The following is a 48,967-nucleotide window of genomic DNA, read 5'->3' on the forward strand; positions in this document are numbered from 1 at the left end:
CGTAAAGCAGCGTCTGCACGTAGCAGGTATGCGCCGCCTGGGAGGGCGGGAAGCCGTACTTCTCGCCGAAGGACTTCACGAAGGCATTGGTGCCCTTGTAGCGCTCGCCCAGCTGGTTCTCGAGTTTCCAGTCCCAGTTCTGCGAGCCGAGGATGCCGGCGATATTCTGGCCGGCGCCGCGGGCCATGAGCTCGGAGTAGAGCGGCACCACGATCTCGAACTGCTTGCCGTTGGCCTGGGCCTCGCGCAGGCCGAACTGCACGGCGTTGGTGAGCGAGTTCACCATGTTGCCGCCGTAGTGGTTCAGCACGAGGATATCCGCGCCCGAGTTCAGGACCGGCGCGATATAGGACGAGAAGTCGGTCTGGGTCAGCGGGGTCTTGACCGAGTTCACGGTCTCCCAGCCCAGGGCCTCGGTCGAGGAGGCCATGGCCTCTTCGGTGGTGTAGCCCCAGTTGTAATCCGCGGTCAGGTGGTAAGCCTTGCGGTCCGCGCCGTACTGGTCGACGAGGATCGGCGCCAGCGCGGCCCCGGACATGTAGGAGTTGAAGAAGTGCCGGAAGCCGTTGGCCTTGCGGTCCTTGCCGGTGGTGTCGTTGGAGTGGGTCAGGCCGGCCATGAAGATCACGCCCGCCTCCTGGCAGAGCGCCTGCACGGCCACCGCGACGCCCGAGGAGGAGCCGCCGGTGATCATCACCGCGCCGTCCTTCTCGATCATCGAGCGGGCCGAGGCGCGGGCGGCGTCGGACTTGGTCTGGGTGTCGCCGGTGACGTATTCGACCTTCTTGCCGAGGATGCCGGTGCCCTCGAGCGCCTGGCTCGAGAAGGTCTGCAGCATCCCGCCGTCGCCTTCGCCGTTCAGGTGCTCGACCGCGAGCTGATAGGCGCGCAGCTCGTCGGCGCCCTCGTCGGCATAGGGGCCGGACTGCGGCACGTTGAAGCCGAGGGTGACCGTGTCGCCGGTGGGCGCATTGGTGAAGCCCGAATGCGCGGCGGCGCGAAGATAGGTCGGCAGGGTCAGGCCGGCCGCTGCACCGGCGCCGGTTCTCAGCACGCCGCGGCGTGTCACGTTATACTTGGACATAAACATCCTCCCTTGATGGATTTTGCGGGAGGGCCTCCTCAAGCCCGCCGCAAAGGCACGGATCACGTGCAAAGCGATTATGCGGGCATGTTCGAAAACCGATCAACAACTGCCTTGTCGCAAACAGTTTTTTTGTGAAAGACCTAACAGAATACTATTGTAAACTGTAAATTGCTTTATGTTGCGGCGCAGAAAGGCCTTGCACGCAAGGGGGTTATCACATGGCGCGGGACACGTTGACCGGGAGCCGGATCCGCGAGCGGCGGATCATCGCGGGGCTCAAGCAGGCCGAGCTGGCGCGGGCCGCCGACATCTCGGCGAGCTACCTCAACCTGATCGAGCACAACCGCCGCAGAATCGGCGGCAAGCTCCTGGTCGAGATCGCGCGGCTTCTCGACGTGGAGCCCGCGCTTCTGACCGAAGGCGCAGGCGCGACGCTGGTGCAGAGCCTGCGCGAGGCGGCCTCCTCCGGGGAGGCGGGCGCGGGCGAGGCCGAGCTCGACCGGGTCGACGAGTTCGCCGGGCGCTTCCCCGGCTGGGCCGGGCTCCTGGCCGCCAAGGAGCGCCGGGTGGGCACGCTCGAACGCGCGGTCGAGACGCTCTCGGACCGGCTGACCCATGACCCCCAGCTCGCCGCCTCGCTGCACGAGATGCTGAGCCGGGTGACGGCGATCCGCTCGGCGGCCTCGATCCTGGCCGAGCCCGGGGAAATCTCGCCCGAATGGCAGGGCCGCTTTCACCGCAACATCTACGAGGACAGCGGGCTTCTGGCCGAGACCTCGCGGGCGCTGGTGGCCTATCTCGAGGCCGGCGACGAGCCGAAGTCGCAGCAGGCCACCGCCCCGCAGGAGGAGCTCGACGCGATCCTGGGCGGCGAGGGCTATGCCTTCCCGAGCCTCGAGGCCGGGGAGGAGACGCCCGAGGCCCTGGCCGCGCGGCTCTCCAAGGGCGCCTCGGAGGCGGCGGCGGGGCTTTTGACGGCGCATCTGGCGCGGGCGGCGGCCGACATCGCGGCGCTGCCCGCCGAGGCGCTGGCTACCGCGCGCGACGCGCTGGGCCCCGATCCGGTGGCGCTGGCCGCACGGCTCGGCCAGCCGATCGGGCGGGTGATGCGGCGGCTCGCAGCCATGCCCGAGGCCGAGGGCGCGCGCCCGGGGCTGGTGATCTGCGACGCCTCGGGGGTGCTGACCGCGCGCCAGCCGATCGCCGATTTCCCGCTGCCGCGCTTCGGGGCGGGCTGCCCGCTCTGGCCGCTTTACGCCGCGCTGAACCGCCCCGGCGTGCCGCTCACCGCGCGGCTCGAACAGCCGGGGCGGCCGCCCCGCACCGTGCGCGCCTTTGCCGTGGCCGAACCCGCCGAGTCGCCGCGCCTCGACCGGCCGCCGCTTTACGAGGCGGTGATGCTGGTCCTGCCCGACGGCCCCGAGGAGGACAGAGAGGCCGCCGCACCGCAGCCCGTCGGCGTGAACTGCCGGATCTGCCCGCGCCGCGATTGCCCCGGCCGCCGCGAGCCGACGATCCTCGCGGCCGAGCGCGACACAGGCTTTTGACAGCGGCGCGCGGCTTCTTCATAAAAACGTCACGGCCCGCGGGGACGGGCCCGCCCAGAAGGTGCACAGGGGGAGGGGAGGCCGCCTTGCATGTCCAAACGACTGCTGCTGATCGAGGATGAGCCCAACATCATCGAGGCGATCAGCTTCATCCTGTCGCGGGACGGCTGGCAGGTCACATCCCATGTCTCGGGCCGCGACGCGGTCGACCGCATCCGCCGCGAGGCGCCGGACGTGGTGATCCTCGACGTCATGCTGCCGGGCAAAAGCGGCTACGACGTCCTGCAGGAGATCCGCAACGACGACGCGCTCTCCGGCCTGCCGGTGCTGATGCTGACCGCGCGGGGCCAGGACAAGGATCGCGAGCTGGCGCTGCGCGCCGGGGCCGACCGCTTCATGACCAAGCCCTTCTCCAACACCGAGGTGCTCGAGGCGGTGCGCGCCATGGTGCCCGCGGCATGAGCCAGCCGCCCGATCCCCGGGCCCGGCCGCCGGCCTTCTTCCTCGAACGGCAGACCTATCGGCGGCGGCGGCTGCAGGACGCGGCGCGGCTTCTGCCGGTGATCGGGATCTTCGCCTGGCTGGTGCCGCTGCTCTGGCCGCGTTCGGGCGAAGAGGCGCCGCTCATGGGCAGCGCGCTGGTCTATGTCTTCACGGTCTGGATCCTGCTGATCGTGGCCGGGGCGCTCCTGTCGCGGCGGCTGACCCTGCGCGACGCCGCCGAAGCCGAGCGCGGTCTGGAATGATCTCCTTCAACGGGCTCGTCGCGATCTGCCTGGCCTATGTGGTGCTGCTGTTCGCGGTGGCCTTCACCGCCGACCGGCTGGCGCGGCTCGGGCGCGGGCGCTGGCTGCGCTCGCCGCTGGTCTACACGCTGTCGCTGTCGATCTATGCCACGGCCTGGACCTTCTACGGCGCGGTGGGCTCGGCGGTGCGCAGCGGGCTCGAGTTCGTGGCGATCTACCTCGGGCCCAGCATCGTGATGTTCGGCTGGTGGTGGCTCCTGCGCAAGCTGGTGCGGATCGGCCGCTCGCAGCGCATCACCTCGGTCGCCGACCTGATCTCCTCGCGCTTCGGCAAGTCGAACCTGCTGGCGGTGCTGGTGACGCTTCTGTCGGTCGTCGCCGCGACGCCCTATATCGCGCTGCAGCTTCAGTCCGTCACCGTCTCCTTCGAGGTCTTCGGCGCCTCGACCACAGCGGGCGCCGGCGCCGAGGCGCGGGCCAGCAACAGCCCGACGGCCTTCTGGGTGGCGCTGGGGCTTGCGCTGTTCACGGTGATCTTCGGCACCCGCAACCTCGACGCCAACGAGCGGCACCACGGCGTCGTCATGGCCATCGCGCTCGAGGCGGTGGTCAAGCTTTTCGCGCTGATGACCGTGGGCATCTTCGTGGTCTGGGGGCTCTCGGGCGGGGTGCCCGAGACGCTGGCGCGGATCGAAGCGTCGGAACTGGGCCAGTGGCAGATCGACGGCGGGCGCTGGGCGGGGCTGATCTTCCTGTCGGGCGCGGCCTTCCTCTGCCTGCCGCGGATGTTCCAGGTGCTGGTGGTCGAGGCCGCCGACGAGGACCACCTGCGCACCGCAAGCTGGGCCTTCCCGGCCTATCTCCTGGCCATGTCGGTCTTCGTCATGCCGATCGCGGTGGTCGGGCTGGACCTGCTGCCCGAGGGCTCGAACCCCGACCTCTTCGTGCTGACCCTGCCGCTCAGCCAGGGGGCCGAGGGCGTGGCGGTCCTGTCCTTCCTCGGCGGCTTCTCCTCGGCGACCTCCATGGTGATCGTCGCGGCCATCGCGCTCTCGACCATGGTGTCGAACCACATCGTCATGCCGCTCTGGCTGCGGCTGACCGGCGGGCGGGCCTCGATCTCGGGCGACGTGCGCAACGTGGTCCTGACCGCACGGCGGGTCTCGATCGTCTCCATCGTGCTCCTGGGTTACGTCTATTACTCCGTCTCGGGCGGCGGCGCGGCGCTGGCGGCGATCGGCATCATCTCCTTCGTGGGCGTGGTGCAGGTGCTGCCCTCCATGATCGGCGGCATCTTCTGGCGGGGCGCGACCCGCACCGGGGCCATCGCGGGGCTGGTGACCGGCTCGGTGATCTGGCTCTACACCTTCTTCCTGCCCTCGATCGGGCTGCCGATCTTCTCCGAGACACTCATGGCCGAGGGGCCGGCGGGGCTCTCCTGGCTGCGCCCGCAGGCGCTTTTTGGCATCGGCGGCATCGACCCGATGTTGCATGCGCTGCTGTGGTCGCTCTCGCTCAACTCGCTGGCCTTCTTCGGCGGCTCGGTCCTGAGCTTTCCGAGCCCGGTGGAGCGGCTGCAGGGGGCGCAGTTCGTGAACATCTTCCAGCATTCCGGCGGCCCGCGCAGCTGGGCCTCGGGCGTGGCCCAGACCGAGGACCTGCTGATCATGGCGCAGCGCATCCTCGGCCCGCAGGAGGCCATCGCGCTCTTTGCCCGCGAGGCCCGCGCCCAGGGCGGGCGGGGCGACCTGCCCGAACCCCGGCCCGATTTCCTCGAGACGCTGGAGCGCGAGCTCGCGGGTTCGGTCGGGGCGGCGACGGCCCATGCGATGATCGGCCAGATCGTCGGCGGCACCTCTGTCTCGGTGCAGGACCTCATGGCGGTGGCCGACGAATCCGCGCAGCTGATGGAATATTCCGCCCGGCTAGAGACCCAGTCGGCCGAGCTCTCCCGCACCGCGCGGCAGCTGCGCGAGGCCAATGACAAGCTCACTCGTCTCTCGGTGCAGAAGGACAGCTTCCTGAGCCAGATCAGCCACGAGCTGCGCACGCCCATGGCCTCGATCCGGGCCTTCTCGGAGATCCTGCGCGACTCGGGCGGGCTTTCCGAGGCCGAGCAGTCGAAATTCGCCTCGATCATCCACGACGAGGCGATCCGGCTGACCCGGCTTCTCGACGACATCCTCGACCTCTCGGTGATGGAGAACGGTCGGGTGCATCTGAACCTGCGCGAGGGGCGGCTCTCCGAGGTGCTCGACCGGGCGGTGGCCTCGGCGGCGGCGGGCGAGGGCAAGGGCGCCATGGAGATCCGCCGCAACCGCGCGACCGAGGACCATGCCATCACCACCGACCTCGACCGGCTGGCGCAGGTCTTCATCAACCTCATCTCCAACGCGCAGAAATACTGCGAAGCGGCGCGGCCCCGGCTGACCATCCGCGTGCAGGACCTGGGCGAGAGCCTGGCGATCGACTTCATCGACAACGGCCACGGCATCCCGCGCGAGGCCCGCGACGTGATTTTCGAGAAGTTCTCGCGGATCTCCGATCAGAAGGCCGGCGGCGCGGGGTTGGGGCTGGCGATCTGCCGGCAGGTGCTGGAGCGGCTGGGCGGCACCATCGCCTATATGCCGGGCGAGGGTGGCGCGGCCTTCCGCGTGATGCTGCCCCGCGGCGCGGCGCTGGCGGCGGCGGAGTAGGGCGGGGGCGTTTAAGGAAGGCGGAGGCCGTCTAAGGAAGGCGGAGGAGGCTTGGGGCGGTGTCCCGGTGATCTCGGCCCGAGCCTGCAAAGGCTCTGGAGCCGCGCAGTCTCACGCTGTCAGAACGGGACGGCCCGCCGCTTTCACTGAAACGATTACCCAAACGAGGCTCACCCGCGCTGGGCGGCCACCGCGTCGAGGGTCGGGCGCAGCCCGCTCAGGTCATAGCCCGCCTGGGCGGTCTGGCGCAGGATCTCCTCGACCGGCATCTGCCCGGCCTTGGAGAGCGCCCAGACCACGCTGCAGCGCGTGCCCGAGGCGCAATAGGCCAGCACCTTGCCGCCCGCGCCTTCGACCAGTGCTTCCTGCTGGGCGATGTTCTCGGGCGTCATGGTCTGATGGGTCAGCGGCAGCACCTCGAACTCGAGCCCCGCCGCGCGCACCGCGTCGCCGATGGCATCCGCCTGGTGGCTCGGCGGCACCTCGGCATCGGGCCGGTTGCAGATGACCCGGGTGAAGCCGGCTTCGGCGATGGCGGAGACATCCTCCACGCCGATCTGCGGGCTGACGAAATAGGTATCGGTGACGCGCTTTGCTTCCATGGCCCCGAATTACTCTGCCACGCGGGTTCTGTCCAGATGGCGGGAGAAGTCGGCGCGGGAAAGACCCGTGGGACGGGATCGGGCAGGGTGGCTAGCGACGTGGTTGGGGGCTTGGGAGGAGGGTTCCTTGCGCGCAGACCTCGCGCGTGCCCCGTGCCGCAGAGCGCCAAAAGGGCCGACTTGCCAGCTTGGGGAAGGTTTCCCGCCGCCCTCCGAAATGCTGCGTCGCAAACTCCGATTAATCCGCCGCGCAGGTGGCCGCGCAACAACCTGAAGGACGTGCGGCGTGATTGGCCGTTTTCTGCGTCGGATTGGCTTTCCGGTTCCCCAATTGGTCCGGTCAAAGGCGGGCAGGGGCGATCCGGTCCGTGCCACGCCCTAACCCTGCGAACCCAGGACGGAACGGCGCTTGCTAAAGGAAGTCCCGACCCCGCCTTGCGGGTCGGCCTGACTAGCCGCGTCACCCGGCCATCTCACCCCGGCCAATCTGCACACATTCTCCGAAGTCGCGCCACGCGCCACCCTCCCGACTCGGGGTCGAAACGCCCCGGCCCTCACCAAGCGCGACAAGTAAAGATGTTTTTACTCATATGGTTATCGGCTTGACCGAGCGGCCCGACGCCGACTTGCGAGAGAGGGGCTGGCACCACACAAGCACTAATCGCCATACAAAAAGCCCGCTTCACGTTACCCCGCAAGCCTTTGCAATTCCGGCCAAAGCTCGGCTCCTCGCAAAGGCGCAAACCCTGTCACTCAAACCACCATCCAACCGCCGGAGCCAATCCAACCGCCAGAGCGCAAACATCACCCAGAACACCACCGCTCCAGCCCGCCGCGCAGCCAACACAACCCGCTCCCGCTAATCGCACCCAGCACACCGCGACACACCCCACCCCCCGGCAACCCGCGCGGGTGCTTGTCGGCCCCCGGGGCTTTCCGCCATACATGTGGATAACCTCGTGGAGAACTTGGGCCAAATCGCCTTCCCTTAGGTCAAGGCGAAGCGTCCCGGGGCGCGCGGCGGGCAGGGCAGCAAGGGGGCCGAGATGGCGGAACTGGTCGAGCGGCAGGACGCGGAGGGCACCGCGGTCCTCACCTTCTCCCATCCGCCCGCCAACGCCCTGACTGCCGCGCTGCGCGCCGCCCTCGCCGAAGCCTTCGCAAAGGCCGAGGCCGACCCCGAGGTCTTCGCGATCGTGCTGGCCGGGGGCGGGCGGATGTTCTGCGGCGGGCTCGACCTCGGCGAGATCGGCGCCCCCGAGGCGGGCCCCGGCCTCATGGCGCTGTGCCGTGCCATCGAGGACTGCCCCAAGCCCGTGGTCGCCGCGCTGCACGGGCTGGCCTTGGGCGGCGGGGCGGAACTGGCGCTGGCGGCGCATTACCGGCTGGCGGACCCCGAGGCGCGCATCGCCTTTCCCGAGGTCTCGCTGGGCCTCGTGCCCCATGGCGGCGCGACCCAGCGGCTGCCGCGCATCCTCGGGGCCGGGCCCGCGGCCGAGCTGATGCTCTCGGGCCGGGCGCTGCCCTTCCGGCTCGAAAGCCTGAAGGGGCTTGCCGATGCGGTGGTGCCCGGCCCCCCGGTCGAGGCCGCCCGGCGCTTCTGCAAGACGCTGCGCGCCAAGGGCATCGGCCCGCGTCCGACCTCCGCCCGCCGGCAGGGGCTGGCTGATCCGGGCCGCTACCAGCAGGCCGTGGCCACTGCGCGCGCCCGGGCGAGGGGGCACGGGGAGGCGGCCCAGGCGCTGGTCGATTGCCTCGAGGCCGCGCAGCTTCTGCCCTTCGAGGCCGGGCTCGCCCGCGAGGCAGATGCCTTCGAGACGCTCGCCGGCTCGGACGAAAGCCGGGCGCTGCGCCATCTCTACGCCGCCGAGCGGCGCGCGCTGGCCGCGACCGCAGCCGCCGGGTCCGCGCCCGAGATCCGCCGCATCGCGGTTCTTGGCGGCGGGCCGCTCGCCACCCAGCTGGTGATCGCCGCGCTCGACCGCGGGCTTGCGGTCGACTGGGGCACCCGCGACCCCGAGATGCTGCGCAGCGCCATGGGCGAGGTGCGCCGCGCGCTCGAGGCGGCACGGCAGAGCGGCCGGGTCGACGAGGCGACGCTGACCACGCGGCTCGAACGGCTGCGGCTCGGGGAAAGCACCGCCATGGTCACCGAGGCGCAGGTGGCGCTGCTGGCGGCGCGCGGGCAGGGGGCGGTGGCGCTGCCCGAGGGCGTGCCCCGGCTCCGCGCCTTCCCCGGCGCGGTCGAGGGGCTGGCCCTGCGCTTCGGCACGCCCGCGCCGGACAGCCGGCTCCTGGAGCTCCTGGTGGGCCCGCGCGCCGAGCCCGCCCAGCTCGCCCGGGCCGAGGCGCTGGGCCGGGCGCTCGGCAAGGTCACCCTGAAGGTCCGCACCTCTGGCCCCTCGGTCACCGAGCGGGTCATGGCCGTCCTGCACCGGGCCTGCGATGCGCTCATAGACATGGGCCAGGCGCCCGAGACCCTGGACGCCGCCCTGCGCGCCTGGGGCTGGGCCCGCCCGCCTTTCGAGGCACGCGACCTGCGCGGGCTGGCGGAGTTCTCCGAGGCGCCGCGCGCGGAAGGGGCGGAGAACTGGAGCCGCCTTCTGCGCGACGCCGGCCGCGAAGGCGCCGCTTCTGGCGCGGGTTTCTACGCCCATGGCCCCGAGGGGCCACGCCCCGACGCGGCGGTCCGCGCGCTCATCGACGCCCGCCGCCCGCGCGCGGCCCCTCTGCCGCCCGAGACTCTGATCACGCTGCTTATCGCGGTCATGGCCAACGAAGGCGCCGCGATCCTGGAAGAGGGCATGGTCGCCCGCGCCGAGGAGATCGACCTGGCCCTGGTGCTTGGCCAGGGCCTGCCGCGGCACCGGGGCGGGCCGATGAAAGCCGCCGATCTCGCCGGGCTGACCCGGTTGCGCGGCCTTCTGCAAGCGCAGGACCATCCCGATGCCGCGCTCTTCGCGCCGCATCCGCTCTGGGCCGCGCGCGCCCGGAACGGGCAGGGGTTCTGCGATCCCCCGGGCTGAACCCGTGCGCCCGCCTGCGCGCTGACCCGCCGCGCACATCGCACCCCCTCCCGAACGTCGCGTCACGCGGCTTTTGCCGTGGCGTTCAATCGCTTGCATGGACTCGCCGCTCCCACCACACTCGGCCCCGGGAGAGAACGGGAGGACCCCCATGAGCTTTGCTTCCTTTGCGGACCGCGACGCCATCGAAAACGAGATGCCCTGGGCGGAACGCGACCTGCCCAAGACGCTGTACGGCCTCTTGTCGCGGACCGCGGGCAAGTTCCCCGACCGCCCGGCGGTGAGCTACCAGATCTTCTCGGGCCCGACCGACAAGGCCGAGACCGTCACCTGGCGCGAGCTGCGCGAGCGCACCGCCCAGGCGGCCAACCTCTTCCGCAGCCTCGGCATCGGCAAGGACGACGTGGTGGCCTATGTGCTGCCCAACGCCAACGAAACGATCTACGCGCTGCTCGGCGGCGCGGTGGCGGGGATCGCCAACCCGATCAACCCGCTGCTCGAGCCCGAGCAGATCGGCGCCATCCTGCGCGAGACCGGCGCCAAGGTGGTGGTCACGCTGAAGCCCTTCCCCAAGACCGACGTGGCTCAGAAGGTCCAGGAGGCGGTGCGCCATGCGCCCGGGGTGACGACCATCCTGCAGGTCGACCTCAACCGCTACCTGACGCCGCCGAAGTCCTGGATCGTGCCGCTGGTCCGGCCGAAGCTCGCGGGATCGAGCCATGCCGACGTCAAGAGCTTCACCGCCGAGATGGCGAAGCAGCCGCGCGAGCTGGCCTTCGAGGACCCCGACGAGGACCGCGTGGCGGCCTATTTCCACACCGGCGGCACCACCGGCATGCCCAAGGTCGCCCAGCATCTCTACTCGGGGATGATCTACAACGGCTGGCTCGGGCACAGGCTCCTCTTCTCAGAAGAGGACAACATCATCTGCCCGCTGCCGCTCTTCCATGTCTTCGCCTGCCACGTGATCCTCATGGCGGCGGTCGCCTCCGGGGCGCATGTGGTCTTCCCGACCCCGCAGGGCTACCGGGGCGAGGGCGTCTTCGACAACTTCTGGAAGCTGGTCGAGCGCTGGAAGATCTCCTTCATCATCACCGTGCCGACGGCGGTCTCGGCGCTCATGCAGCGCAAGGTCGATGCCGATGTCTCCTCGGTGAAGACCGCGTTTTCGGGCTCCGCGCCGATGCCGCTCGAGCTCTTCAAGCGCTTCGAGGCCGCCTCGGGCGTCACCGTGGTCGAGGGCTACGGGCTGACCGAAGCCACGTGCCTGGTGTCCTGCAACCCGCCCGACGGCGAGAAGAAGGTCGGCTCGATCGGCATACCCTTCCCCTATACGGACGTGAAGATCGTGCGCCAGACCGGCGAGGGGCCGGTGGAATGCGCCACCGACGAGATCGGCGAGATCTGCATCTCCAACCCCGGGGTCTATGCCGGCTCGACCTATACCGAGGTCGACAAGAACCGCGACCTCTTCCACGAGGGCATCTACCTGCGCACCGGTGATCTCGGGCGGATCGACGCTGACGGCTACCTCTGGATCACCGGACGGGCCAAGGACCTGATCATCCGCGGCGGCCACAACATCGACCCCGCCGAGATCGAGGAGGCGCTGCTCACCCATCCCGCGGTGGCCTTCGCCGGTGCCATCGGTCAGCCCGACGCGCATTCGGGCGAGCTACCTTGCGCTTATGTCGAACTGGTCGAGGGCGGCGATGTCACCGAGGAGGCGCTGCTCGAGCACTGCCGCACCCATGTGCACGAACGCGCCGCCCAGCCGAAATACCTGGGCATCCTCGACGAGCTGCCGAAGACCGCGGTGGGCAAGGTCTTCAAGCCCGACCTTCGCAAGCGCGCGATCACCCGGATCTACAACGCCGCGCTCGAGGAGCAGGGCGTGCCGGCCCGGGTCGCCGGTGTGATCGACGACAAGAAACGCGGCCTCGTGGCGCAGGTCACCGCCCATGGCGCCTCGGAAGCCGATGTCGCCGGCGTGCTCTCCGCCTTCACCCGCCCCTGGGAATGGGCCGAGGAAGGCCGCGTCGCCGCCGAGTAACCCCAACGCGCGCCGCCCTCACCACAAAGGGCGGCGCGCGCCCCGGGCCCTGCTTAAGGGGCCGCCTGGCCCAAGGCCGCAGGCCGCGCCGCCACCTCTCCAAGAGCGCCGCGCCACCGTGTGCGCCGAACCGATCGGCCGCCGCCCCACCAAAAACGCCGCGCCACTGAACGCGCCGGGCCAACCGGCCGCGCCCCCTCGGCCCAGCCCAACCACACCCCCAAAGCACAGCGCTCCCAAACCGCCCCGGGAGCCCGAGGGCAGCGCCCTCGTGGCCGCCCCAACGAGGGCGGCTTCCCCCCACCAACCGCGCACCCCAAGTCAGCCCCCGAAGCGCAACTCTTTCTTGCGCATGGCCGGGCTGAAAATACTCCGGGAGCGCGAGGGCAGAGCCCTCGCTGCCGCCCCCGGGGGCGGCTCCGCCCGCCCCGCCAAACACAGCCAAAGCCTCGAGAAATAGCCCAACGAGCCGGACAAAAGCCCAGCCCGACGCCCAAACTCAGAACAAGATCACGTTCCGCCGCGCCGCCCCGCTTTTCGTGTCCGCGACGGCCGCGTTGATCTCTTCGAGGCTCCAGCGGCCCGAGATCAGCTCCTCGAGCTTCAGCCTCCCTTGAGCCCAGAGATCGGCGATCCAGGGGATGTCGCGGGCGATCACCGCGTCGCCCATCTTGGAGCCGATCATGCGCTGGCCGGAATAGGCCAGGCGGAAGGGGGCATAGGCGGCCTCGGCCCCGGCGTGGGGCAGGCCCAGCATGACCACGCGGCCGCCGAAATCGAGGTAGCGCGGGGCGGCCTCGTAGGCGGCGGTGGCGCCAACGGTCACGGCCACGAGGTCGGCGCCCTTGCCGAGCGCGCGCGTCGCTTCGCGCCAGGGGCGGTCGCCGCTCGCGAGCACCCCGTCGGTGGCGCCGAAGGCGCGGGCGGTCTCGAGCTTCTCTTCGCTCATGTCGACGGCCAGGATGCGCCGGGCGCCGGCGAGCCGGGCGCCCTGGATGGCGTTCAGCCCGACGCCGCCGGCGCCGATCACCACCACGTCCTCGCCCGGGCGCAACCCGCCGGCGTTGACCACGCCGCCGATGCCGGTGATCACCCCGCAGCCGAGGAGGGCGGCCACCTCGCCGGGCATCTCCTCGGGGACCGCGACGCATTGGCTGCGCTGGATCACCACGCGGCTTGCGAAGGCGCCGCAGTCCATCTCGGCGGCGACGGGCGTGCCGTCGGGGCGCGACAGCGGGCTTGGATGCGGCGCGGGCGTGCGGCAGAGCGTCGGCTGGCCCGAGGCGCAGGTCGCGCAGGATCCGCAGGCGCGGATCAGGGTCAGCACCACCCGGGTGCCGGGCGCGAGGTCGGTGACCCCGGGCCCGCAGGCGCGGACCCGGCCGGCGGCCTCGTGGCCCAGGACCAGGGGCGGGGTGCCGCCGTAGCCGCCCTCGGCGAAGGCGATGTCGGAATGGCAGATGGCGACGGCCTCGATCTCGACCTCGATCTCGCCCGCGCGGGGGGCGCAGAGCTCGAGCTCCTCGATCTGCATGGGCTGGCCGAACTCGGTGACGACGGCGGCGGTGATGCGGCTCATGCGGGGGCCTCCTTTGAGATGCGCGGACCGCCGGGGGCGAGCATCAGCCCCAGCGCGACGGCCAGCAGTCCGACGGACAGCAGGAAGGGTGCGCCGGCGAAGCCCTCGCCGCCGCGGGTGAACCAGAAGAAGGTCGTGGTCATGATCGGCGGCGAGAGGATCGCCGCCAGCGCCCCGGTGGCCGAGAAGAGCCCCTGCAGCGCGCCCTGTTCGTCGTCGGGCACGGCGCGCGCCACAAGCCCCTGGATCGCCGGGCTGGTCACCGCGGCGAGCCCTGCGAGCGGCACCAGGATCAGCACCAGCGTGCCCGATTGCAGCAGCGCCAGCAGCACGAAGACCAGCGCGTTCATGCAGAGCCCGTAGATCACCGTCCCGCGTTCACCGAGGTAACGCAGCACCAGGCGGATCAGCCCGCCCTGCATGATCGCCGCCGAGATCCCGAAGATCCCGAGCGACAGCCCGATCAGCCCCGGGTCCCAGCCGAAGCGCGCCACGCCGTAGTAGGACCAGATCGCCGGGTAGACGAAGAAGGCCATCTGCAGAAGGAAGAAGACCGCGATGGCGCGCGAGGTGCCGGGGATGCGCCCGAGCGCCCGGAAGGCGCCCAGCGGGTCGAGGCGGCGCGGATCGATCGGGCGGCGGCGCGCGTCGGTGACGGTCTCGGGCAGGGCGAGATAGCCGATCGCGAGGTTCAGCGCGGCAAGCCCCGCGGCGGCGAAGAAGGGCGCGCGGGTGCCGAACTCGCCCAGGAGCCCACCCAGGAGCGGGCCGATCACGAAGCCGATGCCGAAGCCCGCCCCGATCAGGCCGAAGTTCGCGGCCTTCTCCTCGGGGCGCGAGAGGTCGGACATGGCCGCCGAGGCGACCGACTGGGTGGCCGCGGTCACGCCCGCCACGATCCGGCCCAGGACCAGCAGCCAGAGCGTCTGGGCAAAGCCCATGACCAGGTAGTCGAGCGACATGCCCGCGAGCGCGGCAAACAGCACCCGCCGCCGCCCGAAGCGGTCCGAGAGCGCCCCCAGGAGCGGCGCGCAGAGAAACTGCATGAGTGCGAAGACGGTGGACAGAAGCCCGCCCCAGAGCGCGGCATTGGCGATGTCGCTGCCGGTGATCTCGCGCAGGAGGTCCGGCATGACGGGCATGATCAGCCCGACGCCCATGGCGTCGATCACCACCGTGGAGACGAGGAAGAGCTTGGCCGCCTTCATCGCCCTCTCATCCCCCGGCGGCGGGGGGGATGCGGGCGGCGCGGGCGAAGCCGCGGGCCTCGGCCGGGGCGGTGCCCAGCAGCGCCTCGGGGGTGAAATCGGCGGGCGTGATGCCGGGGTGGCGTTCGGCGGCCAGGGCCACGAGGTCGGCGCCGCTCTCGGCGGCCTCGCGGGCCAGGGCCTTCATCGCCGCCTGGGCCTCGGGGCGCGGCATCTCGCGGGCAAGCGCGAAGGACAGCGCCTCGGCGGCCAGCGCCCCCTTGGCGCCCGCGAGGGTCGCGGCCATGGCCTCGGTCCGGGGCGCGAGCCCCTCGAGCAGCGGCCCCGCGGTTTCGAGCGCAGCGGCGCCCGCCAGGCAGAGCTGCGGCAGCACCATCCATTCGGTGAACCAGGCCGCCCCGTCGCGCTGGTGGCGCTGGCGCCCGGCGGTGGTCAGCGTCTGGGCAAGCCCGCCCGCATGGGTGCCGAGCATGGTCAGGACCGAGGGCGCCACCGGGTTCTGCTTCTGCGGCATGGTCGAGGAGGCGCCGGTGCCGCCCAGCGTGACCTCGCGGGTCTCGGAGGCGGCGAGCAGCGTCAGGTCCTCGCCCAGCTTGGCCAGCGCGCCGGTGATGCGCGCGATCCAGGCGCCGAGGCGCAGGATCGGGGTGCGGTCGGTGTGCCAGCTCCGGCCCGGATCCTCGAGGTTCAGCGCTTGGGCCAGCTCGGCCCGCAGCGCCGAAGGGTCGGGCCCCAGCGCCGAGGCCGTGCCCGCCGCGCCGGACAGCGAGACCCAGAGGCCGGTCTTCAGCGCCGCGAGTTCCTCGCGCAGCTCCAGGAGCGGCCAGCCCCAGGCGGCGGCCAGCGCGCCGAAGCTCGTGGGCGTGGCGTGCTGAAGATAGGTGCGCGCGGCCATGGGCGTCTCGGCATGGGCCTCGGCCTGCGCGGCAAGCGCGGCGATCACGCGGTCGAGCGCGGTCTCGTAATGGCCCAGCACCTGGCGCAGCCGCAGCATCAGCGCGGTGTCGGTCACATCCTGCGAGGTGGCGCCGAAATGCACGTATTGCGCATGTTCGGGCGCCTGCATCAGCTCGCGGAAGGCGCTGACCAGCGCGGGCACCGGCACGCCGTTCTGGCCCGTCGCCTCGGCGAGGCCCGCGGGGTCGAGCTGCAGTTCCAGCGAGGCGCGGTGGATCGCCTTGGCGCTGACCTCGGGGATCAGCCCGGCGGCGCCCTGGACGCGCGCCAGCGCGCCCTCGACGATCATCATGGCGCGCACCTCGGCGCTGTCGGTGAAGAGCCGCCCGACCTCGCCGGTCGGCACGAGCTTGCCGTAAAGGGCACTGTCGAAAAGCGCGGCGCTCATGTCCGGGCGATCCGGTCGAGGTGGCGGGCGAGCCCGGCGGGGTCGGAGAAGAAGGGCGAATGGCTGGTCGGCATGCGGATCACGTCGTCTGAATGGAAATCTTCTGCCATCTCGGCCTGGAACTCGGGCGGGATGGCGCTGTCCTCCTCGCAGAGGATGTAGCTGCGGGGCAGGGCCTGCCAGTTCGGCCCCAGCGTGAGCTTGGTGGCCTGGGGCAGGATCGCCTGCGGGCAGAGGTTCTCGAGCGCGAAGGCCACGGAGGCCTCGGGGCAGTCGTGGTAGAAGACCTCGCGCGCGTGTTCGGGGATCACCGAGAAGCTTTGGCCGTCGGCGGATTTCTCCAGCGCCTTCATGATCGGCTGGCGCGGCGCGCGGAGGCGCATCTCGACCAGCGAAAAATCGGGCCAGGGCACATAGGCGCAGAGGTAGACAAGCCGGGTGATCTGATCCGGCGCGCGGTCGGCGGCGCGGCTGATCGGGTAGCCGCCCATGGAATGGCCGACGAGGATCGTGGGCCCGTCGATCGCGGCCTCGATGGCCTCGGCGTAGGCGTCGAGCGTGACCTCCCCGAGCGGGGTCCGGTCGGCGCCATGCGACGGCAGGTCGATGGCCCGGGCCTCGTGCCCCAGCGCCTCGAGCGCCGGGCGCAGGTCGCGCCAGCACCAGGCGCCGTGGCAGGAGCCGTGCACGAGCAGGAAGCGCGCCATCAGCCCGCCACGCGGGTCAGGAAGTCGGTCAGGTGGCGCGCGTAGGTCTCGGGCGCCTCGACGCAGGGCAGGTGGCCCGCGCCGCGGATCAGCCGGAACTCCGAGCCCTGGATCAGCTCCACCGTCTCGCGCACGAGGTCGGGCGGGGTCGAGCCGTCCTCGGAGCCCGCGATGCCGAGCGCGGGCAGGGTGATGGCCGCGGTGGTGCTGTAGAAATCCGTGCCCGCGATGGCCGCGCAGCAGCCCAGGTAGCCCTCCTGCGGCTGGCGCACCAGCATGTGCCGCCAGGCGTGGAAGGGCGCGGTGGTGCGGAAGGCCGCGGAGAACCAGCGCTCCATGGTGGGATCGGCGAGCGCCTCGATGCCGCCTTTTCGGACCCCCGCCATGCGGTCGTCCCACATCTCGCGGGTGCCGATCTTGGCACCGGTGTTCGACAGCACGATGCCGCGTAGGAGGTCGGGCCGTTTCGCCGCGAGCCCCTGGGCGATGAGCCCGCCGATGGAGAGGCCGACGAAGATGGCGTTGTCCGCCTTGAGGTGTTCGATCAGCTGCTCGGCGTCGCGCACCAGCGTGCCCATCGGGTAGGGCCCCGACGGGCAGTCCGAAAGCCCGTGCCCGCGCTTGTCGTAGCGGATGTAGCGGTAGCCCTGAGGCAGGAGCGGCAGGAGCTGGTCCCAGAGCCGCAGGTCGGTGCCGAGGGAGTTGCCGAAGACCACCGGCGGGCCGTCGGGGTCGCCGTCCTCGCGGTAGTGCAGGCGGATGCCGTCGAGCTCGGCGATCTTCATGGCGGGCCTCCCTAAGTGTCCTCGGGGTCATGCCTAGCGGGCTTCGGCGCGGAAGGAAACGGGGGAGGGGGTGTGGGGGTGGTTTGGGAGGGGGGTGCTGATGGTAGGGATTGGTTTGTGGCGCTTGCCTCGCACTGGCTTCGGAGCATCGCCAGAGATGGTCACGCATCGCGCGGCGGGCATTGCCTTTCTCGCCCCGCGAGCTGTCAAAAGCAGGGCCCCGAATGCTCCCCGCACCCGCCATGCAAGCCAGCACCGTCTTGCGCCCGAACAGCATCGAAGATGCCGGGCGCGCGCCGGACCGGCCCCTTGGGCCGGCGCTCTTGTAGGTGGCGCGCTTAGCATGCCTCTAGCCCTGACCTGGCCGGGATAAAGCGCATAGCGCTGAAGTCAGCAGCGCCGGCCCCCGGTCCGGCGCGCGCCCTCTGGTGGGGCGGGTTGAGAGGGGAGTGGGCGCGGGTGTGTCCCGAGCGGCGTCAACCCGGCGGTTCTGCCAGGGCGCCCCGCGTCGCCCCTCACGCGCAGCGCCCCGTCGCGCCCGCATGCAAATCGCTCCGCCGCCGCGCCCGTCACGCGCAGCGCCCCGCCGCTCGGTGCCACACGACGCGACCGCCCAACGGCCGCCAGCCGCCCGCCCCACTAGGGCCCCGCATGCAAATCGCTCCGCCGCCGCGCCCCTCACGTGCAGCCCCCGCCGCAGCGCGCCTTCCGGCGCCACCGCCTGCACCCCGCCTTCCGCCGCGACCGCCCGGTGCCTTCCGGCGCGGCCGCCTGCACCCCGCCTTCCGCCGCCACCGCCTGCACCCCGCCATCCGGCGCGACCGCATGCCGCCTCCCCACAACCCCGGATTGCCCACCCTCTCGGGCCTTGCTACTGCTCCTCGAAACGCCCGAGGAGGGGGAGCCCATGCCCACCATCACCGAGATCGAGGATCTGCGCCGCATTTACCGCCGCCGGGTCCCGAAGATGTTCTACGACTACACCGAGTCCGGCAGCTGGACCGAGCAGACCTTCCGCGAGAACTCCTCGGATTTCGACCGCATCCACCTGCGCCAGCGGGTGGCGGTGGACATGGCCGACCGCTCGCTCAAGAGCCAGATGATCGGCGAGGATGTCTCCATGCCGGTGGCGCTCGCGCCGGTGGGGATGACCGGCATGCAGCACTGGGACGGCGAGATAAAGGCCGCCCGCGCGGCGGAGGACTTCGGCGTGCCCTACAGCCTCTCGACCATGTCGATCTGCTCGATCGAGGATGTCGCCGCCAATACCTCGAAGCCCTTCTGGATGCAGGTCTACACGCTGAAGGACGACGACTTCATGCAGCGGCTCTTCGACCGGGCCAAGGCGGCGAACTGCTCGGCGGCGATCATCACCGTGGACCTGCAGCTCCTGGGCCAGCGCCACCGCGACATCAAGAACGGCCTCTCGGCCCCGCCGAAGCTGACCCCGCGCTCGGTCGCCAACATGATGACCAAGGTGCACTGGGGGCTCGGCATGCTCTCGACCAAGCGCCGCGCCTTCGGCAATATCGTCGGCCACGCCAAGGGGGTGACCGATCCTTCCTCCTTGGCGAGCTGGACGGCGAAATCCTTCGACCAGTCGCTCGACTGGGACCGCATCCGGCAGTTCCGCAAGATGTGGGACGGCCCGCTCATCATCAAGGGCATCATGGACCCGCGCGACGCCCGCGAGGCGCTGAACGTCGGCGCCGATGCGATCATCGTGTCGAACCACGGCGGGCGGCAGCTCGACGGGGCGATCTCCTCGATCCGGGCGCTGGAGCCGATCCTCGAGGCGGTGGGCGACAAGATCGAGGTGCATATCGACAGCGGCATCCGCTCGGGGCAGGACGTGCTCAAGGCCATGGCCATGGGCGCCAAGGGCACCTACATCGGCCGCGCCTATGTCTACGGGCTGGGCGCCATGGGCCAGGCCGGCGTGACCAAGTCGCTCGAGGTGATCCGCCGCGAGCTGGACCTGTCGATGGCGCTCTGCGGGCACCGGCATCTGACCGGGGTCGACCGCGACATCCTCATGGTGCCCAAGGGCTTCAGCGACGGATGGGATCAGGCGCCGCCCGCCGCATGAGCGGCAGGAGCGCCGCGGGAATCGCGAGGATCAGGACCGCCAGCGCGGTGAAGCTGGCGGCCAGCCCGAAGCCCTCGGCCAGGAACCCCATCATCGGCGGGCCCGCGAAGAACCCCGCGTAGCCCACCACCGAGAGCCGCGAGACCATCCGCGCGCGGTCGCGGGCGCGGATGCGGCGGCCCGCCCAGGCAAAGACCGTGGGCACGATCAGCGACAGCCCGAGCCCCATGGCGGTGAAACCCGCGTAGGCCAGCGCCAGGCTCGGCGCCTGCGCCGCGAGCGCGGCCCCCGCGGCGGCCACCAGCGCGGCGGCGCGGATCAGCACCGCTTCCCGCACCACCCGCGTCGCCGCCTGGCCGAAAAGCCGCCCGATGCCCATGGTCAGCCCCAGAAGCGCGGGCCCCAGCGCACCCGCCGCGGCGCCCGCCTCGTGGCTGCGCTCGAGATGCAGCGCCGACCAGCCCTCGGTGCCCTGTTCGGCGAGAAACGCCAGGCAGATGATCGCCCCGCCGGTCAGGATCAGCGGCAGCGGGATCTGCGACGCGCGGGTCTCGTCCTCGGCGTCGCTCTCATCCTCGCGCGGGGCGGGCTGGCGGATCACGTAGAGCGCCGCCAGCAGCGTCATCAGCGCCACCGTGGCGAAGATCGCGAAGGGCGTGGCCCCGGCCTCGCGGGCGAGCCCCGCCGCCACCGCCGAGACCGCGTAGATCAGCGAATAGCTCGCATGGGCGAGGTTCATCAGCGAGCGCCCCGCGCTGGCCTCGAGCCCGCTCACCCGGGCGTTCATCGCCACGTCCAGAAGCCCGTAGCCCGCGCAGGCCGCGACCATGGCGAGCGTGAAGGCCAGCGGGCTGCCCGCGAGCCCCGGCAGGAGCGCCCCGCCCGCGGCGAGGCCGGTGATCAGCCCCAGCGCTCTCGCGCCGAGCCAGCGCTCGAAGACCGGCGCCAGCCACATCGCCGCGACAGCACCCAGCGTGGCCACCAGGAGCGCCACGCCAAGCGCCGCGTCGCTGAGGCCCGCGGCCTCTTTGACATCCGGCACGGAGGCCGCAAAAGAGCCCCAGAACAGCCCCAGCGCCATGAAGGAGGCGGCCGGCGCCCGGGCCACGCGCAGATCGTCGAGAAATCCCATGCCGCCGCCTCTGCCATCCCGCGCGGGGAAAGGCCAGAGGGCGGCCGAGATGGCCCTTGTCAATCCGGGCGTTCCCCTGTAACGCGCAGGGCTTCAACGCGGGGATACAGCCTTGGAGGGTCCCCGCCCGTATATGGAGTAAGAAAATGGCTGGAGAAATTCCTGATCTTCACGCCCTGGAACGGACGGGGACGGGCAAGGGCGCCGCTCGTCAGGCACGCCGCGACGGCATGGTTCCGGGCATCGTATTCGGCGGGGACGTGGATCCGCTGCCGATCCAGATCCCCTTCAACGACCTTCTGAAGAAGCTGAAGGCCGGTCGCTTCAAGTCGACCCTCTACAACCTCAAGGTCGAGGGCCAGGAAGACGTGCGCGTCATCTGCCGTGACGTGCAGCGCGACGTGGTGAAGGATCTGCCGACCCACTTCGACCTGCTGCGCCTGCGCCGCAGCACGAAGATCAACCTCTTCATCCCGGTCGAGTTCGTCGGCGAAGAGGAATGCCCCGGCCTGACCGCAGGTGGCGTGATGACCGTGATCCGCCCGGAGATCGAACTGATCGTGACCGCCGGCGAGATCCCCGAGAAGGTCACCGTCGACATCTCCACGCTGAACATCGGCGACGGCGTGTCGATCTCGGACGTGACGCTGCCCGCGGGCACCAAGCCCACGATCGACCGCGACTTCGCGATCTGCTCGATCTCCGCGCCTTCGGCTCTGGCCGCCGCGGAAGACGAGGAGGAGGTCGAGGAGACCGAGGTCACCGAGCAGAACGCCGAGACCGTCGAAGGCGAGAAAGAGACCGCCGAGGAATAAGCCCGCCGCGCCTAGGCGCGCCTGCGGCTTTGAACGGCCCCGCCAGCCCGGCGGGGCCGTTTTTCTTTGCGCGTTTGCTGGCGGCGCGCGCTTGGCCTATGTCTGCGCCAAAGGGCCGCGCGGGGCGCCTGTGCGCCGCCCGCGCCGGGCCTGGCCGGCGCGGCATCGAGGACTAGAGAGGGAAGGACAGCCGGCATGAAACTCTTCGTCGGTCTCGGGAACCCCGGGCGGGACTACGCGGGCCACCGCCACAACATCGGCTTCATGGCGCTCGATGCCATCGCCGAGGCGCATGGGCTGGGCCCCTGGAAGCAGAAGTTCCAGGGCGAGCTGGCCGAGGGCCGGCTGGGCGCCGACAAGGTGCTGCTGTTGAAGCCGATGACCTACATGAACCGCTCCGGCCAGTCGGTGGGCGAGGTGGCGCGCTTCTACAAGCTCGGGCCCGAGGACGTGGTGGTCTTCCACGACGAGCTGGACCTCGCGCCGGCGCGGCTCAAGGTCAAGGAAGGCGGCGGGCACGCCGGGCACAACGGGCTGCGCTCGATCCACGCGCATCTGGGCGAGGCCTACCAGCGCGTGCGCCTCGGCATCGGGCACCCGGGCCACAAGGACCTGGTGTCGCGCTACGTGCTGCATGATTTCGCCAAGGAAGACGCCGAGTGGCTCGACGACCTGATGCGCGGGATCGCGGATGGCGCGCCGGATCTCGCCGATGGCGACAAGGGCGGCTTCATGAACAAGGTCTCGCTGCGGGTGGCCCCGGCGCGCAGCTCGAAATCCGAAGGCGGCAAGGCGGCGAAGGGCGGTGGCTCGGCGAAATCGAAGGGCGGTGCGGCTTCGGACAAGCCCGCGGCGAAAGGCGGGGCGGCGGAGAGCCCACCCGCGGCGAAGGGCGGGGCCTCCGGCGGCAAAGCTGCCACGGCTGAGACGCCCGAGACGCCCGAGGCCGACGACCGCTCACCGCTCCAGAAGCTGGTGGACCGCTTCCGGTGAGCCTCCGCGCCGCCTTCGAGACGCAGGCCCGCCATTGCGCGGCGCTCGACTCCCCTTTCATGGTCCGGCTGATGACGCTCTGCGCGGAGCGGCTGCGCCCGGGCGGTCACGTGGCCGACCGGCTCTTCGCCTGGCCGGGCGACACCAGCGCGGGGGGGGACTCGGTGCCGCTGAGGCTTGCGGGCGCGCTGCACCGGCTGGTGCTCTCGGGCCGCGCGCCCGGGCTCGCGGCGGTCTATCCGCCGCAGGAGGCCGGGGACGAGGCGCTTTGGGCGGCGGTCACGGAGGTTCTGACGCGGGAGGCCGCGGTCATCGACGCCATGCTCGACAGCCCGCCCCAGACCAACGAGGTGCGTCGCGCCGCCTGCCTGATCGCCACGGGCCACGCGCTGGCCGCGCGCTTCGGCCTGCCGCTGCGGCTGAGCGAGCTGGGCGCGAGCGCCGGGCTGAACCTGATGTGGGACCGTTTCGCGCTGGAGGCGGGGGAGATGCGGCTCGGGCCTGCCCAGCCGCTCCTGACGCTGAGGCCCGAGTGGCGCGGCGAGTTGCCCGAGGCGGGCGCGCCCGAGGTGATCGAGCGGCGGGGCGTCGACCTCGCGCCGATCGACGCGCGCGATCCGGCGGATGCCGAGCGGCTCCTGGGCTATCTCTGGCCCGACCAGCCCGAGCGGCTGGCCCGCACCCGCGTCGCCATCGCGGGTTTTGCCGCAGAGGTGACGGCGGGCGACGCGTTGGAATGGCTGCCCGCGCGGCTTTCCGAGCGGCGGGAGGGGACGCTGCACCTGATCTATCATACGGTGGCCTGGCAGTATCTGCCCGAGGCGGCCCGCGCCCGGGGCGAGGCGCTGATCGAAAAGGCCGGCGCAGAGGCCAGGCCCGAGGCGCCGCTGGCGCGGCTGTCGATGGAGACCGACGGTCGCCCCGAGGGCGCGGCGCTGCGGCTGCAGGTCTGGCCCGGGGGTGAGGCACATGACCTCGGGCGGATAGATTTCCACGGCCGCTGGGTTGACTGGCGGCGGCCCGTCTGGCCCCGTTGACCGCAGGAGGTGACGATGCAGAAAGACCCTGAAATCAACGTCCTCGGAGAGGATCTTGAACCCTGTTCCAAGGACCCGCTGACCGGGTTCTTCCGGGACGGCGCCTGCAACACCTGCGCCGAGGACCGGGGCAGCCACACGGTTTGCGCGGTGATGACCGAGGAGTTCCTGGCTTTCTCGAAATACGTCGGCAACGACCTCTCGACCCCGCGTCCCGAGTTCGGCTTCGGCGGGCTCAAGGCCGGCGACCGCTGGTGCCTTTGTGCCAGCCGCTTCCTGCAGGCCCACGAGGAGGGCTGCGCGCCGCAGGTGGCGCTGGCCTCGACGCACCAGCGCGCGCTCGACATCGTGCCCATGGCGGTGCTGAAGGCCCGGGCGCTGGACATGCAGTAGGGAAAGGCCCGGCGTTTCAGCGGGTTGCGGGGCGGTCTTGTCACGGGTGGGCCGCGCGGCGGCCCGTCGTGGGCGCGACGCGTGGCCTTGCGCGAAAGCTCCGTGAAGCGCCCGCCAAACTCGGCCTCAGAGCATCATTTCCTGCGGCAAGCGCCGCCAAGACCTTCACAAAGCCAATCTCTGAAACGCAAAACGGGCCGCACAAGGCGGCCCGTTTGTCATTTTCGAACTTTAGACACCCTCAGTCGAGGTCGCGCCCCAGCGCCTTGGCGACGGTGTAGATGTCCTTGTCGCCGCGGCCGCACATGTTCATGCAGATGACGTGATCGGCGGGCAGCTCCGGCGCGATCTTCATCACATGGGCCAGCGCGTGGCTGGGCTCGAGCGCGGGGATGATGCCCTCGGTCTCGCAGCAGAGTTGGAAGGCCTCGAGCGCCTCGTTGTCGGTGATCGCCACGTATTGCGCGCGGCCGATGTCGTGCAGCCAGGAGTGTTCCGGCCCGATGCCCGGGTAGTCGAGGCCCGCCGAGATCGAGAAACCCTCGAGGATCTGCCCGTCGTCGTCCTGCAGCAGGTAGGTGCGGTTGCCGTGCAGCACGCCAGGGCGCCCGCCGGTCAGCGAGGCGCAGTGCTCCATCTTCTCGGTCACGCCCTTGCCGCCGGCCTCGACCCCGATGATCGAGACCTGCTTGTCGTCGAGGAAGGGATAGAAGAGCCCCATGGAGTTGGAGCCCCCGCCGATCGCCGCGATCACCGTGTCGGGCAGGCGGCCCTCGGCCTCCATCATCTGCTCGCGGGTCTCCTTGCCGATGATCGACTGGAAGTCGCGGACCATGGCCGGGTAGGGGTGCGGGCCCGCCACCGTGCCGATACAGTAGAAGGTGTCGCGCACATTGGTCACCCAGTCGCGCAGCGCGTCGTTCATCGCGTCCTTCAGCGTGCCGCGCCCGGAGGTCACCGGCACCACCTCGGCGCCCAGCAGGCGCATGCGGAAGACGTTGGGCTGCTGCCGCTCGACGTCATGCGCGCCCATGTAGACCACGCATTTCAGTCCGAACTTGGCGCAGACGGTGGCGGTCGCCACACCGTGCTGGCCGGCGCCGGTCTCGGCGATGATCCGGGTCTTGCCCATGCGGCGCGCCAGGATGATCTGGCCCAGCACGTTGTTGATCTTGTGCGCGCCGGTGTGGTTCAGCTCGTCGCGCTTCATGTAGACCTTGGCGCCGCCCAGCCGTTCGGTCAGCCGCTCGGCAAAATAGAGCGGCGAGGGCCGGCCGACGTAATGCTTCCAGAGGAAGTCCATCTCGTCCCAGAAGCTCTGGTCGGTCTTGGCGTAATTGTATTGCTCCTCGAGCTCGAGGATCAGCGGCATCAGCGTCTCGGAGACGAAACGCCCGCCGAAATCGCCGAAACGGCCCTTGTCGTCGGGGCCGGTCATGAAGCTGTTCACCAGATCGGTCATTTGGGGACTCCGTCAGGAATGCGTGGCGTCGGCGAGCGAGCCCACGAAGGCCAGCACGTCGTCGAGGCTGTCGCCCCGGGCGATGCGGTCGACGATGGCCGAGCCGACCACCACGCCGTCACCCGCGGGCGCCATGGCGGCGGCGGCCTCGGGGGTCTTGATGCCGAAACCGATGACCACGGGCAGATCGGTCTGCGACTTGATGCGGGCGACCTCGGGAGAGACGTCGCCGGCCTGGGCGTCGGCCGAGCCGGTGATCCCGGTCATCGAGACGTAATAGACGAACCCGGACGTGTTCTGCAGCACTTTCGGCAGCCGCTTGGCGTCGGTGGTGGGCGTCGCGAGCCGGATGAAGTTCAGCCCGGCCTTCTGGGCGGGGATGCAGAGCTCCTCGTCCTCCTCGGGGGGCAGGTCGACGATGATCAGCCCGTCGATCCCGGCGGTCTTGGCCTCGTCGAGGAAGCGGTCGACGCCGCGCGAATAGATCGGGTTGTAATAGCCCATGAGCACGATCGGCGTCTGATCGTCGCCGGCGCGGAAGTCGCGCACGAGCTGCAGCGTCCGGTCGAGCGTCATGCCGCCCTCGAGCGCGCGCTGGCCCGCGACCTGGATCGTCGGCCCGTCGGCCATGGGATCGGTGAAGGGCAGGCCCAGCTCGATCACGTCGACGCCCGCGCCCGGCAGGCCCTGCATCACCGAGAGCGTCGTCTCGGGATCGGGATCGCCCGCCATGATATAGGCGACAAACGCCTTCTTGCCTTCCGACTTCAGCGCCGCGAACTTGGCGTCGATGCGTGTCATGCCCTACCTCGTCTTCTGACCCAGCCGGGGAAGTGCCGGAACGGGGCGGGAAAATCAATGGTTGTCGGTGCGGCCACGGGGTCGCAGGCGGCGCCGAGACGGAGGCAAGAGACAATGCGCATCGTGTTCACGGGTGGAAGCGGCAAGGCGGGGCGGCACGTGCTGCCCTATCTGCGGGATCGCGGGCACCGGATCCTGAACCTCGACCGGGTGCCGCTCGGGGCCGAGGGGGTGGCCGATCTCTCGGTCGATCTGACCGACGCGGGCCAGGTCTGGGCGGCGCAGACCCAGCCGTTCGACCTGTCGGAGCTGGACGGACCGGCGCCGGGGCGCCCCGAGGCGCTGGTGCATTTCGCCGCCGTGCCGCGGATCGGGATCACCGCGGACCCCGCGCTTTTCGCCAACAACGTGACCTCGACCTACAACGTGATCGAGGCGGCACTGGGGCTCGGCATCCGCAAGGTGATCTTCGCCTCTTCCGAGACGACCTATGGCATCTGCTTCGCCCAGGGCGAGAAGCGCCCAGACTACCTGCCGGTCGACGAGGACCACCCCACCGTGCCGCATGACAGCTACGCCATGGCCAAGGTCGCCAACGAGGTCACCGCGCGCAGCTTCCAGGCGCGGACCGGCGCCGACATCTACGGGCTGCGGATCAACAACGTGATCGAGCCGCATGAATACGCCGAGATGTTCCCGGCCTTCGTGACCGACCCCGACCTGCGGCGGCGCAACATCTTCGCCTATATCGACGCCCGCGACCTGGGCCTCATGGTCGAGCGCTGCCTTGCCGTGGACGGGCTGGGCTACGAGGTCTTCAACGTCGCCAACCCCGAGCCCTCGGTGGACCTCTCGATGCAGGAGATCGCCCGGCGCTACTACCCAGACGTCGAGATGCGCCGCGAGATGGGCGCCCGCGAAACGCCCTACAGCATCGAGAAGGCCCGCCGGCTCCTGGGGTTCGAGCCGCCCGAGCGCTGGCGCGCCGAGCTGGAGGCGGCGGGGCAGGCGGGGTGATCCCGCCGGCGGTCTAGGCGTGCCGACACCCGCTCTTGCCGCCGCTCCGGGGGCGGCATAAGCGGGGAGGCATGAGCCGTCATCCGACCACCCTTCCGGGCCATATGCGCGCCGTGGCGATCCTGGGCCTGCCGCTTGTCGGCGGGCACTTGGCGCAGTTCGCCATCGGGCTCACCGACACGATCATGGTGGGCTGGTACGGGGTCGAGGAACTGGCCGCGCTGACGCTGGCGCATACGGTCTTCATCGTCTTCTTCCTGCTCGGCGCGGGCTTCGCCTTCGCGGTCATGCCGATGGTGGCGAGCTATGCCGCACAGGGCGACGAGACGCGCATCCGGCGGGTGACGCGCATGGGGCTCTGGCTGTCGATCCTGTTCTTCGCGCTTTCCATGCCGGTCTTCTGGTTCTCCGGCCCCTTGCTGCTCGGGCTGGGGCAGGCGGCGGCCCTGGCCGAGATGGCCCAGGACTACCTGCGGATCGCGGGCCTGGGGCTTCTGCCGGCGCTGGGGGTCATGGTGCTGAAGAGCTACCTCGCCGCGCTCGAGGAGACCCGCGCGGTCTTCCTGATCACCGCCGTCGCCGCGGTTCTGAACGTGGTTTTCAACTACGCGCTGATCTTCGGGCGGCTGGGCCTGCCCGAGCTCGGCATCCGCGGCGCGGCGCTGGCTTCGGTCCTGACCCATTGCGTGGCGCTGGCGGGGGCCATGATTTATTCCGACCGCAAGCTGCCGGACCATGATCTCTTCGGGCGCTTCTGGGTCCCCGACTGGGAGAGCTTCCGCGCGGTCTTCCGCCTGGGCTGGCCGATCGGGGTGACGAACCTTTCCGAGGTCGGGCTTTTCGCGGCCTCGGCGGTGCTCATGGGCTGGCTCGGCACGGTGCCGCTGGCCGCGCATGGGGTCGCGATCCAGCTCGCCACGGCGGCCTTCATGTTCCACCTGGGGCTCTCCAACGCTGCCACGGTGCGGGCGGGCAATGCCTTCGGGGCAGGGGATGCGGACCGGCTGGCCAAGGGCGCCTGGGCGGCGCTGATCCTCTCGGTCGCGGCCTCACTCCTGGCCATCGTGGTCTTCCTGACCCTGCCCGAGCTGATGATCGGCATCTTCCTCGATCCCGCCGACCCCGACCGCGCGGCGATCATCGCCGCGGGCACCGGGCTTCTGGCCATGGCGGCGCTTTTCCAGCTGGTCGACGGTGCGCAGGTCATCGCGCTGGGGCTCTTGCGCGGGGTGCAGGACGCCCGGGTGCCCATGGTCATGGCCGCCATCGCCTATTGGGCGCTGGGGCTGCCGGCGGCCTGGATCGCGGGCTTCGTGCTGCCCTGGGGCGCGGTCGGCATTTGGGCGGGCCTGGTGATCGGCCTCGGCGCGGCCTCGGTGATGCTGCTCTACCGGTTCTGGGCCCGCGCCCTGCCGACCTTCGCCGCGACCGGGCGGAGCCTTGCGCCCGAGGCGGCCCCCCACTAGAAGCGCGGCGCAGCATCCTTCACACCGAAAGGCGAGGACATTATGGGCTTTCGCATGGGTATCGTCGGGCTTCCGAATGTCGGCAAGTCGACGCTCTTCAACGCGCTGACGCGGACCGCCTCGGCGCAGGCGGCCAATTTCCCCTTCTGCACGATCGAGCCCAACGTGGGCGAGGTGGCAGTGCCCGACACGCGGCTCTACGCGCTCGCCGATATCGCCAAGTCGCGGCAGATCATCCCGACGCGGATGACCTTCGTGGACATCGCGGGGCTGGTGAAGGGCGCCTCCAAGGGCGAGGGCCTCGGCAACCAGTTCCTCGCCAACATCCGCGAGGTCGATGCCATCGCCCATGTGCTGCGCTGCTTCGAGGACGATGACGTCACCCATGTCGAGGACCGCGTCGACCCGGTGGCCGATGCCGAGACCATCGAGACCGAGTTGATCATCGCCGACATGGAGAGCCTCGAGAAGCGGCTGCAGAACATCGTCCGCAAGGTGCGCGGCGGCGACAAGGAGGCGGTCCAGCAGGAGCGCCTGATGAAGCTCGCCCTCGAGGCGCTGAACGAGGGCAAGCCCGCCCGGGTGGTCGAAGTGGCCGAGGACGACCTCAAGGCCTGGCGGATGCTGCAGCTCCTGACCTCGAAGCCGGTCCTCTACGTCTGCAACGTGCCCGAGGACCAGGCCGCCGAGGGCAACGCCCATTCCGAGGCCGTGGCCCGCATGGCCGCCGAGCAGGGCAACGCCCATGTGGTGATCTCGGCCAAGATTGAGGAGGAGATCTCCCAGCTCGAGGGCGAGGAGGCCGAGATGTTCCTCGGTGAGATGGGCCTCGAGGAGGCCGGCTTGGACCGGCTGATCAAGACCGGCTACAACCTCCTGAAGCTCGAGACCTATTTCACCGTGGGCCCCAAGGAGGCCCGCGCCTGGACGATCCCCGTGGGCACCTCCGCGCCCAAGGCCGCCGGCGTGATCCACGGCGATTTCGAGAAGGGTTTCATCCGCGCCGAGACCATCGCCTACGACGATTACGTGGCACTCGGCGGCGAGCAGGCCGCCAAGGACGCCGGCAAGATGCGCGCCGAGGGCAAGGGCTACGTGGTCCGCGACGGCGACGTGATGCACTTCCTCTTCAACACCTGAAGACGCCGCGGGTCGGGGGGCAAAAAGGTCGGATTTTCCGCTTGTTCCCCCCGGCCCGGACAATTAGGAGGGTCCGCGGAGACGTGGCCGAGTGGTCGAAGGCGCTCCCCTGCTAAGGGAGTAGGCGGGAAACCGTCTCGAGGGTTCGAATCCCTTCGTCTCCGCCATTTTTCCTGAGATTGGGGTGAGGGGTCGTCCGCTTCGTGCGGGGCAGAGTGTTGGCTGTTGCACGCGGTTGCGGTTGTTTTTCTCGGCTCTCAGCTCTCAGCTCTCGGGTCGCAGGTCTCAGATCTGCAGCCCTCGGCTCTCAGCTCTCAGGTCTCAGCACTCGGGTCGCAGCACTCGGGTCTCAGGTCCTCAGCCCGTAGCCCCGGGGTCTCACTCCGCAGCTTTTAACCCCAAGCTTCAGGCGGACAGCGCTCGGCTCTCGTTCTTTGCCGCCCAGCTTTCAGCACACGGCACTCTGTTTGCTCTCTGGTGAGCGCTCAGTCTTCAGCGATCCTCTCGACGTTTTCCGCCTCTTGCGCTGCACTCGGAACGTTGGGCTCCGCAGCCCGCGGTTCCTTTTTCACCGGTCTCGAGCCCCACTGCGTCCCGCGGTCGCAGCCCCTCGGCATGATTTGCCGCGTCACCGCCAGCGCTATCTCGTTCTCCAGACGGCCTGTCGTTTGCCAGCCCAAACCCACGGAGGTGCAGCCATGACGGATTTCGGACCGACCCACGACCAGCCCGAGGAAGCCAAGCCCGACGCCCCTCGCGTCGCCTACAGCACCGAGGACATCCGAGGTCGCACCACCTCCCGCCGTGATCAGTCGGAGCATCGGCGGTTTGCCTGGCTTTATGAGGATCTGTTGGCGTGAGGAGGTGCCTTGGCGGCTGAAAGCGGTCGGGCAGGGGAGTTAAGCCGGTCTTGGCACGGTAAGTTCGTTGGAAGCGAAAAAGAAAAGGCAGCTCGAGAGCGCGTCTCGGCTGCCAAACTTTTTCTATCGCATCATGTTTTCGACGGGTTCGGGCAGCGCGAACGCCGCGGCCCGACGCTCGTCGCCTAGGGCGTCTCGTAGGTGCCCGACCCGCCGCCACGCCCGCGGCGGCCAAGCGCCTCGCGCAGGTTGGGGCCGAGGCCCCGAAGCGCGCCGCGGTTGCTGCGGATGAGTGGGATCAGCAGCGCGTGCAGCATGACGAAGGCCGCGCCGAAGCCCGCGAGGAGCAGCCAGCAGAGCGCGGCCTGGTCGTGGAAGGCGACGCCTAGGGCCACCGGCGCCACGATGAGCGGCGCCAGCAGAGCCGCCGTCAGCGGGTTCGACACCCGACGATTGCCGGTGCCGAGCCAGGTGATCTCGAGCCCGCGGCGCAGGATCTGGTGCAGGTGCAGCCGGTCGGGTTCGGCGACGGGAATCCCCGCCATCCAGCGCCGCGCGATGGTGTGCAGCGTGTCCGCAAAGGGCCAGAAGAGCACCAGGAGCAGCGCCGGGATGGCGATCTCGCCCGAGGCCCAGGCCAGCAGGAACGCCGTCCAGATCATCAGGTGTCCGACCCCGTAGCTGCCCGCGTCGCCGAGGAAAATTCGCCCCAGCGGCCAGTTCAGCGCCAGGAAGCCAAGCGCCGCCGCCGCGAGCAGCGCCGCGAAGAGCGGCAGGACCAGAAGCCCGTCGGCCAGTCCGATCAGTGCAAGCCCGGTGGCGGCGGACAGGATGATCGTCGCGGCCAGGCCGTTCATCCCGTCCGAGAGGTTCAAGGCATGGCAGAAGCCGGCGGAGCAGAAGATCGAGACGCCGATCGCCACCACCGGATAGGCCATGAGGAAGTCGAGCCCGGGCAGATCCGCGCGCGGCACCCAGCGGTCGAGAAGCGCGACCGCCAGCGCTGCCGAAAAGGCCGCTGCGATCAGGCGGTTGCGCGGGCGGACCTTGCGGCCGAAATCCTCGGCCACGCCGGCGACCAGGGCGGGCAGGACGGAGGCGAGCAGGAGCCAGACCAGCGGCTCCTGCCGTAGCTCGGTGACCAGCAGGGCGGCGGTCACGGCCAGCAGGATGCCCAGGCCACCGCAGCGGGGCGGGTTGCCGACGTGGGAGCATTGGCGCGCGCGACTGTCGTTGCGGTCGCCGAAGACCGGCGCCATCCGGCCGCGGACCCAGATGAAGGTCTGCGCGAGGAAGAAGCTCAGGGTCGCGGCGAGCGCCAGCGCGCTCCAATGCTCTGCCAGCAGCGGCACCGCATACTCCGTCAGCCAGGACATAATCAGCTCCACACCCAAATTCGCGCTCGAAAAACCTGGCCTTTCAATCCCACGTCACCACCGCCGGTTGCATCCGGCGGTCTTTGGAACGGGACATCTCGAAACTCGGAACCGCTCGCGCGCAGGCACCGCCGGAATAGGCGGTCCAAGTCGCGCAGCCTGCAGCCCCCGAATTGCTCCGTATCAGCAACGCCCGCTCACAGTAGCAATATGGTTCACAATTGTCAGCCTTTTGTGAACACGCGGGCACAAAGCCGCCTTTGCGATGCGCAAGTCATGGTTGCTGAAAATTGAGGCGTTCCGCAGAGGCAAGCGGGGAATGATGCTGCACTGGCGCTTCTGGTCGGACCACAAGAGCTTCGCGGCATGGTTGCACCGCCTGTTGGCCTGCGGGAGAGGCGCGACGCGCGGGCCTGCCCGCCTGTCCGGCGCCGCGTCAGATCAAATTGACCCTACGTCAATAACCCTTTGATCTTCTTCACCCCTTCCTCCACCAGCCTCGCATCGCCGTGGGCCTCGACGTTCAGCCGCACGATCGGTTCGGTGTTGGAAGAACGCAGGTTGAAGCGCCAGTTGCCCATGTCGAGGCCGAGGCCATCGGTCTCGTCCACGCCCTCCGCGCGGGGCTCGAACGCGGCGCGCACGCGGGCGATGGCGGCGGCGGGGTCGGGCAGGGTGAAGTTGATCTCGCCCGAGGAAGGGAAGGCGGATTTCCGCGCTTCGACCAGCGTGGCGAGCGGTTTTCCTGCGCTCACGAGCTCGGCGACAAGCAACAGGGGAATCATCCCCGAATCACAGAAGCAGAAGTCGCGGAAGTAGTGATGGGCCGACATCTCGCCGCCGTAGACCGCGTTCTGGTCGCGCATCGCCTGCTTCACGAAGGCATGGCCAGTGCGCGCCTGCACGGCCTGGCCGCCGGCGCGGGCGACCACGTCCTGGGTGTTCCAGATGATCCTCGGGTCGTGGATCACCGTGGCTCCGGGGGTCTTGGCCAGGAAGGCCTCGGCCAGGAGGCCCACGACGTATTCCCCGTCGATGAAGGTGCCCTCGTGGTCGAAGAAGAAGGCGCGGTCGAAATCGCCGTCCCAGGCGACGCCGAAATCGGCGCCCGCGGCGCGGACGGCCTCGGCGGTGGGCGGACGGTTCTCGGGCAGAAGGGGGTTGGGGATGCCTTCCGGGAAGCTGCCGTCGGGGGCGTGGTGCATCCGGGTGAAGCGCAGGGGCGCACCCAGGGCCTCGAGCCGCGCGGCCAGGGCGTCGAAGGTTGGCCCGGCGGCGCCATGGCCCGCGTTGACCAGGATCTTCAGGGGCTTCAGGGCGGAGAGATCGACGAAGGACAACACGCGGGCGACATAGGCCAGCCGCGCCTCCTCGGCGACGTCGCGGCGCCGGCCGCCCTCGGTGACGTCGCGGCGCCGGCCGCCCTCGGTGACGGCCCCCCAGTCGTCGGCCTCGGCCAGGGCGCGGATCCGCGCCAGCCCGCTCTCGGCATCGAGCGGCGCCGAGCCCGCGCGCACCATCTTCATCCCGTTGTAGTCCATCGGGTTGTGCGAGGCGGTCACGCAGAGCCCGCCGTCGGCGTCGAAATGCGAGGTCGCGAAATACATCTCCTCGGTGCCCGAGAGCCCGAGGTCGAGCACCTCGCAGCCTTCGTCGACCAGCGCCTCGGTGACCGCCGCGGCCAGCTCCTCGGACGAGGCCCGCACATCGCGGCCCACGACCACCCGCCGCGCCGAGAGCGCCCGGGCGAAGCCGCGCCCGATCCGGTAGGCGATGCCCGCGTCGAGATCGACGCCCAGACGCCCGCGCACGTCATAGGCCTTGAAGCAGGTCAGCGCGTTCATCCCTTGGCTCCCTGGCCGCGGGCGTAGACGTCCTCGTAGCGGATGATGTCGTCCTCGCCGAGGTAGCTGCCGGTCTGCACCTCGATCAGCACCATCGGCAGTTTGCCGGGGTTCTCCATCCGGTGCACCGCGCCGAGCGGGATGTAGACCGACTGGTTCTCGGTCACCAGCGAGACCTCGCCGTCGATGGTCACCTTGGCGGTGCCCTGGACCACGATCCAGTGTTCCGACCGGTGGTGGTGGCTTTGCAGAGAAAGCGCCGCGCCCGGGTGCACCACGATGCGCTTCACCTGGAAGCGGCTGCCGGTGACCAGGCTTTCGAACCAGCCCCAGGGCCGGTGGTCGATCGGGAATTCGGTGGCCTGTTTCACCTGCCGCGCCTTGAGCGCGGTCACCGCCTCCTTGACCCGCTGGGCCTCGGACTTGTGGGCCACCAGCACCGCGTCGTCCATGGCGACCGCGATGATGTCTTCGAGGCCGATGCCGACCAGCTCCTGGCCCGGCGTGTCGGCGCGCAGGAGCGTGTCGCGGCAGTCGATCGCCGTGGCGCCCTCGGTGGTGACATTGCCGGCCTCGTTGGGGCCGGCCTCGAGCCAGACCGCGTCCCAGCCGCCGAGGTCGGACCAGGCCGCGCCGTAAGGCATGACCGCGAGGTTGTCGGCCTTTTCCATGATCGCGTAGTCGATCGAGATGTCCTCGACCGCGGCCCAGGGCCCGGGCGCGAGCCGGGTGAAGCCGAGGTCGGTCTCGGCCTCGCTCACCGAGGGCTCGACCTGCGCCAGCAGGGCAGGGGCGTGGCGGCGGTAGGCCTCGATGATGGCCTTGGCGGAGAAGAGGAAGATGCCCGCGTTCCAGAGGAAGGCGCCGTCCTCGAGCATCTCGGCAGCGCGGCCCGCGTCGGGTTTCTCGACGAAGCGCGAGAGCGGCTGCGGGCAGGCGGCCGCGCTGTCGGCGCCCGGCGCGAGCTCGAGATAACCATAGCCGGTCTCGGGCCGGGTCGGGGTGATGCCGAAGGTCACGAGCTGTCCGGCGCGGGCGGCGGGCTCCGCCGCCGCGATGGCCGCCCGGAAGCCCTCCGCATCGCGGATCACGTGGTCCGATGGCGCCACCAGCATGAGCGCCTCGGGATCCCGGTCCGCGAGCCAGAGCGCCGCCGCCAGCACCGCGGGCGCGGTGTTGCGCCCGTCGGGCTCGATGACGATCCCCTGCGCCTGCTGCTCCACCGCGGCGAGCTGCTCGGTCACGATGAAGCGGAAGTCGTTGGCGGTGAGGACGACGGGGGCTGTGAAGTTCGGGCCGGAGAGGCGCCGCGCGGAGGCCTGGAAGAGGCTTTCGTCGTCCACCAGGCGCACGAACTGCTTGGGATAGGATTTGCGCGACAGCGGCCAAAGCCGGGTGCCGGAGCCGCCGCAGAGGAGAACGGGGGTGATCACGGGAAATGCCTTTCGCTTAAATACGGCGGGGCTTGGGGCGCAACGGCCTCCCCACTAGTTCGTGGTAAATAGGAGCGGCGCTTGAGGCAACGTCCCGTGGAGTTTGGCAAGAGGCGCCGGTGAGGTCTTGGCAACACGTGTAACCGATGGCGCCATGCTCCTAGCAAGCGTCTTCGATGTGAGGTTGGCCTGGCTCTAAAATGATCTGATGGCGTGAGGTGATGCGCTCGCGCCGGAGGGCGTATCGGGAGGGCGACTTACCAAGTCTCCGCCGGAGCCGCCGTGCCAAGGATCTCGTCGATGCGGCGCAGGGTGCCTTCCTCTGTATCCGAAGGCAGCGTCTTGGGGCAGAAATACCCGACCTCGGAGATCTCCCGGCTGTTGGGCTGGAACTCCACTCGCGCGGGCAGATCCGCGACATAGAGCAGGATGTGGTCCCGCGCGCTCATGCCCGGATTGAAGTAGACCCCGAGAAGCTGCGGCGCATCGGGCATCGGCGCGCCGATTTCCTGCTGCAGCTCCCGCGCCAGGGCCTCGAGCGCGGTCTCGCCTTTCTCGACCCCGCCGCCCGGGAAGTGCCAACCGTAGGTATAGCTGTGGCGCACCAGGAGGACCGCGCCCTCCGGCGTGCGCAGGGCGACGCGGACGCCCATGGTCAGGGCCCGCGTGGCCAGGAAATAGAGATGCAACGGCTTGCGGATCGGCAGGCGAAGTTTCATTGGGGCGCGCGCCTGTGGGGTTGGTGAGTGTCAGGTGGCGCTTTTGACCACCGAAAGATGCCCTTGCGGCGCGGATCTCCGCGCAATCCAGAGCAAATCAGCGATCTCTTCCGCGTCGGGCTGGTAGCCGAGCGGCGCCTCGAGCAGCACCTCGCGGATGGCGGGGATCGTGCCTTCGCGGCAGGCCACCTCGAGCCGCCCGAGAAACCCATCAAGCTCATCCTGGCTCAGGCTCGCTTCCGAGGCGGTCATGATCCGGGGGTGCTCTGTGCCCTGCGGGTTGGCGCCGATCAGAAGCTCCTCGTAGAGCTTCTCGCCCTTGCGCAGCCCGGTGATCATGATCGGGATGTCGCCCTTGGCCTCGTCGATATCCTCGTCGGTCTCCACGACATAGGGCGTGAGACCGTGCAGCCGGACCATGGATTGCGCCAGTTCGAAGATCTTCACCGGCTTGCCCATGTCGAGCACGAAGACATCACCGCCGCTGGCCATGGCGCCGGCCTGGATCACCAGCTGCGCGGCCTCGGGGATGCTCATGAAATAGCGGTTGATCTCGTGGTGGGTCACCGTCACCGGCCCGCCGTGCTCGATCTGGGTGCGGAAACGCGGGATCACCGAGCCCGAGGAGCCCAGAACATTGCCGAAGCGCACCATGGAAAAGGTGGTGGGCCCACCGCTGCGCGCTAGTGCCTGGCAGACCAGTTCGGCCATGCGCTTCGAGGCGCCCATGACATTGGTCGGCCGGACCGCCTTGTCGGTGGAGATCAGGATGAAGCTCTTGACCGCATGGGCCCGGGCGACCTCGGCCAGGGTGCGGGTGCCGAAGATGTTGTTGCGGATGCCCGCGATCACGTTCTCCTCGATCAGCGGCACATGTTTGTAGGCGGCGGCGTGATAGACCGTCTCGATGTCCTGGGCCGAGAAGACCGCGTCGAGCCGGTTGCGGTCCTGCACGGAGGCCAGGATCGGCACCAGTTCGATGCCGCTCTGGCGCTTGCGCAGGCTTTCGCGGAGCTCCGCCTCGATCTGGTAGAGCCCGAACTCGGATTGCTCGAGGATGATGAGCCGCTCGGGGTTCTGCTTGAGGATCTGGCGGCAAAGCTCGCTGCCGATCGAGCCGCCTGCGCCCGAGACCAGCACCACCTTGCCGGTGACGTTCTTGCGCATCAGGCAGTCGCGCGGCGGCACCGGGTCGCGGCCGAGCAGGTCCTCCGGCGTTACCGTGCGCAGGTCGCTGATCTTGGCGTTGCCGCTCACGATGTCGGACATGCCGGGGATCGTCTTCACCTTGAGGTTCAGATCCTCGACGCTCGAGGTGATCTCGCGCAGTCGGGTGCGCGCGACGCTCGGCATGGCGAGAAGCAGGTGGCGTGCGCCGGACTTGCGCGCCAGCCGCGGCAGTTGCTCGGGGCTGTGCACGCGCAGACCGCCCACAGTCAGGTTCTGCAGGCTGGGAGAATCGTCTACGAGGCCGACGGGCGCATATTCACGGCCATGGAACAGCGCGTTCAGCACCTGCTGACCCGCGTCTCCCGCACCGTAGATGATCACCGGCTTCTTGGAGCGGCCATGATCGCGCCGCACGATGGCGCGCGCGAAGAACCGCGCGCCGCCGGCAAGAAAAAACAGCAGGATCACGTAGATGCCCGGGACCGAACGCGGCACCGGCGCGCCGGCCGCGAGATTGGCCGCCGACATGACGATGGCCGAAAGCGTCCCGCCGACGGCCAGGGAGAGCAGCATGCGCCCCGTCACATAGCGCACGACCGTGCGGTAGATGCCCGTGAGATAGAAGGCGAGGAGCGTGATCGGAACGGTGACCAGCAGCGGCAGCCAGCCTCCGTAGCCCGCCAGCGGCGCGACGCTTTCCAGCCGCAGCGCCACGGCGACCACATAGCTGATGACGATCAGGCTGGTGTCGACCCCCACCTGGACGAGGCGTTTCTGAAGGCGGGAAGAGCGGTAAAAGAGCTTGTCGAGCAATGTCTTGGATCCTTCTTCCGGCAGCCGGGGAGGAACTTGGAATAGCGGTTGGGTGGAGCGGTGTGATTATTCGGTGATGAGTATACACAAAGTTTGTGTGCCAGGTGCCAGGGCAATGCAAGCGCGGTGATTGGAGCGGAACCGGGCAGGCGATGCGGCGCGCAATGCCGTCGGGCGGTGTGGTTTGCCGGTGCTGGTAACAAGAATGGTGATGAGAGAGTTTGATTGGTGCACAATCCTTGATTGAAAATCGGCTCGTTTCGGGAAGCGGGGAAGATCGGCTTCAAATTGCACCTGCGCTCAGCCGCCCGCGGCGGCACATGCCGCCGCGGGGCTGAGGATGGGCTCGCGATGTCAAAGAGCGGGGCAGAGGGCCGATGCTGGCGCCCCTACCGGTGTGTCACCTCAGGCGCGTGCAAGCCCAAAGCGCGTGCAGGGATCGCAGGGCTCCGCTTCCGCCGCCCGGAGATAATCACGCAAGGCCCGTCGGCGCGCAGTTTCCGCCTCGCGCCGATAGCGCTGCAGCCGGTGAGCTTCACGCCAGAAAGCGTTTTCCCTGGCCAGATGAACAAGCTGCGCCATGTCGGGGCTGTCCGCGGCAATGATCTGCTGGAGCTCTTCGGTCTGCAGCAGGTCGCCAGAAGACGTCGCATCGGCGTCACCAGCGGTCGTCCGAACGACGGTGTGCGCGAAACGGCCGAAGAAATGCGCGCGCTCCGCAGCCGTCGCGCGGTCCACCTGCGCCTCGCATTCTGCAAGTCGCCAGGCAAACCGGTTCGTTTCATCGGTCGCGTAGCTCACAGGCATCGCCGAGGGGTTACGCAGTATGAGGCGGTAGAAGCTCAGGACGTCGTTCATCGGCACAGGGGCTGTCAGACCGTGCCGCCGGGCGTTTTGCGAGGGTTTACGGGACATGATGAAAACCCGCTCTCGGAGCGGCGACCCTCAGCACCTCGAAATCGTCCAGAAGCTCTCGGCGCCGTTTCTCCAACGTCCCGATCACTTTGTCCTGGCTCGCGAAGCTTTCGGCGCGGTCCCTGTAGACCTGCGCAATCAGGCTCAAGCGAGACAGGTTGAAAGTGGCCAAGTGCTCCTCTGCGTTGGCGATGGTCTTTGGGCAGTCAGAGAAAAACAACTCCGTCGCCTTGCGCCAGGCTTCGGGATAATCCCCTCGACTGACGCGTGTGAAGTCGCCATGCACGAAAAGAGAAGCTGCTGCAGCCTGCGCTTCCGCCAGAACAAACGCGTCGCGTAATCTCCTGTGCTGAGTGATCTCGACCTCAATCTTGGCGAGTTCATTGGCGCGAAGGCGCTCGAGACCGTTTTCTGGACGCAGGAATTCGAGCATTGCGCTCTTCACTTCCTCCATCGTGCTGTTGTCATCATCCAGCACTGCCCGTGCTAGCTGAATTGCAGGATCGGTCTTGGTCGTGTGGTTGGGTGCCATCATTGTCCTCTTTGCACGTTGTCTCAAATCTGCCGGCTGAGAGACCGTGAAGGAGGAGCCCGGGCGGAAGCCGAAATCAGATTGTGCGAGGCTGTGGTTGACGCTGCAGCGCCCGGGCTCGTGGCACGACAAAGGCTGCCGCAGGCATTGCGTTGCACACGTCCGGAGATTTGAGCCGTAGCTTGAGGGGCGAACGTCATACGGGCCTCTTTTGCGCAGAGGCCCGGCGCACAGCTCGATCACCTCCGCGATTTGCGGAACTTGATCCGAGCACATCATGCGCAAGGTATGTTGCGAGCTACACTATATTGATCAATTGCAGGTCGCAAGTCGTTGTAGCCATCCTAGCCGCTCGTAGAATGACCCGGCTATCGCCGCATGCGCTGAGAGCGCACCTAAAGAACACGATCAAGACCCGCATCTTGTGCGCGGTTGCGATCGAAAAGATCGAATTCGTCGCCAGCCAAACTCTCTAAGCTCGGTGTGATAAAGCAATGGGCAGAAGTTCGGCCGCAAGCGCTCACGCCCCTCAATCTCGGTGTGCAGAATTAGGCGATTGGACCCAGGACAAGGGTCTATGAAGGTGTCGAGACATCAGCGGACCAGGTGAGCCCTGGCCTGTTACCGGCAGAACCGAGGAACTCAATGCCGGCGGCTTCAAAGCATGTGCGCAAGGTCTCCAGGTTGTTCTTGCGCGATTTCGGTAGCTTGCCTGCCGCGAGCTCATACCTTGCGATTGTGGCGGTCCCGACACCTGTCGCGTCAGACAGATCCTGAACCGTCCAATTCAGAGCAGTGCGCGCAACGCGAATTTGCAAACCGGTGATTGACATGCGACCCAATTATGATCAATTTTATATCATAACTGGGTGTATATCAGTCGACGGAGGTTGCCAAGTGCATGATTGGGTGAAGGCGCTCGAAGCTCTCGGCGGGGCATACTCTGCAGCCACAATGCGGGCGTACAGAAACGACGTTCGTGCCTACGTGTCATGGTGCGAGGCAACCGGGCTCGGTGCATTTCCCGCCAGTACTGCACAACTCTGCGCTTTCCTGGAGGCGCAGGGGCAAGGCATGGCGCCTTCGACCGTCCGGCGACGACTTTACGCAATTCGCAAGGTCCATCGGCTACTCGGCCTCGAGGACCCAACGCAAGATGAAGCGGTCAACCTGGCGTTTCGGCGTGTTCGGCGGGCGAATCCGGTGCGCCCCAAGCAGGCACGCGGAATGAACGCCGCCGACCTGCAGAAATTTCTTGCTGTTCAGCCGGACACGCCCTGGGGTTTGAGAAATGCCGCAATGCTGTCGCTGGGATACGAGTTGATGACTCGGCGCTCAGAGCTGGTGGCACTCAGGGATGGCGATCTCACCCTAAGAAATGACGGCACGTTGCGAGTCATCATTCGGCGCAGCAAGTCCGACCAGGAAGGGCAGGGGCGTATCGCTTTCACGTCGCGCGCCACTGCCGGGCTCGTGGAGGCCTGGCAGGATTGGAAAGGCAATGAAACCGACTGGGTGTTTTGCCCAATTTACCAAGGCCACGCGATCGATCGCAGTCTAAGTGGAACTACGGTCAAAACGATCATCAAGACCGCCGCAAAGCGATCTGGCTATTCGGCATCCGAAGTGCGCGACTTCAGCGGCCACTCGATGCGTGTTGGTGCCGCGCAGGACCTTCTACGGCGCGGCTTCGACACAGCCGCAATCATGCGGGCCGGTGGCTGGAAGTCTATCAACATACTCGCCCGCTACTTGGAGCACGCCGAGCAGAACGTTTGGGAGGTTCGGTAGGGTGACAGATCGGCGCTAAGACGCGATAATGCCCGAAGTTACCCGCGCTTGCCTCGGGGACGGGCGCGCATCTGACGCTCTTCCCGAAGCATGTGCATGTGTGCCAAGAAGATCAGGCGCTTGTCGGACTTTTCTTTTTTCTTCCGCCCCAACATTCCCAAGTGGATCATCATGAGCTCATAGAGCTTTAATTTATCCGCGGGAACTATCTCAATGCTGTTCGGGGTTGATGTGCCTTTGCCGTGATTGAAGCGCACCTTGACCCTTTTCAATGCCCCCATTTTCCAAATCTTGGGCCAGGCATCTACCGGCTTAGGGTTGAGGTTTTCGTCGAGTATGTCATTTAAATCCGCGTTTAAAATATCCCATATATACTTCAAGAGAGTGTCTCGGTCTTTGTCGGCCCGATGTCGGAGATCCTTAGAGAGAAAAGAAATCGCCTCTTGAACTTTGCGCATTCTCAAGAGCTTGTTGGCTGCTCGTGAGACCTCCGATGTCTTAAATCCTGCTTCGCGCGCGGCTTTATCGGGATCGAAGTCGATGACGTAGCAGTTCACGAAATGTGCCTGTTGCGTCGTAAGATCAAACCTTAGTGCCCATAGTGGAACGTCCAGGCCGACCAGCTCACGAGGAATTATCTGCATTCTTCGACTCCCTCACCATTCGCAGCAAGAGTGTCAGGCTGAAGTGTGCGCATCCAGCCGTGCCGCGGGCTGCGAATTCCGTCGATCGAGCAGAGGTCGACGGCGTCAAGAGAACCAATCGCCAGAATAACGCCATGCGCCCTTGGCGGGGCGATCCAGACAATCAGGTTCGAGCCGTGGGTGTACGATACCATGTGTGAGCTCCATCTGCGGCGTGCAGGTTCTCCGAACCAGCGTTGCGCTTCGCGTTCAGGGGCAGCACATCATGCGCTGTGGATGACGGTATTGCAGTTCAAGAAAGAAGGCGCAAGGCTTGTAACCTAGCGCAAATATAACGCCTAGGAGCGGTATGACCTCCCTACCACAAGAGGATGGCGCACTATTGTTGGTATCGCCGCGAGCATTGCAGAACTCGTCTGTGATCGCCGGAGCATATCACGAACGCACCAGGCTCTTACCAGCTGAATGTCTTGTTGTTTGGAGCGCCGTGTGGGATCTTCATTCTTTCAACTGCCGCGAGCTTCCTGTAGAAAGGCACAAAAGAGAGCATGACTCAGCACACTGCGCTACGCCCTCTGGTGTGATTTTGCAGCACAATAGTTTCTTTGGGGTAAAAATGGCCAAGAGTTATTTTAGGTGTCGGCATTGTGGCCATCGTCTGCGTTTTAGTAAGTTCTATTGCAGTGTTTGCGGAGCGTTCACTCCCATCAGAAACCAGATCTGGTTCTGGATCTTCGCTATACTGAGTGTGCCGCTGATCGTATTGTTTATACTGACAGCTGCGGCTAGGTGATCGATTGTTTTTTCCATTGTGAGCTACCCCTCGAAATTCGGACGCTGACATAAGCTACGATTTGCAGTCTGCTGATCTTCGACGAGAAGGAGATCAGAGATGTCGAAACGGAAGCAGCACGCGCCTGAGTTCAAGGCGAAGGTCGCGCTGGAAGCCCTGAAAGGCGAGGGTTGGAGGGACCGTCGCGCCAGTGGCGCGGCGTAAGCCCGAACAACGCCGCCGAGCTGGCAAGCCGGTTCGGGGTGCATCCGACGATGATCCATCAATGGAAGCGATCCCTGCTCGAAGGCGCGTCCGGCGTGTTCGAGCGCGGGGGCCGCAAGAAGCCCGAGATTGACGAGGAGCAGGTGAAGGAGCTCCACGCCAAGATCGGGGAGCTGGCGGTGGCCAACTCTTTTTTGGAACGAAAGTTGAAGCCCTGGGGCGGGAAGTGAGGCGCGGCCTGATCGAGCCTGACCACCCGGATCTGTCGATCGGCCAGCAGTGCAAACTGCTGTCGATCGCGCGCTCGTCTTTCTACTACACGCCCAAGGGCGAGACCGAACAGAACCTCGGTCTGATGCGGCGGATCGACGAGCAGTTCCTGGAGACGCCGTTCTTCGGTGTTCGACTGATGACCTGACACCTGCGCAACGACGGCCACCTGGTGAACGAGAAGCGCATCCGGCGACTGATGCGCCTGATGGGACTCATGGCGATTTACCAGAAGCCCAACACGAGCAGGCCGGCGAAGGGGCATAAGACCTATCCCTACCTGCTACCAGGTCTGCGGGTGGATCGCCCGAACCAGGTCTGGTGCTCGGACATCACCTACCTGCCGATGCGGCGTGGGTTCCTCTACCTCGTAGCGATCATGGACTGGCACACCCGCAAGGTTCTGTCCTGGCGGATATCGAACATCCTGGAGGCGACTTCTGTGTCGAAGCGCTGAACGAGGCCATCCACAAGTTCGGGCCGCCCGAGATCATGAATACGGACCAGGGGAGCCCAGTTCACATCCTTCGCCTGGACGGACCGGCTCCGTCGATCAGCGGTGCGGATATCGATGTATGGGAAAGGCCGCTTCCTCGACAACATCTTCATCGAGAGGCTGTGGCGCACCCTAAAATACGAGTGCGTCTACCTGCATGCCTGGGAAACCGGATCAGAGACGAAGGCGGCCATCCGGAAATGGATGGCCTTCTACAACCACCAGCGCCCGCACTCAGCACTGGGCGGCCAGCCTCCGGCGCTGGTCTACTGGAAGAGAAATGATATCAACCAACCCGATCAGCAGGTGCAGCGAGTAGCTTAATTTACGCCAGATCCTGTCCAACGATCGGGGAGTAGCTCACAAGGTGCGGGAGTGGATCGAGGCAGTGGGGGCGAAGACGGCCTACATCGAACCCGGCTTCCCGCGGGAGAACGGCTACTGCGAGAGCTTCAACGCCCGGCTCCGCAACGAGCTGCTTGAAAGGGAGGTCTTCCACTCGTTCCGCGAGGCTCAGATCCTCATCGAGCGATGGCGCCGTCACTACAACACAACCCGACCTCACAGCGCCCTTGGCTACAGGCCCCCAGCCCCGGAGAGCGTCGTGGCGGTAGGCCGGCGGCCTGCGATGCACCAACAATCAAATTGGACCACTCGTTTGTGGCAGATCAGCCCCCCGGCCAGGGCAATTTAGTGCCAAATAGGAATTATTGCGAAAAGGCTTTGACACCGCTGCCCTCATGCGTGCAGGTCGCCGGAGATCGGTCAACGGCCTGGCCGGTATCTCGAGTTGGCGGCAAAAAACGTTTTGGAGAGTAGACCTCATAATACGTTGCGTCGAAGGGCTAGTTTCTAGCAGAGTGGCAATCGGCGTTTTGGTGAAGGCGCAGGAGAATTGTATTGGCAGAAGCGAGCGAAGCCGCTCTGACGGTTGCCCAACGTAGAATGAGGCGCGGCCTGTTTGTAGTTGCCTTGTTCTCCGCAGTGATCAACGTCCTGATGTTCACTGGCCCGCTCTACATGCTGCAGATCTATTCCCGTGTGCTTGGGTCTGGGTCTGTAGAGACGCTGGTGGCGATGTCATTGCTGGCAATTTTCCTCTACGCTTCGATGGGGTTGTTGGACACCTACCGCGCCCGGGCCTTGGCTCGGATAGGCGGTCAATTGCAGACCAAGCTGGATCCCATCGCGTTTCGCGGTGCTCTGGATCCCGATGATCCGCTCCTAAAAGGACAGGCTTGTGGGCCAGAGGCCCTGTCATCAGTGACCCGCGGGTTATCGTCGTCAGCGGCTGCGGCGATTTTCGACATTCCCTGGTCGCCCTTCTTTCTCTTTGTTATCGTGCTATTGCATCCGTGGCTGGGTATCTTCGCGACCGTTGGGGGGGGGGTGCTCGTTTTGATTGCGCTGGCCCAACGCTTGACAACAGGGGCGCGGGAGCAGGCATTCACAAACAGTATGCAACGTAGCCAGCGTATGGAGTTGCAAGCAAAGTCCGAGCGTGAGACGATCTTCGCTTTGGGGATGCAGGGCTCAATTACCAATCGCTGGGGGCGCGCGCGCGATACGGGCCTCGAAAATCATGTCGCGCTTGCAGATCGCGTCGGCGGCTTTACCGCAACGGCGCGCGCCATGCGGCTTCTTCTGCAATCAGCGATGCTAGGCCTCGGAGCTTACCTCGCAATCCGAGGTGAGTTGAGCCCTGGTGCGATGATCGCCGGCTCTATTCTTCTCGGCCGCGCACTTGCACCCATCGAGACGGTTATCGGTCAATGGCGCGCACTCTCAGTGGCCCTGGTCGCATGGAAGTCTCTGAAAGAAACTATCGCAAACCGTCCTCCGGCACCGGATGTCTTGGCGTTGCGCCATCCTGAAGCAAGGCTCGAGGCCCAGAACATCACCGTGCTTCCGCCTGGCCAAGCGGAGCCAACGCTGCGCGGCGTGAGCTTCGATGTCGGCCCGGGGCAGGCGCTAGGCGTCATTGGACCGTCCGGTGCGGGGAAGACCACATTGGCACGTGCAATGATCGGCCTCTGGCCCGCGCGTCTCGGCGATATCCGACTTGGTGGTGCCCGTCTCGACCGATACGAGGAAGTGCGTTTGGGCCGCCTTCTCGGGTATCTGCCGCAACGCGTGGCCCTCTTCGATGGCACAGTGGCCGAGAACATCGCGCGCATGGATGAAAACCCCGATCCCGAGGCCGTTCTGAAGGCTGCGCAAGCGGCCGGTGTCCACCATATGATCCTACAATTTCCGCAGGGCTATGAGACTCCGATTACTGCGCCAGGAACGCCGCTATCTGGTGGACAGGTACAGAGGGTTGGCCTGGCCCGAGCGCTCTATGGTGATCCGGTATTGCTAGTCCTCGACGAACCTGACGCCCATCTCGACCATCCGGGTGGGCAGGCGCTGAAAAACGCAATCCGCTCAGTCAAAGAACGGGACGGCGCAGCCATCATCATGGCGCATCGACCCGCAGCAATTTCAGAATGCGATCTTCTGCTCATGCTCGACAATGGCCAGCGCGTTGCCTTTGGCCCACGCGAAGAGGTACTGAAAGCTCGCGTGGCAAATTACGTTAACCTGAAAGCAGTTCCGAAATTCGGTGAAAGCGTAGCGCCATGAGCGAAGGGTCTTATCCGTTGCGCCCGGTCATACTGAGGGGCGTTGCAACAATTGCGTTTCTTGGAGCCGGCCTCGGCGGCTGGGCAGCCACTGCAAAGATCGAAGGGGCTGTTGTTGCTGCTGCCGTGATCGAGACCGATGCCGACGAGATTATTATGCAGCATCCTGAAGGCGGCGTGGTAGCCGCTGTGCCGGTGCGCGAAGGCGACCGGGTCAAGGCAGGCGAGACCATACTGCGTTTCGATCCAACACGGATTGATGCTGAAATCGCCGAGGCTGACAGTCAGTATTTCGAAAATCTTGCCCGCATTGCCCGTCTCGAAGCGGAGAGAAACGAGTCTGACGTTCTAGTTTTCGCAGAAAAAATAATAGAGCGCGGCAATGAAGATGCTGACGTCGCCGAACTGATGGAGGGGCAGGAGCGATTGTTCGAAGCGCGTGCAATCGCGCTGATCCGCGCCGCAGAACAGAGAGAATTAGTGCGTTCTCGGCTGGAGGACGATCTTCGGGCAATTGAAACAGAGCGCCGGGGATTGCTGGTTGAAACCGAGATCGTGAATGAGGAGCTGGTCGACCAGCAGATACTATTCGACAAGGGGCTTTTGAAAATGAGCCGTGTGCGCGGCCTTCGCCGCACAGAGTCACGGTTGGAGGCCCAGCTGGAAACTCTTGATGCGCGTGCGAGTGCAGCCGCCACACAGATAGATGAACTTGAAGCGGAGGCAACACAGCTTGATGGGAAGCGGCGCGCCGACCAGATTGCGGAACTACGTAATGTGCGTGCGCAGACGCGACTTGTTGAGGCTCAGCGGACCGCCTTGGCCGAGGACCGCCGCCGTCTTGAAATCGTGGCGCCGATCTCTGGCACTGTTCATGATCTGCGCGTCACGGGCGGGCGTTTGGTTATTGGTCCGCGGGATCCGATGATGACCCTAGTGCCGAGCGGAGATACGTTCCACGCCATGGCACGGATTTCACCGCCGGACATCGATCGCGTTTGGCCAGGCCAACCGGTGGCGCTACGCCTATCTGCCCTTGATCACCAACGCACGCCTTCGTTAGACGGCGAAGTCATGTGGATTTCGGCAGATGCCTTGGCTGACAGAGAAACAGGCCAGTCCTACTATCGCGCCGAAATCTCGTTCGACGTGGGCGATTTACCCGAGGGATCGACGCTAGTCCCAGGCATGCCGGCTGAGGCGTTTCTAGGAACAGGGGCGCGGACGCCCCTGTCCTACCTCTTGAAGCCGCTAACTGATTATATGAGCCGCGCATTCCGAGAGGCGTAACAATTGTATTGGCAGGTGGCCCAGGCCGGTCTAAGCCCTACCCCTTGCCCCCAATTCTCGGGGAATTCACCGGGGAAAAGCAGTCAAATTGAAGGGCCAACTTCAATCTTCCCTGCTTGAAAGTGATTGTAGAGCTCTGACGATGTGATAATTCACTTTGTGAATCATGGCAAATCACTCCCAAAAATCAGTATCATGGGGGCCGTCAAACTATCGGAGCTGGGGGCATTGTGTGCTCACCCGGTGAAATACTTACAGCTCTAATTGCAAATTTCTCGCCCCTCCCCCAATACCTTGATGCGATGAGGTGGTGAAGGACGGTGAAAACCTGCGTTTGCAAAATTTTACGTATCTTCTGGGTTGTAAGCGCAGGTAAAATGGCCTTATTTTTTCTTGGGTAAAACAAATTTAGTTGTCCACGCACGGGTTTTATGCTTCATGGGCACTCATGCCCATACTTTGGAACGAGCGAGAGGCTGAACATTGGCAGCGCATGAATTAGTCGTTAATGTTGACTCGATTTCCGACTTCCATGGGAGTTCCTTCGACGAGATATTTGTGCTTGGTATAATTTCGTCTGGTTATCCGCAGGCTGTCCTGGATGGCTCTGATGGGCTAGATACCTTAGATGCGCGAAACGTATTTGTGGGATCTGATGCGCTCAATTTCAGAGACGCCTTAATAGGTGATATCAATGGTTTCTCTGTAGGCGATTTTGGAGCATTGAATTTTGAGCAAATATTTGGTAGTTTTGAAAATAATAACTCTTTTCTCCTGCAAAACATTGACTATGCGCTGAAGGTCCATGGAGGAAGCGGGGATGATTGGTTCGCGACCTCAATCGGGCCGAGTGATGCGTTCACCGCGGATGCCCTGCACGGCTACGGCGGCAACGACTACTTCTATGTACGGCCTTTGGATCAGGCCTTCGGTGGCGATGACAACGATATTTTCGATCTCTACGCCAGTGCTGGGGATTTGACCGGCTCACTCGTCGACGGGGGCGACGGCGTTGATGGTCTCGAGTTGGGTTTCGGGTGGACTGTCGACTTGTCGGTGGGATACGCTGAGGCCCCTTTCTCGGGGGCGCTTGACAGATATACACTCATAAGTATCGAGAACGTCGAAGTGGACGCTTGGCGTGGTTATTTGAGCCGTGTCACCGGCTCCGCCGAAAGCAACGTGCTAAGCGTCGATCTGGATTTTAACGACGGTTCAGTTGGCGTGGTCTTTGAAGGCTTGGCCGGCGAAGACCTGCTTCTTGGCAGCAATGGCGAAGACACGCTACTAGGCGGTGGCAATGATGACACTCTGGTCGGCCGCTCTGGCGCGGATATTCTGGAGGGTGGCGACGGCGTCGATGCGGCGTCCTTTGCTGGCTCTTTCAGCCGCGTCGACGTTCGGCTCGCCCTGTCGAACTACGCACACGGCGGCGACGCGACGGGCGACAGACTGAATGGCATCGAA

General features: G+C 67.1%; 38 protein-coding genes, 1 tRNA gene and 2 pseudogenes (1 of these 41 only partly in view). 22 read left to right on the forward strand and 19 right to left on the reverse strand.

What is annotated here, in order from left to right:
• Nucleotides 1–1,084, reverse strand: partial view of a substrate-binding protein gene (locus LR948_RS16015; protein ID WP_232755092.1) — the 5' portion only. The gene continues 281 nt to the left of window position 1, outside the view; 1,084 of the gene's 1,365 nt are visible here — the first part of the coding sequence; the start codon lies at nt 1,082–1,084; its stop codon lies off the left edge, out of view.
• Nucleotides 1,085–1,305: 221 nt separating this feature from the next.
• On the opposite strand from LR948_RS16015, the gene LR948_RS16020 reads away from it, so the two are divergent.
• The 4 genes from LR948_RS16020 to LR948_RS16035 all read left to right on the forward strand — a co-directional run bounded on the left by LR948_RS16020 (nt 1,306) and on the right by LR948_RS16035 (nt 6,076).
• The gene (locus tag LR948_RS16020; protein WP_232755093.1) at nt 1,306–2,634 is read left to right on the forward strand and encodes a short-chain fatty acyl-CoA regulator family protein; all 1,329 of its coding nucleotides are present in this window, start codon (nt 1,306–1,308) and stop codon (nt 2,632–2,634) included.
• 90 nt (nt 2,635–2,724) lie between these two features.
• Nucleotides 2,725–3,096 carry a response regulator transcription factor gene (locus LR948_RS16025; RefSeq protein WP_232755094.1) on the forward strand — a complete coding sequence of 124 codons (372 nt, stop codon included), beginning with the start codon at nt 2,725–2,727 and terminating at the stop codon, nt 3,094–3,096.
• Nucleotides 3,093–3,380: a hypothetical protein gene (locus LR948_RS16030; RefSeq protein WP_232755095.1), complete on the forward strand. Its 288-nt coding sequence runs from the start codon at nt 3,093–3,095 to the stop codon at nt 3,378–3,380. The genes LR948_RS16025 and LR948_RS16030 overlap by 4 nt, the downstream gene beginning before the upstream one ends.
• Nucleotides 3,377–6,076 carry a sensor histidine kinase gene (locus LR948_RS16035; RefSeq protein WP_232755096.1) on the forward strand — a complete coding sequence of 900 codons (2,700 nt, stop codon included), beginning with the start codon at nt 3,377–3,379 and terminating at the stop codon, nt 6,074–6,076. Before LR948_RS16030 ends, LR948_RS16035 begins: the two co-directional genes overlap by 4 nt.
• A gap of 170 nt (nt 6,077–6,246) precedes the next feature.
• On the opposite strand, the gene LR948_RS16040 is transcribed toward LR948_RS16035, so the two are convergent.
• Nucleotides 6,247–6,678, reverse strand: a complete 432-nt coding sequence (locus LR948_RS16040; RefSeq protein ID WP_232755097.1) for a TIGR01244 family sulfur transferase — start codon at nt 6,676–6,678, stop codon at nt 6,247–6,249.
• Nucleotides 6,679–7,724: 1,046 nt separating this feature from the next.
• Between LR948_RS16040 and LR948_RS16045 the strand changes: the two genes are divergently transcribed.
• Together LR948_RS16045 and LR948_RS16050 are read left to right on the forward strand one after the other, a co-directional pair.
• Nucleotides 7,725–9,704 (forward strand): enoyl-CoA hydratase-related protein, encoded by a 1,980-nt coding sequence (locus tag LR948_RS16045; RefSeq protein WP_232755098.1) that lies wholly within the window; start codon nt 7,725–7,727, stop codon nt 9,702–9,704.
• 151 nt (nt 9,705–9,855) lie between these two features.
• A complete protein-coding gene (locus LR948_RS16050; protein ID WP_232755099.1) occupies nt 9,856–11,757 on the forward strand; it encodes an acyl-CoA synthetase in 1,902 nt (633 codons plus the stop codon).
• A 499-nt stretch (nt 11,758–12,256) separates the two neighbouring features.
• Here the strand turns inward: LR948_RS16050 and LR948_RS16055 are convergent, their stop codons facing one another.
• Genes LR948_RS16055 through pcaD form a run of 5 tightly spaced genes read right to left on the reverse strand, consistent with a single transcriptional unit; the run spans nt 12,257 to nt 17,381 of the window.
• Nucleotides 12,257–13,336 carry a zinc-binding dehydrogenase gene (locus LR948_RS16055; RefSeq protein ID WP_232755100.1) on the reverse strand — a complete coding sequence of 360 codons (1,080 nt, stop codon included), beginning with the start codon at nt 13,334–13,336 and terminating at the stop codon, nt 12,257–12,259.
• The gene (locus LR948_RS16060; protein ID WP_232755101.1) at nt 13,333–14,544 is read right to left on the reverse strand and encodes an MFS transporter; all 1,212 of its coding nucleotides are present in this window, start codon (nt 14,542–14,544) and stop codon (nt 13,333–13,335) included. Before LR948_RS16060 ends, LR948_RS16055 begins: the two co-directional genes overlap by 4 nt.
• 7 nt (nt 14,545–14,551) lie before the next feature.
• Nucleotides 14,552–15,889, reverse strand: a complete 1,338-nt coding sequence (locus tag LR948_RS16065) for a lyase family protein (RefSeq protein ID WP_232755102.1) — start codon at nt 15,887–15,889, stop codon at nt 14,552–14,554.
• Nucleotides 15,886–16,596 carry an alpha/beta fold hydrolase gene (locus LR948_RS16070; protein WP_232755103.1) on the reverse strand — a complete coding sequence of 237 codons (711 nt, stop codon included), beginning with the start codon at nt 16,594–16,596 and terminating at the stop codon, nt 15,886–15,888. Before LR948_RS16070 ends, LR948_RS16065 begins: the two co-directional genes overlap by 4 nt.
• The gene (pcaD, locus tag LR948_RS16075) at nt 16,596–17,381 is read right to left on the reverse strand and encodes a 3-oxoadipate enol-lactonase (RefSeq protein WP_232755104.1); all 786 of its coding nucleotides are present in this window, start codon (nt 17,379–17,381) and stop codon (nt 16,596–16,598) included. Before pcaD ends, LR948_RS16070 begins: the two co-directional genes overlap by 1 nt.
• Nucleotides 17,382–18,288: 907 nt before the next feature.
• On the opposite strand from pcaD, the gene LR948_RS16080 reads away from it, so the two are divergent.
• Complete coding sequence (locus tag LR948_RS16080; protein WP_232755105.1) at nt 18,289–19,470, forward strand: alpha-hydroxy acid oxidase; 1,182 nt, start codon at nt 18,289–18,291, stop codon at nt 19,468–19,470.
• On the opposite strand, the gene LR948_RS16085 is transcribed toward LR948_RS16080, so the two are convergent.
• Entirely contained in the window at nt 19,433–20,602 is a 1,170-nt protein-coding gene (locus tag LR948_RS16085; protein WP_232755106.1) for an MFS transporter, read from the reverse strand. The genes LR948_RS16080 and LR948_RS16085 overlap by 38 nt on opposite strands.
• 146 nt (nt 20,603–20,748) lie before the next feature.
• Here LR948_RS16085 and LR948_RS16090 point away from each other — a divergent pair, with 146 nt between their 5' ends.
• From LR948_RS16090 to LR948_RS16105, 4 genes are all read left to right on the forward strand, one after another.
• The gene (locus LR948_RS16090; RefSeq protein WP_232755107.1) at nt 20,749–21,417 is read left to right on the forward strand and encodes a 50S ribosomal protein L25/general stress protein Ctc; all 669 of its coding nucleotides are present in this window, start codon (nt 20,749–20,751) and stop codon (nt 21,415–21,417) included.
• A gap of 195 nt (nt 21,418–21,612) precedes the next feature.
• Nucleotides 21,613–22,410, forward strand: a complete 798-nt coding sequence (pth, locus tag LR948_RS16095) for an aminoacyl-tRNA hydrolase (protein ID WP_232755108.1) — start codon at nt 21,613–21,615, stop codon at nt 22,408–22,410.
• Complete coding sequence (locus LR948_RS16100) at nt 22,407–23,447, forward strand: DUF2332 family protein (protein ID WP_232755109.1); 1,041 nt, start codon at nt 22,407–22,409, stop codon at nt 23,445–23,447. The genes pth and LR948_RS16100 overlap by 4 nt, the downstream gene beginning before the upstream one ends.
• Before the next feature lie 15 nt (nt 23,448–23,462).
• Nucleotides 23,463–23,840, forward strand: a complete 378-nt coding sequence (locus LR948_RS16105) for a DUF2237 family protein (protein ID WP_232755110.1) — start codon at nt 23,463–23,465, stop codon at nt 23,838–23,840.
• Between the two features lie 241 nt (nt 23,841–24,081).
• Here LR948_RS16105 and trpB read toward each other — a convergent pair whose 3' ends face one another.
• Nucleotides 24,082–25,302 carry a tryptophan synthase subunit beta gene (gene trpB, locus LR948_RS16110; RefSeq protein WP_232755111.1) on the reverse strand — a complete coding sequence of 407 codons (1,221 nt, stop codon included), beginning with the start codon at nt 25,300–25,302 and terminating at the stop codon, nt 24,082–24,084.
• Nucleotides 25,303–25,314: 12 nt separating this feature from the next.
• Complete coding sequence (gene trpA / locus LR948_RS16115; protein WP_232755112.1) at nt 25,315–26,103, reverse strand: tryptophan synthase subunit alpha; 789 nt, start codon at nt 26,101–26,103, stop codon at nt 25,315–25,317.
• A 114-nt stretch (nt 26,104–26,217) separates the two neighbouring features.
• On the opposite strand from trpA, the gene LR948_RS16120 reads away from it, so the two are divergent.
• The 5 genes from LR948_RS16120 (at nt 26,218) to LR948_RS16140 (ending at nt 30,586) form a co-directional block, all read left to right on the forward strand.
• Nucleotides 26,218–27,120 (forward strand): NAD(P)-dependent oxidoreductase, encoded by a 903-nt coding sequence (locus LR948_RS16120; RefSeq protein ID WP_232755113.1) that lies wholly within the window; start codon nt 26,218–26,220, stop codon nt 27,118–27,120.
• A 71-nt stretch (nt 27,121–27,191) separates the two neighbouring features.
• Entirely contained in the window at nt 27,192–28,586 is a 1,395-nt protein-coding gene (locus LR948_RS16125; RefSeq protein ID WP_232755114.1) for an MATE family efflux transporter, read from the forward strand.
• Between the two features lie 42 nt (nt 28,587–28,628).
• The gene (ychF, locus tag LR948_RS16130) at nt 28,629–29,726 is read left to right on the forward strand and encodes a redox-regulated ATPase YchF (protein WP_232755115.1); all 1,098 of its coding nucleotides are present in this window, start codon (nt 28,629–28,631) and stop codon (nt 29,724–29,726) included.
• Between the two features lie 77 nt (nt 29,727–29,803).
• Nucleotides 29,804–29,893 (forward strand) — tRNA-Ser (locus LR948_RS16135).
• A 531-nt stretch (nt 29,894–30,424) separates the two neighbouring features.
• Nucleotides 30,425–30,586 (forward strand): hypothetical protein, encoded by a 162-nt coding sequence (locus LR948_RS16140; RefSeq protein WP_232755116.1) that lies wholly within the window; start codon nt 30,425–30,427, stop codon nt 30,584–30,586.
• Nucleotides 30,587–30,771: 185 nt separating this feature from the next.
• Here the strand turns inward: LR948_RS16140 and LR948_RS16145 are convergent, their stop codons facing one another.
• The 8 genes from LR948_RS16145 to LR948_RS19040 all read right to left on the reverse strand — a co-directional run bounded on the left by LR948_RS16145 (nt 30,772) and on the right by LR948_RS19040 (nt 40,221).
• Nucleotides 30,772–31,962 (reverse strand): glycosyltransferase, encoded by a 1,191-nt coding sequence (locus LR948_RS16145; RefSeq protein ID WP_232755117.1) that lies wholly within the window; start codon nt 31,960–31,962, stop codon nt 30,772–30,774.
• 452 nt (nt 31,963–32,414) lie between these two features.
• Nucleotides 32,415–33,806 (reverse strand): phosphomannomutase, encoded by a 1,392-nt coding sequence (locus LR948_RS16150; protein ID WP_232755118.1) that lies wholly within the window; start codon nt 33,804–33,806, stop codon nt 32,415–32,417.
• Nucleotides 33,803–35,239 carry a mannose-1-phosphate guanylyltransferase/mannose-6-phosphate isomerase gene (locus LR948_RS16155; protein ID WP_232755119.1) on the reverse strand — a complete coding sequence of 479 codons (1,437 nt, stop codon included), beginning with the start codon at nt 35,237–35,239 and terminating at the stop codon, nt 33,803–33,805. The genes LR948_RS16150 and LR948_RS16155 overlap by 4 nt, the downstream gene beginning before the upstream one ends.
• 257 nt (nt 35,240–35,496) lie before the next feature.
• Nucleotides 35,497–35,958, reverse strand: coding sequence for an NUDIX domain-containing protein (locus tag LR948_RS16160; RefSeq protein ID WP_232755120.1), 462 nt, complete (start codon nt 35,956–35,958; stop codon nt 35,497–35,499).
• Between the two features lie 30 nt (nt 35,959–35,988).
• Nucleotides 35,989–37,941: a nucleoside-diphosphate sugar epimerase/dehydratase gene (locus LR948_RS16165; RefSeq protein ID WP_232755121.1), complete on the reverse strand. Its 1,953-nt coding sequence runs from the start codon at nt 37,939–37,941 to the stop codon at nt 35,989–35,991.
• A 405-nt stretch (nt 37,942–38,346) separates the two neighbouring features.
• On the reverse strand, nt 38,347–38,799 hold the full coding sequence (locus tag LR948_RS16170; RefSeq protein WP_232755122.1) for a hypothetical protein: 453 nt from the start codon (nt 38,797–38,799) through the stop codon (nt 38,347–38,349).
• A 46-nt stretch (nt 38,800–38,845) separates the two neighbouring features.
• A complete protein-coding gene (locus LR948_RS16175; protein WP_232755123.1) occupies nt 38,846–39,391 on the reverse strand; it encodes a hypothetical protein in 546 nt (181 codons plus the stop codon).
• 572 nt (nt 39,392–39,963) lie between these two features.
• Entirely contained in the window at nt 39,964–40,221 is a 258-nt protein-coding gene (locus tag LR948_RS19040; protein ID WP_370634987.1) for a helix-turn-helix domain-containing protein, read from the reverse strand.
• Here LR948_RS19040 and LR948_RS16180 point away from each other — a divergent pair.
• Complete coding sequence (locus tag LR948_RS16180) at nt 40,220–41,179, forward strand: tyrosine-type recombinase/integrase (RefSeq protein WP_255703027.1); 960 nt, start codon at nt 40,220–40,222, stop codon at nt 41,177–41,179. The two genes, LR948_RS19040 and LR948_RS16180, sit on opposite strands and share 2 nt — an antisense overlap.
• A 38-nt stretch (nt 41,180–41,217) precedes the next feature.
• Here the strand turns inward: LR948_RS16180 and LR948_RS16185 are convergent, their stop codons facing one another.
• Nucleotides 41,218–41,823, reverse strand: a complete 606-nt coding sequence (locus LR948_RS16185) for a terminase small subunit (RefSeq protein ID WP_232755125.1) — start codon at nt 41,821–41,823, stop codon at nt 41,218–41,220.
• Between the two features lie 892 nt (nt 41,824–42,715).
• Here LR948_RS16185 and LR948_RS16190 point away from each other — a divergent pair.
• The 5 genes and pseudogenes from LR948_RS16190 to LR948_RS16210 form a co-directional block, all read left to right on the forward strand.
• Nucleotides 42,716–43,910, forward strand: a pseudogene (locus tag LR948_RS16190) (IS3 family transposase).
• 31 nt (nt 43,911–43,941) lie between these two features.
• Nucleotides 43,942–44,280: pseudogene (locus LR948_RS16195) on the forward strand (transposase); the annotation flags it as partial.
• A gap of 206 nt (nt 44,281–44,486) precedes the next feature.
• Nucleotides 44,487–46,211 carry a type I secretion system permease/ATPase gene (locus LR948_RS16200; RefSeq protein WP_232755126.1) on the forward strand — a complete coding sequence of 575 codons (1,725 nt, stop codon included), beginning with the start codon at nt 44,487–44,489 and terminating at the stop codon, nt 46,209–46,211.
• On the forward strand, nt 46,208–47,500 hold the full coding sequence (locus tag LR948_RS16205) for an HlyD family type I secretion periplasmic adaptor subunit (RefSeq protein ID WP_232755127.1): 1,293 nt from the start codon (nt 46,208–46,210) through the stop codon (nt 47,498–47,500). The genes LR948_RS16200 and LR948_RS16205 overlap by 4 nt, the downstream gene beginning before the upstream one ends.
• 483 nt (nt 47,501–47,983) lie before the next feature.
• Nucleotides 47,984–48,967 (forward strand): calcium-binding protein (locus LR948_RS16210; RefSeq protein WP_370634988.1); only part of this gene is annotated, 984 nt, incomplete at its 3' end.

It is taken from the genome of Roseivivax sp. GX 12232, assembly GCF_021272185.1.
GTDB lineage: Bacteria > Pseudomonadota > Alphaproteobacteria > Rhodobacterales > Rhodobacteraceae > Roseivivax.

Excerpts from the sequence above, each read along its gene's own strand:
- LR948_RS16020 (WP_232755093.1), top strand. The coding sequence starts at position 1,306 with ATGGCGCGGGACACGTTGACCGGGAGCCGGATCCGCGAGCGGCGGATC.
- LR948_RS16025 (WP_232755094.1), top strand. The coding sequence starts at position 2,725 with ATGTCCAAACGACTGCTGCTGATCGAGGATGAGCCCAACATCATCGAG.
- LR948_RS16030 (WP_232755095.1), top strand. The coding sequence starts at position 3,093 with ATGAGCCAGCCGCCCGATCCCCGGGCCCGGCCGCCGGCCTTCTTCCTC.
- LR948_RS16035 (WP_232755096.1), top strand. The coding sequence starts at position 3,377 with ATGATCTCCTTCAACGGGCTCGTCGCGATCTGCCTGGCCTATGTGGTG.
- LR948_RS16040 (WP_232755097.1), bottom strand. The coding sequence starts at position 6,678 with ATGGAAGCAAAGCGCGTCACCGATACCTATTTCGTCAGCCCGCAGATC.
- LR948_RS16045 (WP_232755098.1), top strand. The coding sequence starts at position 7,725 with ATGGCGGAACTGGTCGAGCGGCAGGACGCGGAGGGCACCGCGGTCCTC.
- LR948_RS16050 (WP_232755099.1), top strand. The coding sequence starts at position 9,856 with ATGAGCTTTGCTTCCTTTGCGGACCGCGACGCCATCGAAAACGAGATG.
- LR948_RS16055 (WP_232755100.1), bottom strand. The coding sequence starts at position 13,336 with ATGAGCCGCATCACCGCCGCCGTCGTCACCGAGTTCGGCCAGCCCATG.
- LR948_RS16060 (WP_232755101.1), bottom strand. The coding sequence starts at position 14,544 with ATGAAGGCGGCCAAGCTCTTCCTCGTCTCCACGGTGGTGATCGACGCC.
- LR948_RS16065 (WP_232755102.1), bottom strand. The coding sequence starts at position 15,889 with ATGAGCGCCGCGCTTTTCGACAGTGCCCTTTACGGCAAGCTCGTGCCG.
- LR948_RS16070 (WP_232755103.1), bottom strand. The coding sequence starts at position 16,596 with ATGGCGCGCTTCCTGCTCGTGCACGGCTCCTGCCACGGCGCCTGGTGC.
- pcaD (WP_232755104.1), bottom strand. The coding sequence starts at position 17,381 with ATGAAGATCGCCGAGCTCGACGGCATCCGCCTGCACTACCGCGAGGAC.
- LR948_RS16080 (WP_232755105.1), top strand. The coding sequence starts at position 18,289 with ATGCCCACCATCACCGAGATCGAGGATCTGCGCCGCATTTACCGCCGC.
- LR948_RS16085 (WP_232755106.1), bottom strand. The coding sequence starts at position 20,602 with ATGGGATTTCTCGACGATCTGCGCGTGGCCCGGGCGCCGGCCGCCTCC.
- LR948_RS16090 (WP_232755107.1), top strand. The coding sequence starts at position 20,749 with ATGGCTGGAGAAATTCCTGATCTTCACGCCCTGGAACGGACGGGGACG.
- pth (WP_232755108.1), top strand. The coding sequence starts at position 21,613 with ATGAAACTCTTCGTCGGTCTCGGGAACCCCGGGCGGGACTACGCGGGC.
- LR948_RS16105 (WP_232755110.1), top strand. The coding sequence starts at position 23,463 with ATGCAGAAAGACCCTGAAATCAACGTCCTCGGAGAGGATCTTGAACCC.
- trpB (WP_232755111.1), bottom strand. The coding sequence starts at position 25,302 with ATGACCGATCTGGTGAACAGCTTCATGACCGGCCCCGACGACAAGGGC.
- trpA (WP_232755112.1), bottom strand. The coding sequence starts at position 26,103 with ATGACACGCATCGACGCCAAGTTCGCGGCGCTGAAGTCGGAAGGCAAG.
- LR948_RS16120 (WP_232755113.1), top strand. The coding sequence starts at position 26,218 with ATGCGCATCGTGTTCACGGGTGGAAGCGGCAAGGCGGGGCGGCACGTG.
- LR948_RS16125 (WP_232755114.1), top strand. The coding sequence starts at position 27,192 with ATGAGCCGTCATCCGACCACCCTTCCGGGCCATATGCGCGCCGTGGCG.
- ychF (WP_232755115.1), top strand. The coding sequence starts at position 28,629 with ATGGGCTTTCGCATGGGTATCGTCGGGCTTCCGAATGTCGGCAAGTCG.
- LR948_RS16140 (WP_232755116.1), top strand. The coding sequence starts at position 30,425 with ATGACGGATTTCGGACCGACCCACGACCAGCCCGAGGAAGCCAAGCCC.
- LR948_RS16145 (WP_232755117.1), bottom strand. The coding sequence starts at position 31,962 with ATGTCCTGGCTGACGGAGTATGCGGTGCCGCTGCTGGCAGAGCATTGG.
- LR948_RS16150 (WP_232755118.1), bottom strand. The coding sequence starts at position 33,806 with ATGAACGCGCTGACCTGCTTCAAGGCCTATGACGTGCGCGGGCGTCTG.
- LR948_RS16160 (WP_232755120.1), bottom strand. The coding sequence starts at position 35,958 with ATGAAACTTCGCCTGCCGATCCGCAAGCCGTTGCATCTCTATTTCCTG.
- LR948_RS16170 (WP_232755122.1), bottom strand. The coding sequence starts at position 38,799 with ATGAACGACGTCCTGAGCTTCTACCGCCTCATACTGCGTAACCCCTCG.
- LR948_RS16175 (WP_232755123.1), bottom strand. The coding sequence starts at position 39,391 with ATGATGGCACCCAACCACACGACCAAGACCGATCCTGCAATTCAGCTA.
- LR948_RS16180 (WP_255703027.1), top strand. The coding sequence starts at position 40,220 with ATGCGACCCAATTATGATCAATTTTATATCATAACTGGGTGTATATCA.
- LR948_RS19040 (WP_370634987.1), bottom strand. The coding sequence starts at position 40,221 with ATGTCAATCACCGGTTTGCAAATTCGCGTTGCGCGCACTGCTCTGAAT.
- LR948_RS16185 (WP_232755125.1), bottom strand. The coding sequence starts at position 41,823 with ATGCAGATAATTCCTCGTGAGCTGGTCGGCCTGGACGTTCCACTATGG.
- LR948_RS16205 (WP_232755127.1), top strand. The coding sequence starts at position 46,208 with ATGAGCGAAGGGTCTTATCCGTTGCGCCCGGTCATACTGAGGGGCGTT.